General features: G+C 71.1%; 34 protein-coding genes and 6 pseudogenes. 15 read left to right on the forward strand and 25 right to left on the reverse strand.

The genetic code is table 11. The features are described 5' to 3' along the window. Positions 1-110: 110 nt before the first annotated feature. The gene (locus tag ABZ881_RS28805) at positions 111-734 is read right to left on the reverse strand and encodes an NAD(P)H-dependent oxidoreductase (RefSeq protein WP_358488836.1); all 624 of its coding nucleotides are present in this window, start codon (positions 732-734) and stop codon (positions 111-113) included. A 196-nt stretch (positions 735-930) separates the two neighbouring features. Here ABZ881_RS28805 and ABZ881_RS28810 point away from each other — a divergent pair, with 196 nt between their 5' ends. Further along, the gene (locus tag ABZ881_RS28810; RefSeq protein ID WP_358488838.1) at positions 931-1,815 is read left to right on the forward strand and encodes an alpha/beta hydrolase; all 885 of its coding nucleotides are present in this window, start codon (positions 931-933) and stop codon (positions 1,813-1,815) included. A 204-nt stretch (positions 1,816-2,019) separates the two neighbouring features. Here the strand turns inward: ABZ881_RS28810 and ABZ881_RS28815 are convergent, their stop codons facing one another. Then, complete coding sequence (locus tag ABZ881_RS28815) at positions 2,020-3,087, reverse strand: AraC family transcriptional regulator (RefSeq protein ID WP_358488841.1); 1,068 nt, start codon at positions 3,085-3,087, stop codon at positions 2,020-2,022. 255 nt (positions 3,088-3,342) lie between these two features. Here ABZ881_RS28815 and ABZ881_RS28820 point away from each other — a divergent pair, with 255 nt between their 5' ends. Further along, entirely contained in the window at positions 3,343-3,786 is a 444-nt protein-coding gene (locus ABZ881_RS28820) for an SRPBCC domain-containing protein (RefSeq protein ID WP_358488843.1), read from the forward strand. Positions 3,787-4,014: 228 nt separating this feature from the next. Here the strand turns inward: ABZ881_RS28820 and ABZ881_RS28825 are convergent, their stop codons facing one another. Continuing rightward, complete coding sequence (locus ABZ881_RS28825; protein ID WP_358488845.1) at positions 4,015-4,626, reverse strand: amidohydrolase family protein; 612 nt, start codon at positions 4,624-4,626, stop codon at positions 4,015-4,017. Between the two features lie 177 nt (positions 4,627-4,803). Here ABZ881_RS28825 and ABZ881_RS28830 point away from each other — a divergent pair, with 177 nt between their 5' ends. Genes ABZ881_RS28830 through ABZ881_RS28840 form a run of 3 tightly spaced genes read left to right on the forward strand, consistent with a single transcriptional unit; the run spans position 4,804 to position 6,834 of the window. After that, complete coding sequence (locus ABZ881_RS28830) at positions 4,804-4,965, forward strand: hypothetical protein (protein WP_358488848.1); 162 nt, start codon at positions 4,804-4,806, stop codon at positions 4,963-4,965. Positions 4,966-4,996: 31 nt separating this feature from the next. Continuing rightward, on the forward strand, positions 4,997-5,893 hold the full coding sequence (locus ABZ881_RS28835; RefSeq protein ID WP_358488849.1) for a fumarylacetoacetate hydrolase family protein: 897 nt from the start codon (positions 4,997-4,999) through the stop codon (positions 5,891-5,893). Beyond that, positions 5,890-6,834, forward strand: a complete 945-nt coding sequence (locus ABZ881_RS28840; RefSeq protein WP_358488850.1) for an MBL fold metallo-hydrolase — start codon at positions 5,890-5,892, stop codon at positions 6,832-6,834. Before ABZ881_RS28835 ends, ABZ881_RS28840 begins: the two co-directional genes overlap by 4 nt. On the opposite strand, the gene ABZ881_RS28845 is transcribed toward ABZ881_RS28840, so the two are convergent. Continuing rightward, positions 6,818-7,447, reverse strand: coding sequence for an FAD-dependent oxidoreductase (locus ABZ881_RS28845; protein WP_358488853.1), 630 nt, complete (start codon positions 7,445-7,447; stop codon positions 6,818-6,820). The two genes, ABZ881_RS28840 and ABZ881_RS28845, sit on opposite strands and share 17 nt — an antisense overlap. A gap of 83 nt (positions 7,448-7,530) precedes the next feature. Here ABZ881_RS28845 and ABZ881_RS28850 point away from each other — a divergent pair, with 83 nt between their 5' ends. Further along, the gene (locus ABZ881_RS28850) at positions 7,531-9,813 is read left to right on the forward strand and encodes a DPP IV N-terminal domain-containing protein (RefSeq protein ID WP_358488855.1); all 2,283 of its coding nucleotides are present in this window, start codon (positions 7,531-7,533) and stop codon (positions 9,811-9,813) included. Positions 9,814-9,836: 23 nt separating this feature from the next. Here the strand turns inward: ABZ881_RS28850 and ABZ881_RS28855 are convergent, their stop codons facing one another. Beyond that, on the reverse strand, positions 9,837-10,778 hold the full coding sequence (locus tag ABZ881_RS28855) for an SDR family NAD(P)-dependent oxidoreductase (protein WP_358488905.1): 942 nt from the start codon (positions 10,776-10,778) through the stop codon (positions 9,837-9,839). A 78-nt stretch (positions 10,779-10,856) separates the two neighbouring features. On the opposite strand from ABZ881_RS28855, the gene ABZ881_RS28860 reads away from it, so the two are divergent. Then, complete coding sequence (locus tag ABZ881_RS28860; RefSeq protein ID WP_358488908.1) at positions 10,857-11,399, forward strand: helix-turn-helix domain-containing protein; 543 nt, start codon at positions 10,857-10,859, stop codon at positions 11,397-11,399. 312 nt (positions 11,400-11,711) lie between these two features. Here ABZ881_RS28860 and ABZ881_RS28865 read toward each other — a convergent pair. The 5 genes and pseudogenes from ABZ881_RS28865 to ABZ881_RS28885 all read right to left on the reverse strand — a co-directional run. Beyond that, a pseudogene (locus tag ABZ881_RS28865) lies at positions 11,712-12,431 on the reverse strand (CPBP family glutamic-type intramembrane protease); the annotation flags it as partial. Then, positions 12,428-13,030, reverse strand: coding sequence for a TetR family transcriptional regulator C-terminal domain-containing protein (locus ABZ881_RS28870; RefSeq protein ID WP_358488856.1), 603 nt, complete (start codon positions 13,028-13,030; stop codon positions 12,428-12,430). The pseudogene ABZ881_RS28865 and the gene ABZ881_RS28870, both read right to left, overlap by 4 nt. A gap of 137 nt (positions 13,031-13,167) precedes the next feature. Next, on the reverse strand, positions 13,168-13,362 hold the full coding sequence (locus ABZ881_RS28875) for a hypothetical protein (protein WP_358488858.1): 195 nt from the start codon (positions 13,360-13,362) through the stop codon (positions 13,168-13,170). Positions 13,363-13,529: 167 nt separating this feature from the next. Continuing rightward, positions 13,530-14,162 carry a TetR family transcriptional regulator C-terminal domain-containing protein gene (locus ABZ881_RS28880; RefSeq protein ID WP_358488860.1) on the reverse strand — a complete coding sequence of 211 codons (633 nt, stop codon included), beginning with the start codon at positions 14,160-14,162 and terminating at the stop codon, positions 13,530-13,532. After that, complete coding sequence (locus ABZ881_RS28885) at positions 14,101-14,556, reverse strand: tautomerase family protein (RefSeq protein ID WP_358488861.1); 456 nt, start codon at positions 14,554-14,556, stop codon at positions 14,101-14,103. The genes ABZ881_RS28880 and ABZ881_RS28885 overlap by 62 nt, the downstream gene beginning before the upstream one ends. A gap of 90 nt (positions 14,557-14,646) precedes the next feature. Between ABZ881_RS28885 and ABZ881_RS28890 the strand changes: the two genes are divergently transcribed. Then, complete coding sequence (locus ABZ881_RS28890) at positions 14,647-15,774, forward strand: alcohol dehydrogenase catalytic domain-containing protein (protein ID WP_358488863.1); 1,128 nt, start codon at positions 14,647-14,649, stop codon at positions 15,772-15,774. 337 nt (positions 15,775-16,111) lie between these two features. Here the strand turns inward: ABZ881_RS28890 and ABZ881_RS28895 are convergent, their stop codons facing one another. The 9 genes from ABZ881_RS28895 to ABZ881_RS28935 all read right to left on the reverse strand — a co-directional run bounded on the left by ABZ881_RS28895 (position 16,112) and on the right by ABZ881_RS28935 (position 25,342). After that, positions 16,112-17,266: a CaiB/BaiF CoA-transferase family protein gene (locus ABZ881_RS28895; RefSeq protein WP_358488910.1), complete on the reverse strand. Its 1,155-nt coding sequence runs from the start codon at positions 17,264-17,266 to the stop codon at positions 16,112-16,114. A gap of 2 nt (positions 17,267-17,268) precedes the next feature. Beyond that, the gene (locus ABZ881_RS28900) at positions 17,269-18,867 is read right to left on the reverse strand and encodes an AMP-binding protein (protein WP_358488866.1); all 1,599 of its coding nucleotides are present in this window, start codon (positions 18,865-18,867) and stop codon (positions 17,269-17,271) included. Between the two features lie 35 nt (positions 18,868-18,902). Continuing rightward, a complete protein-coding gene (locus ABZ881_RS28905; RefSeq protein ID WP_358488868.1) occupies positions 18,903-19,772 on the reverse strand; it encodes an enoyl-CoA hydratase in 870 nt (289 codons plus the stop codon). After that, a complete protein-coding gene (locus tag ABZ881_RS28910) occupies positions 19,769-20,914 on the reverse strand; it encodes an acyl-CoA dehydrogenase family protein (protein ID WP_358488871.1) in 1,146 nt (381 codons plus the stop codon). Before ABZ881_RS28910 ends, ABZ881_RS28905 begins: the two co-directional genes overlap by 4 nt. Next, complete coding sequence (locus ABZ881_RS28915; protein ID WP_358488873.1) at positions 20,911-21,297, reverse strand: hypothetical protein; 387 nt, start codon at positions 21,295-21,297, stop codon at positions 20,911-20,913. The genes ABZ881_RS28910 and ABZ881_RS28915 overlap by 4 nt, the downstream gene beginning before the upstream one ends. Then, positions 21,294-22,055 carry a glucose 1-dehydrogenase gene (locus ABZ881_RS28920; protein ID WP_358488878.1) on the reverse strand — a complete coding sequence of 254 codons (762 nt, stop codon included), beginning with the start codon at positions 22,053-22,055 and terminating at the stop codon, positions 21,294-21,296. Before ABZ881_RS28920 ends, ABZ881_RS28915 begins: the two co-directional genes overlap by 4 nt. Beyond that, positions 22,052-23,620 carry an AMP-binding protein gene (locus ABZ881_RS28925; RefSeq protein ID WP_358488881.1) on the reverse strand — a complete coding sequence of 523 codons (1,569 nt, stop codon included), beginning with the start codon at positions 23,618-23,620 and terminating at the stop codon, positions 22,052-22,054. The genes ABZ881_RS28920 and ABZ881_RS28925 overlap by 4 nt, the downstream gene beginning before the upstream one ends. A 12-nt stretch (positions 23,621-23,632) precedes the next feature. Beyond that, positions 23,633-24,541, reverse strand: a complete 909-nt coding sequence (locus ABZ881_RS28930; protein WP_358488883.1) for an SMP-30/gluconolactonase/LRE family protein — start codon at positions 24,539-24,541, stop codon at positions 23,633-23,635. 168 nt (positions 24,542-24,709) lie between these two features. Further along, the gene (locus ABZ881_RS28935; protein WP_358488885.1) at positions 24,710-25,342 is read right to left on the reverse strand and encodes a helix-turn-helix domain-containing protein; all 633 of its coding nucleotides are present in this window, start codon (positions 25,340-25,342) and stop codon (positions 24,710-24,712) included. Between the two features lie 333 nt (positions 25,343-25,675). Here ABZ881_RS28935 and ABZ881_RS28940 point away from each other — a divergent pair, with 333 nt between their 5' ends. Continuing rightward, on the forward strand, positions 25,676-27,175 hold the full coding sequence (locus tag ABZ881_RS28940; protein WP_358488887.1) for a plasmid pRiA4b ORF-3 family protein: 1,500 nt from the start codon (positions 25,676-25,678) through the stop codon (positions 27,173-27,175). 478 nt (positions 27,176-27,653) lie between these two features. Here ABZ881_RS28940 and ABZ881_RS28945 read toward each other — a convergent pair. Then, positions 27,654-27,791 (reverse strand): annotated as a pseudogene (locus tag ABZ881_RS28945) (IS256 family transposase); the annotation flags it as partial. A 147-nt stretch (positions 27,792-27,938) separates the two neighbouring features. Between ABZ881_RS28945 and ABZ881_RS28950 the strand changes: the two are divergent. After that, positions 27,939-28,837 (forward strand): annotated as a pseudogene (locus ABZ881_RS28950) (IS21 family transposase); the annotation flags it as partial. A 77-nt stretch (positions 28,838-28,914) separates the two neighbouring features. On the opposite strand, the gene ABZ881_RS28955 reads toward ABZ881_RS28950, so the two are convergent. The 4 genes and pseudogenes from ABZ881_RS28955 to ABZ881_RS28970 form a co-directional block, all read right to left on the reverse strand. Next, on the reverse strand, positions 28,915-29,631 hold the full coding sequence (locus ABZ881_RS28955) for a transposase (protein WP_358488889.1): 717 nt from the start codon (positions 29,629-29,631) through the stop codon (positions 28,915-28,917). 85 nt (positions 29,632-29,716) lie between these two features. After that, positions 29,717-30,212: pseudogene (locus ABZ881_RS28960) on the reverse strand (transposase); the annotation flags it as partial. A gap of 477 nt (positions 30,213-30,689) precedes the next feature. Continuing rightward, positions 30,690-32,296: pseudogene (locus ABZ881_RS28965) on the reverse strand (ISAzo13 family transposase); the annotation flags it as partial. Positions 32,297-32,351: 55 nt separating this feature from the next. After that, positions 32,352-33,122 (reverse strand): annotated as a pseudogene (locus ABZ881_RS28970) (IS256 family transposase); the annotation flags it as partial. Between the two features lie 347 nt (positions 33,123-33,469). Between ABZ881_RS28970 and ABZ881_RS28975 the strand changes: the two are divergent. The 4 genes from ABZ881_RS28975 to ABZ881_RS28990 all read left to right on the forward strand — a co-directional run bounded on the left by ABZ881_RS28975 (position 33,470) and on the right by ABZ881_RS28990 (position 39,044). Beyond that, positions 33,470-33,877, forward strand: a complete 408-nt coding sequence (locus tag ABZ881_RS28975) for a hypothetical protein (RefSeq protein WP_358488891.1) — start codon at positions 33,470-33,472, stop codon at positions 33,875-33,877. Continuing rightward, positions 33,874-34,815: an SMP-30/gluconolactonase/LRE family protein gene (locus ABZ881_RS28980; RefSeq protein WP_358488894.1), complete on the forward strand. Its 942-nt coding sequence runs from the start codon at positions 33,874-33,876 to the stop codon at positions 34,813-34,815. Before ABZ881_RS28975 ends, ABZ881_RS28980 begins: the two co-directional genes overlap by 4 nt. Positions 34,816-35,637: 822 nt before the next feature. After that, the gene (locus ABZ881_RS28985) at positions 35,638-36,816 is read left to right on the forward strand and encodes an ISAs1 family transposase (RefSeq protein ID WP_358488896.1); all 1,179 of its coding nucleotides are present in this window, start codon (positions 35,638-35,640) and stop codon (positions 36,814-36,816) included. Between the two features lie 818 nt (positions 36,817-37,634). Beyond that, entirely contained in the window at positions 37,635-39,044 is a 1,410-nt protein-coding gene (locus tag ABZ881_RS28990) for an Nramp family divalent metal transporter (RefSeq protein ID WP_358488898.1), read from the forward strand. 547 nt (positions 39,045-39,591) lie between these two features. On the opposite strand, the gene ABZ881_RS28995 is transcribed toward ABZ881_RS28990, so the two are convergent. Continuing rightward, on the reverse strand, positions 39,592-40,092 hold the full coding sequence (locus tag ABZ881_RS28995; protein ID WP_358488900.1) for a transposase: 501 nt from the start codon (positions 40,090-40,092) through the stop codon (positions 39,592-39,594). A 171-nt stretch (positions 40,093-40,263) separates the two neighbouring features. On the opposite strand from ABZ881_RS28995, the gene ABZ881_RS29000 reads away from it, so the two are divergent. Beyond that, on the forward strand, positions 40,264-40,839 hold the full coding sequence (locus ABZ881_RS29000) for a hypothetical protein (RefSeq protein WP_358488903.1): 576 nt from the start codon (positions 40,264-40,266) through the stop codon (positions 40,837-40,839). Positions 40,840-40,990 lie beyond the last annotated feature (151 nt).

Below are 40,990 nucleotides of genomic sequence, written 5' to 3' on the forward strand. Positions count from 1 at the left end.
TGCCGTCGGCGAGCGCGGCGGCCACCATCGTGAGCTCGTAACGGTCGGTCAGGAGATGGCTGTCGCGGCCGCCATCTCGCAACGCTCGGCAGCGGTAACCCGTCGGCTGATCAGGTTGTGGCGACGGCGGCTCCCGGGACGGCCACGGCGAGCGACTCCATCTCGGCCGCGACGGTGTCCGCCGTCGTCGCCTCCGACTCGAAGATCGTGGTCGCCGAGCCGGCGGTCGCACCGCAGAACCCGAAGATCCCACTCTCGACCTGCACCCGGAGCGCCTCGGTGTAGCCGTGCCGCCGGTAGCCGGCGGCGTCCCCGCCGGCGATCGGGACCAGGTGCACGGTGGTACCGGTCAGCCGGGCAGTGATCCCCTTCTCCACCGAGTGGTCGAACGCCCAGCCGTTCACGAAGACCCGGTCGATCCAGCCCTTCAGCAGGGCCGGCATCGACCACCAGTACACCGGGAACACCAGGACCAGCCGGTCCGCGCGGTCGATCCGCTGCTGCTCGGCGACCACGTCGGCCGGGGCGGGGGCGGCACCGTGGTAGTGGCGGACGTCGTCGATGGTGAACGCGGGATCGAACCGCTCCCCCGCGATGTCCGCCGTCTCGACCGACCCGCCCGCGTCCTCGGTCGCCCTGGCGATCTCCCGGGCGACCGCGTGGGTCAACGACCGGGGATCGGGATGAGCGACCACCACGAGGGTGTGCTGCGGTGCCTGCTCTGCTCTGCTCACGTGGTCGATCATCGCCACCCGGGTCCCGGCCGGGACATGGGCCGGACACCGGAGTTGCTGTCCCATCGTCTGCGTGGACCGGGGTGCCCGGCTCGTCCGATCCCCCACCCGTCGTGGCAGGTCGGACCCTGGGGCGGGGGTGGTGGGGTGCGGTCCACTCGGTGTCCGCTTGTTCGCCTCATGAGGAGACAGAGCCATGGGACTCATCACCGTCGGTACCGAGAACAGCACCCCGGTCGAGCTGTACTACGAGGACCAGGGGGACGGGCAGCCCGTCGTCCTCATCCACGGCTACCCGTTGAACGGGCACAGCTGGGAGCTCCAGACCCGCGAGCTGCTCGCCGCCGGATACCGGGTCATCACCTACGACCGCCGCGGCTTCGGGCGCTCGTCGAAGGTCGGCACCGGCTACGACTACGACACCTTCGCCGCCGACCTGAACACCCTGCTGGAGACGCTCGACCTGAGCGACGTCGTCCTCGTCGGGTTCTCCATGGGCACCGGCGAGCTGGCCCGCTACATCTCCCGGTACGGCGACGGCCGGGTCGCGAAGCTGGCGTTCCTGGCGTCCCTGGAGCCGTTCCTGGTGGCCCGCGACGACAACCCGGACGGCGTGTCGCAGGACGTGTTCGACGGGATCGAGGCCGCGGCGAAGGGCGACCGGTACGCCTGGTTCACCCAGTTCTTCGACAAGTTCTACAACCTCGACGAGAACCTGGGCAACCGGATCAGCCAGGAGGCCGTCACCGGCAGCTGGAACGTCGCGGTCGGCAGCGCACCGGTGGCGGCGTACGCCGTGGTCTCGTCGTGGATCGAGGACTTCCGGGCCGACGTCGAGGCGGTCCGGGCCGGCGGGAAGCCGGCCCTGATCCTGCACGGCACCGCGGACCGGATCCTGCCGATCGACGCCACGGCGCGCCGGTTCCGGCAGGGGCTGCCCGACGCGCAGTACGTCGAGATCGACGGCGCCCCGCACGGCCTGCTCTGGACCCACGCCGACGAGGTCGGCAAGGCGCTGCTCGGCTTCCTCGGGTCGGCCGCGCAGGACCGCCCCGAGGTCGCCGCGGCGTCGGCCCGCTGACTCCGGAGGGCTCCGTCCGCGGTCGTGCTCGGCGGCATCGGTGTCGACCCGGCCGTCCGTCGCCATGACCGGCGTCGGCATCTCTGTCCGCGGCCGGGGTCACCGCCGCCAGGCCGCCGCCCCGGCTCCCGGGTGCGGCGCACCCGTACCGGCACCTCTGGGGAGCGGTGCCGGTACGGCGTGCCGCGGTGGGTGCGGCCCCGGTCAGCCCGCGGTACGGACCGGACCGGCGGCGGCCCCGCCGTCCTGCCGCGCCCGGGACGGGGTGCGGCCGGTCCAACGCAGGTAGGCCCGGCGGAACTCGCGGGCGTCGCTGAACCCGACCTCGGCCGCGACCGCGCTGATCGGCACCGACGACCGGGCCAGCAGGAGCGTCGCGCGACGCTCGCGGACCCGGTTCGCGATGTCGCGGAACCGCACGCCCGACTCGGACAGCCTGCGGTGCAGGGTCCGCTCGGTGACATGCAGCCGTTCGGCGACGTCGCGCATGCTCAGCGGTCGCCGGAGGTGCCCGGCCATCATCATCTCGATCGAGGCGACCAGGTCGGACGGCGGCTCACCCTGGGCCGACATCGTCCGGCACGCCTCGAGCGCCGCCCGACGGGTCGGCTCGTGCGCGGTCGCGAGCCGCCTGCGCAGCAGCGCCGACGACAGGACCAGGGAGTTCGTCGCGGACCGGAAGGCGACCGGGCACCGGAAGGTCCGCCGGTAGTGCGCGGCGTGGACGGGCGGCGGGTAGGTCAGGGCGACCCGGGACGGCACCCAGGACGGCTCCCCCAGCATCGACCGGACCATGACGAGGGTGCTGGTGAGCGCCTCCTCGCACAGGAACGCCACCAGGTCCGGGTCCGGCCAGCGTTCGCGGAACCGGATCGCGGTGTGCTCCCCGAGGTCCTCCAGCTCCATGTCGAGCAGGCTGCCCGCGGTCTGGTGCAGCTCCTCGGCCAGCGCGAGCGCCTCGCCAAGGGTCCCGGAGGCCCGCATCGCGACGCCGAGCAGCCCGAACGACAGCAGCGCGTCCCGCTCGCCGACCTCGATACCCAGCGGGCCTCGGTCCAGCGCCGGGAGTGCCCGGCGCAGCACCGTCCGGACCTGGTGCAGGGACACCAGCACGCCCGGGGCCTGCAGCAGGCCGGGTTCGAGGCCGGTCCCGGAGAACCACGGGATGACCGACGATCCCTCCCGACGCCCGACGTCGAGGACCCCGGTGAGGACCGTCGGGGGGATCACGGCCCTGCCCGCGGGATCGAGCACTGCATCGACCGACGTCATCGGTGTCCTTCCTGTTCGTACGGCCCACGACGGGCCGGACCGGCGGAGCGGGGGTACTCCGCGCCGACGCCAGCGTCGTCGGGCAGCCGGTGGAGCCGCGTCGGTAGAACCCACGTAGGTGCCCCGCCGGCCGCACCGGTCCGGTCCGCCCCCCGCCGTGACCGGTCGCGCCCTGGGTGCGACGGCGACCCGGATCGTCTACTCGTGCCGGTTCACCGACGACGGCCGCGGCGACCGGATCCCGAGAGGACCCCCATGCCCACCATTCTCAGCCACACGATCGACATCCAGGCTCCCGCCGACCGGGTCTGGGCGGTCCTCACCGACACCGCCGCCTACCCCACCTGGAACCCGTTCATGACCAGGCTCGAGGGGGACCTCGTCGTCGGCGCGCGGCTCGCGGTGACCGTCGTCCCACCCGGCGGGAAGCCGAACAACTTCTCCCCCACCGTCACCGAGGTGGAGCCCGGACGCAGGCTCGCCTGGCTCGGCCGGCTGCTCGCCACCTGGATCTTCGCCGGCGCGCACTCGTTCGAGGTCCGCCCACTGGGCCCCGGCGCCACCCGGTTCACCCAGTCCGAGCGGTTCTCCGGACTGCTCGTCCCGCTGCTGCGCAGCACGTTGCGCTCCACCGAGGCGGGCTTCGCGGTGATGAACACGGCGCTGGCCGAGCGGGCCGAGACCGGCGTGCGCCACTGACCCGGTCCGCAGACCGGTGGCCCGTGGGGCCGTGACCGGCCGGTAAGGCCCGGGCGGCCTTCACGGCCCGGACCGCCTCGTCGTGCCAGCCGCGGGCGATCGGCTCCAGCGCCTCGAAGGCGCCCGGCGGGGTCCCGGGCAGCTCCCGGCCGGCGTCCCGGATCCGGCCGAGCACCGCGCCGGCGGCCGAGTCCGCCTCCGCGGTCAGCGCCGGCAGGTCCACCCCGGTCAGCACGCCGTCGCGCTCGACGATCCGGACGTCCACCAGCCCCGTCCGCACGTCGGCCGCGGTCGTCTGGAAGGCGAGCGTGGCGTACGGTCGATCCGCGGGTGCTGCTCGACCGCTCCCCCGCCGACCAGCTGCAGGTCGGCCTGCTTGCCCGGGGTCAGCGAGCCGATCCGGTCGCCGAGCCCCAGCGCGTCGGCGGCGTTCACGGTGCCCCAGCGCAGGACCTCCTTCGCGGTGCCCATGTTCAGCTCGGTCTCGACCGAGATCGACACCTTGCCGCCGCTGCGGGCCAGGGCGCTCCACTCGTCGTCGTCGAGGGTGATGCAGTGCACGTGCACCATGTCCGGGCCGAGCAGGCCGAGCGCGTCCGGCTCGGTGACGCCGCCGGTCAGGGCACCGCCCCAGACGCAGCCGGTGCGGTCGACGATCAGCGCCCGGCGCTCGCGGGCGGCGGACAGCTCGGCGACCGTCCGGTCCCACGGGAGGCCGAACAGCTCCGAGAGCGAGACCCCGAGCGTGAGCAGCCCGTCGGAGGCGAAGTAGGTGTCGGCGATCCGGTGGAAGTCGGCGAGCCGCGCGGCGTGGTCTCCGAACCGGCTGGCCTCGGTCACGCTGACCCCGGCCGGCGAGCGTTTCCTGCCGCGGGCCGCCACCGTCCTCGCCCGGCTCGACGCGCTCGTCGAACAGGTCGGGCGCCCGACGCACGACTCGGCGCTGCTGCGGATCGGCGTGCTCGGATTCGGGCTGGCCGACTGGGGGCCGCCGACGACGGGCGCGGGCGGGTGGCGGTGCGCTCCCCCTCGGGTGCCCTCACCGCGGTCGCGACGAGCGGGCGGCTGGGACTGCACGCCGAACCCGCCCGCCGGTACTTCCCGCACCCCGGGGTCCGGTACGTACCGCTGGAGGGGCCGAAGGCGGGCATCGCGGATCGCAACCTGATCGGGCCATGATCCGGCCGGCGGTCCCGGCCAGAGTGGTGCCATGCGATGGAGCAGCTACACCGAGGCGGACGGCACGGAACGCGCGGCGGTCTGGCGGGACGGGCGGCTGCACCCGGCGGACGCACCCCTGATCGACCTGCTCGGCAGGCTGGACGAGGCCGCCGCCCGGGCGCCGGCCGGGCCGGGGATCGACCCGGGCACCGTGCGGCTGCTGCCACCGGTGCCGCGGCCGCCGTCGGTGCGGGACTTCATGGCATTCGAGGAGCACGTGGTCACCGCTAGCGCCGCGATCGGACTGCAGGTCGATCCGCTCTGGTACCGGCAGCCGGTCTTCTACTTCACCAACCCGGCGGCGCTGCGCGGCGCGCACGACCCGGTGCCGGTCGCCCCGGGCAGCGCGGCGTTCGACTACGAGCTGGAGATCGCCGCCGTGATCGGCCGGGAGGGCGCCGACCTCTCCCCCGCCGAGGCGGTGGCGCACATCGCCGGGTACACGCTGTTCTGCGACTGGAGCGCCCGCGACCTGCAGGCCGAGGAGATGCGGCTGAACCTCGGGCCGGCCAAGGGCAAGGACTCGGCGTCCAGCTGCGGGCCGTGGATGCTCACCCCGGACGAGCTGCCCGCGGCCGCCGCGATGACGGCCGCGGTGAACGGCCGCCGGTACAGCGCGGGCCGGCTCGACGCCCTGTACTGGAGCTTCGGCGAGATGATCGCCTACGCCTCGCGCGGCACCCGGGTGCTGCCCGGCGACCTGATCGGCAGCGGCACCGTCGGCACCGGCTGCATCCTCGAGCTGTCCCGCGTGCACGGCGCCGACGCCTACCCCTACCTCGTCCCCGGCGACCGGGTCCGGCTCGAGATCGACGGGCTCGGCGCGATCGACGCACCCGTCGTCCCGGGCGCACCGGTCCGTCCACTGCGGAAGGAGCACGCATGAGCGCGCACACCCACGACATCACCGTCCTCGGCCCGCCGCGGCTGGAGGAGGTCTCCGACGGCATCCACGCCTACGTCCAGCCGGACGGCACCTGGTGGATCAACAACACCGGCTTCGCGGTCGGCCCGCAGGGCGTGGTCGCGATCGACTCGTGCTCCACCGAACGCCGCACCCGGGCCTTCGTCGACGCCATCGGCTCGGTCACCGCGGCACCGGTGCGGACCCTTGTCAACACCCACCACCACGGCGACCACACGTTCGGCAACGCGCTGTTCGACACCGCGACCATCGTCGCGCACGAGCGGGCCCGCGCGGAGATGATCGCCTTCGGGCCGCCGCGCGAGCTGCCGTTCTGGCAGAACCCGGACTGGGGCGACCTGCCGCTCGATCCGCCGTTCCTGACCTTCACCGACGGCGTCACGCTGCACCTGGGCGAGCTGCGGGCCGAGGTCCGCCACGTCGGGACGCCCGCGCACACCACCAACGACTCGCTGGTCTGGTTCCCCGAGCGCGGCACCCTGTTCTGCGGCGACCTGGTCTTCAACGGCGGCACCCCGTTCCTGCTGATGGGGTCGGTGGCCGGCGCCGTCGACGTGCTGGAGAACGTGGTCGCGCCGCTCGGCGCGACCACCACCGTCCCCGGCCACGGCCCGGTCTTCCACGGCCGCGGCCCGCTCGACGACACCGTGGACTACCTGCGGTTCGTGCTCGACCTGGCGGCGAGGGGCCGGGCCGCCGGGGTCACCCCGCTGCAGGCCGCGCGGGACACCGATCTGGGCCGCTTCGCCGGCTGGCCGGACGCCGAGCGGATCGTCGGCAACCTGCACCGCGCCTACGCCGAGCTGGGCGGCCTGGATCGCGGCGGGGCGATCGACGTGTTCGCGGCGCTGGGCGACATGGTCACCTACAACGGCGGCACGCCCCTCACCTGCCTGGCCTGACGGCGATGCAGCGCTCCCGGCGAGACTGCGCAGCCCGAGCAGCTGAACCCGGGCGAGACCCCGGGTGTCGTGACGGTTCATCGCAGTCCGCCGGGCCCAGCCGCGGGTCGGGGCGCCGGCGATCGCGATCCGACGCCGGGTGTGGGACAACGTCGTCGAGCACCTGCTCGGCGAACGTCCGACGACCGGGAGCGCCGTCGCGACCCCGGCCAGGGTGGAGAAGTTGTGGCGCACGATCGCGCTGGAGGCTGGTCGAGCCCTCGCCGGGACCACCGGCCCGGTCGACGACGGTCACCCGCCGGCCCGCCCTGGCCAGCTCCAGCGCGATCGCGGAGCCGATCACTCCGGCCCGGCGCCAGCGCCTCCAGGTCGAAGCCGAGGCCCAGCGCGCCAACCAGGTCGACGGCCAGGCCGGCCAGGGTGCAGGCGGCAGGTCGATCGGCGCCCGGACCGGACCGGCGGTGTCGGTCCCGGCGGCGTCGTCGGCCCGAGCTCGGTCAGGAACACCGCCGGCTTCGCCCTGAACAGCATGGCGCCCACACCGCCCCGGAGGAGGTCGTCGGAGCGCTCCGCAGGTGCCCGGCGTGAACACCCGGCCGGGTTGCGCCGGCATGTGATCCGCGTCGCAGCCGCCTGGACCCCGACGCGACGTCGGGGTGTTGCCTCGTCGTCCCCGGCACCCGACGAGGAGGTCCCATGACCGACCAGGCCGACCGCATCCGGCTCACCGACGCCGACTACGCCCGCGCCGAGCAGATGCTCGCGCCCTACCGCGCCCGGCTGATCCCGACCGCCGCCGTCGTACCGGAGTGGTCGGCCGACGGCACCCGGTTCCGGTACCGCTCCGGCGGGCGGTACGTCCTGGTCGATCCCGCCGCGGGCACCCGGCGGGACGCGTTCGACCACGAGCAGCTGGCCGCCGCGCTGTCCGAGGCGTCCGGGCACGCGGTGGCGGCCGACGACCTGCCGCTCACCGCGGTCGAGTTCGACCTCCCCGGCCGGGATCCGGACGTGGTCCGGTTCTCCGCCCTCGATGCCGGCTGGGAGTGGTCGGACCGGGCCGGGACCTGCACACCGGTCGAGACGGACGGCCCGCCGGTCGGGCCGGGCGAGATCCTGTCACCGGACCGGACGCTGGTGGCGTTCCGGCGGGACGGCAACGTGTGGGTGCGCAGCCGCGACGGCCGCCGCGAGTTCGCCCTCACCGACGACGCCGTGCCGCACCACGACTACGGCGGTTTCCCCGAGGCCGGGACGAAGCTCAAGCTCCCGCTGCTGGGGATGGGCTCGCTGCTGGTGGCCGAGTGGTCGCCGGACTCCACCCGCCTGATCACCCACCGGATCGACCAGCGCGGGCTGCCCGAGCAGGTGCTGGTGGAGGCCGCACCGCAGGGCGGTGGCCGTCCGGTGGCGCACCGCATCCGCTACCCGATGCCCGGCGACGACGCGCAGGCCACCGTGACGTGGCACGTCCTCGACGTGCGCACGGGGCAGAACGTGCCGGCGTCGGGCGGGCCGGAGGTGCTCGGCCAGTACAACCTCGCCCGGCGGTGGTGGACCGGGAAGGACGGCGCGGCGGTGCACCTCCTGCACCAGTCGCGCGACGGCCGCACGCTGGAGCTGCGCCGTCTCGATCCGGCCACCGGCGCGAGGACGACGCTGATCACCGAGACCGGCCGGACCAGGGTGGATCCCTCGCCGTACCTGCACGTCCCGCCGCTGGTGCGGGTGCTGGACTCGGGCGAGATCCTCTGGTGGTCCCAGCGCGACGGCTGGGGCCACCTGTACCGCTACTCCGCCGACGGCGAGCTGCTCGGACGGGTCACCGGCGGGCAGTGGCTGGTCCGCCGGGTCCTGTGGGTCGACGAGGACCGCCGCCGGGTGTGGTTCCTGGCCTGTGGGCTGAACGACGACCCCTACCTCCGCCAGATCTGCCGGGTGGATCTCGACGGCGGCGGGTTCGTCCGGATCACCGACGACGACCTCGACCACGACGCGGTCACCCCGCCCCAGGGCGGCTACCTCCTCGACCGGGCCTCGACGGTCAGCGTGCCGCCCCGCGCGCGGGTGCTCGGCGACGACGGCAGGGTGCGCGTCGAGCTCGAGGCCCCGGACACGGCCGCGCTGGAGGCGGCCGGGTGGAGCCCGCCCGAGCGGTTCCGGACGACCGCGGCCGACGGACGTACGCCGATCCACGGGCTGCTGTGGCGCCCGCACGGCTTCGACCCGGCGCGGCGCTATCCGGTCGTCGACCACAGCTATCCCGGACCCAACATCCACCGGGCCTCGCCCGCGTTCGGCGACCTGTTCACCGGCGAGCCCGAGGCGCTGGCCGCGCTCGGGTTCGCGGTCGTCGCACTGGACGGCCGGGGCACCCCGGTCCGCAGCAAGGCGTTCCTCGACCAGTCATACGGCGAGCTCGGCGTCACCGCGGCACTGGACGACCACGTCGCCGCCATCCGCGAGCTGGGCCGGCGGCACGCCTGGCTGGACACCGACAGGGTCGGGATCACCGGACACTCCGGCGGCGGGTTCTTCACCGTCCGGGCCATGCTGACCCGTCCCGAGCTGTTCTCGGTGGGCGTCGCCCAGGCCGGCCCGCACGACTTCTCCATCTATCTGCCGTTCTGGGTCGAGCAGAACTACGGGGAGCTCACCGGTGAGACCCGCCGGGCGCTGGTCAACACCGTGCACGCCGGCAACCTGCGCGGGCGGCTGCTGCTGATCGACGGCGAGCTCGACGACAACGTGCTGCCGCACCACGCCATGCGGCTGGTGGACGCGCTCATCCAGGCCGACGCCGACGTCGACATGCTCGTCGTCCCCAGTGTGGAGCACGACTTCACCGGCCGCCGGCACTACGTCACCCGCCGCACCTGGGACCACCTGGTACGCCACCTGCACGGCACCGAGCCCCCGGCCTACCGGCTCGCACCGTTCCCCGAGATGCCCGAGTGGGCCGTCCATCCGGGCGGCTGAGCCCGGCCCCCGCCGGGCCCGCGCTACCGGTGCTGCTGCATCGCACCCGTCTCGATCCCGGCGATCCGGAGCAGCTCGACGGTGATGCGCTGCGCCTCCCCTGCCGGCGGACGAGAGGTGCGGGCGACCGGCTCGAGCCGGGTCGGTACGCCGCGGGCGGCACCGGCCGGGCCGTAGCAGCTGCCGCCGACGGCGTCCGGATCGGTGAGGGCACGCACCGCGGACCAGGCCGCGCCGTCCTTCCCCTGCGCCCACGGGGTGAACGGGTTGCGCTGGTAACGGATCGCCGGATCGGCGATCCCGGCCCGGACCGGGGTCTTCGCGTCGACGCCGACACCGGGATCGGACACGATCGCGTCGACCGGGACGGCGTCCGCCCGGAGCCTGCGGTCCAGCTCGTAGGCGTACACCTCGAGCGCGGTCTTGGCCTTGACGTAGGCGGTGAGGCGGAACCGGGGCACCTGCAGGAGGTCGTCCAGGGACACCGCGATCCGCCGGACGAAACCGGTGCCGGCGAACACGAGACGCCCCCGGCCCTGCTGGGTCGCGGCGGTCCGGGACAGCAGCGGCAGGACGGTGGAGGCGAACGCGACGTTGCCGACGGCGTGCGTGCCCATCTGCACCGGGAGCCCATCGGCGGTGACCCCACGGACGGTCGCGTCCGGGCCGGCGTTGAGGAAGATCCCGTGCAGCGCAGGGATCGCGGCGAGCCGGTCGGCCGCTGCCGGGACCGACTCCAGCGACGCGAGATCGACGACGACGGAGCTGAGGGTCGCCTCCGGAACCTGCTCGGTGATCCTCCGTTCGGCGACGGCCAGCTTCTGCGGGGACCGCCCGAGCAGCACGACGTGGGCGCCCGCGGCGGCCAGCTGCTCGGCGGCGAAGTAGCCGATTCCGGCCGTCGCGCCGGTCACGGCGAGCACCCGGCCGGACTGGTCGGGAAGGGCGTGCGGGTTCCAGGGCATGAGCACTCCTATCGGATAATCTATCCGTCTCTTCGACTGTAGCGGATGACTCATCCGGTTAAGAGGTAGAGTTGCGGCATGCGAGCGCCGCGATCCGATGCCCGACGGAGCCGTCACCGGATCCTCGAGGCCGCGCGGACCCGGGACCTCGCCGACCTGCGCCACAACGACCTGGCACGGGCGGCCGGCGTCGGTGTGGCGACGGTGTACCGGCACTTCCCGAGCGTGCAGGCGCTCGTCGAGGCGCTCGCCCGTGACGCCCTCGAACAGCTCGACACCGCCTGCGCCGAGGCGATGGCGACGAGTGATCCGTGGGAGGCGCTGGTTGGGCTCGTCGACCAGGCCCTCGACCTGCAACTCCGCAACGACGGCGTGCAGGACGTCCTGGTGCGCGAGGCGGGCCACACACCGGAGGTCCGGGAGATCGTCACGGCGATCCTCGACCGGTACGACGCGGTGCTGCGCCGGGCGCACGAGGCGGGGGTGGTGCACCGCAGCGTGACCGCGCACCGGCTGAAGCACCTGATGTGCGGGGTCGAGCACGCGATCCGGCTCGGCGTCCCCGAGGACCGCCCCGCACTGCAGGCTGCGCTGCTCCGCGGGATCCGGTGTGCGGGGTGACCGCGGCAGAGGCCCCCTGGCCGGTCGCGCCGTGCACGCCCTCCCGGGCGAGCCCCGTCCTGGACGCGGCACTGGGCACCTCGACGGCCTGGCCGACCGGGCCGGGCGATGCAGCCCCGATTGCGTCTCCCGGCGAGCAGGCCCCGCCGCCGGTGGCATGCTCGCTCGGGGCGGAGCGGGGCCGGCGGATCGGCGAGTGGCACGAGGTCCTGGCCGAGCAGGATAGTTGGCCGCCCCGTCGCCGAGGTCGAGCACGATGCCGGTGTCCCCGCTGCCGAGGACGATCCGGTTGACCGTCAAGAACGCGAGGTGCGCCCCGACACAGGTCCACACCGTCGCCGACACCGTCGCCTCCCGGGCGCGGGCGAGCATCGACCCGAATGCGGCAAGCATGAGGTAGTACAGGACCGGGTCCTCACCGGAAGGCGCGATCGCGAAGTCGCCCTCCGCACCGGCCGGAAGGCTCAGCAGCCACTCGGCGCTCAACGCGACGACCGGTACCAGGAGGAACGCCACCACCGACAGGGTCGTCGCCCAGCCCCTGGCGAACCGTGCCCGCAGGGCGGTCAGGGCGTAGCCGCGCAGCGCGATCTCCTCCGGCACCGCCTCCAGCAGTAGCGCCACCAGCGCATTCGTCAGCAGGAACGTGGCGAGCACGCCTCCGTCGACCTCTCGCACCTCGACGACCCCCGCGACCGAGAGCACAGCGAGCACCACGGCTGCGGGGGCGGCGACGACCACCAGGCCCAGCAGGAACCCGCGCAAGCCCGGACCGGGACCGCCGAGCCCGATTCCGTGCAGGGGCGCCCGATCCCAGCGACGTCGGAGCAGAAGGATCACCGCGAGGACGAGGACCGCCAACGACCCCGCGACGACAAGTCGGGACACGAGCGGTTCAGACGGCGCTGCCGACGTACCGACCGCCCCGGCGACCCGATCCGCGATCGCGAGCCCAAGCCCCATCACCAGCGAGGCTACGACTGCTCGGCCGATGGCTCCGCCGGTGGAGTAGTGGCGAGTGCTGGTGATCATTCCGTCCCTTCGGCCGGTCCTTCGGACGCGAGGTTGCGGTCGAACCACGATCGGACGATCGCGCGGACCTCCGCAGCCGTGAAGCGCTCCGGGAAGAAGGCGGCCTGCTGCGCCAAGCCGTCCAACAACGCGGACAGCTCTGCGGTGAGTCCCTCGACGTCGGCCCCGGGGCCGGAGAGGGCGACGACCGCGCGGCGGGTCAGTCCCAGCGCTTGGTCGTGATCGGCCCGGGCGATCGGCGCGAGGCTCCGATCGGTCTGCGCGGCGACGAAGAAGGCGAGGCGAATCCGGTCATCATCAGCCTGCTCCGAGGTCAGCGGCATCAGCGCCCAGATCGTCTCCTCGACACGACGGCGCAGCGGCAGACTCTGGTCGACGGCCGCGACCCGCTCATCGGCTCGGGCGTTCAGCATGTCGAAGACGTACGCGTGCAGCTCAGCCTGCGAGCCGAAGTAGTGCCGCAGCGCTCCGGTCGAGAGCCCGGCCTCCGCGGCGACGGCGCGCACCGTCGCGGCGGGAAAGCCGTCCCGCAGAATCACTCGTCGGACGGCGCCGGCCACACGTTCGCGTCGCTCGCCGGGATCGACATGGCGGGGCACAAAGACGACCGTAGCACGTAGTGATACATCTGTGTCACTACCTCCCCATAGCAGGGCAGGGCTTCGTAGTGTGCCCCGCACCGATCCCGGTGCGGGGCCGGACTCATCGCCGGGACCGCCACCTTCCCACGCCGGCCCTACTGCGAGGGATGCGGTGGCTGCGTCACCATCGGCCCCACGTGCACCGCCAGAACCGGCCGATCGCGTAGCCACCCGGCCAGGGGCGCGGCCAGGCGGTCGGGCAGCACGTCGATCCGGCGCTGCGTGACCGGGTCGATCACCATGGTCATGGAGCGGCGTCCGCGCCGCAGGGCGACGTCGTCGACGCTCAACACCGGTGGTGTCGGAGCGGCCGGTCGAGGACCGCCTGGACATCGATGTGTCGACCGACCTGCCCCTCGGACCCCGCGCACGAGGGCCTGGCCACGCTTGCCGCAGGCCGTGCCCGCGGCAAGACCGTCATCCGATTCGACCCTGACCCGACACACCCCCGGTCGCATCAGGGGTCAGGGGTCACGAGGATCCGAAGCCGGCGGGCCACCGCGTCCAGCGGTGCGCGGTCGCGCTGCACGCGCGACATCATGATCGCGCCCTCGACCGCGGCGACGCAGGTCGCAGCCAGGTCCTGGGCGTCGGAGTCCTCGCGCCCTTCCCGGGCGAGCACCTGCGTCATCGTCGAGAGCCAATCGTCGAGGACGGCCGCCGCAGCGTCGCGCAACGGCTCGGTGTCGAAAGCCTCCTGAGCGACGGCGGCTACCGGACAGCCTGCCCGGTAGCCGGTCTGCTCGAGCCCTGCGGCGAAGTAGTCGCACAGCGCGGCCACCACGTCGCCGGCAGTGGCCCCGTCTTCGGCGAGAGCACGCAGGCGCGCCGTGATCTCGGCGCCGGCGCTGGAGACAGCGGCCAGCACCATCTCCTCCTTACCGCCCGGAAAGTGGTGCGCCACCGACCCGCGCGGCGCACCGGAGTCCTCAAGAACCCGGGCGAACGAGGTCCCACGCACGCCATGCCGGCGTAGCAGCACCGCGGCGCTGGAGACCATCCGCTGCCGTGTCCGACCGGTCACCGCGTCACTCCCGCCCCGGACCGTCGGGTGCCGCAGCACCTGCACGGGCGCGCGCAGCAGCGGCACGGAGCTCACCGAACATCACCGGCTTCCCATCGGCGCCCCAGTTGCCGTCCGGGATCTCGTGCACGTGCACCCAGACACGGTATCCGTCGTCGCTCCCGCCGTCGGCAGCCAGCACCGCCTGCGTGACCTCCTCGATCAAACCAGCCTTACGACGGGCACTCAGCGCCCCCTCGGGCACGGTCGCGGCCACGAGGTAGGTGGTCTCCCCCACCGGCCCACCGGCGCGGTTGAGCGCCCACCCCGGGCGCTCGTGGATCTGCACCCAGGTGGCATCCCGGAAGAACTCGGTGTCCGGGACCCCCTCCCACGTCATCAGGACCTCGGTCAGCCTCACCACCAGCGACGACCGACGCTCCGGCGACAACGCACCCTCACGATAGGTCAGCTCGATCAACGGCATCAGATCACACACCCTCCACGACTATGATATGAGACATAGCATAGAGTGCGGTGACAGCCGGCGTCGACACATGGAGGAAGACCAGTGCGCGAGTTGAACCTGTTCGGGCCCGGTGACCTGCGATGGGTCACTAAACCCGACCCGGTGCTGGTGACCGAGGCCGACGCGATCGTGCGGCCGATCGCGGTCAGCCGGTGCGACGGGGACGTCCTGCCGATCCACAACCGGGTATCCCGCGCCATGCAGGCCGGACTGCGCACAGGGCTCATCGACCCGGCGGTCGGCCACATCTGCGGCCCCGTCCCCTTCGCAGGCCCCTTCGCGATCGGCCACGAATGCGTCGCCGAAGTGGTCGAGGTCGGCAACGACGTGCGCACGGTCGCGATCGGAGACCGGGTCGTCGTGCCCTGGTCGGTCTCCTGCGGCGACTGCGACACCTGTCGGCGCGGGCTCACCTCCAAGTGCCGCACCACCCGCCGCACCCCCACCGGCGAGCGAGCGCTGTCGGCCTACGGGTTCGGCCCCGCCAGCGGCCCCTACGGCGGGATGGTCTGCGATTTCGTGCGGGTACCGCACGCCGACGCCATGCTGGTCCCGCTGCCGGCAGGCCTGGACCCGCTGCGCGTGGCAGCGGCCTCGGACAACCTGTGCGACGCCTGGCGTAGCGTCGTCCCCGCCCTGCGCGAGCGGCCCGGCGCCCGGGTACTGGTCGTCGGCGGCGGAGCACAGTCCATCGGCCTCTACGCCGCCGGACTGGCCATCGCCCACGGAGCCGACGAGGTCGACTACCACGACCACAGCTCCCGACGCCGCGCGATCGCCGAGACCCTCGGCGCCCACACCCACGCACGAGGCCGACGCACAACCCGACCCCAGCGCAACTACGACATCGTCGTCGAAGCCTCCAGCAGCGCCACCGGGCTCCGCTACGCCCTACGTGCCACCGCGCCCGGCGGACAGTGCACCGCCGTCGGCTACTACGTGGGCGCCACCACCGGCATCCCGCTCATGCACATGTACGCCACCGACATCACCCTGCACCTCGGGATCTCCCACCCCCGCGCCGTACTACCCGAGGCCCTCACCTGGATCCACGAACACCGCTTCCCCGCCGAACGAATCACCACCCTGACCGCCGACTTCGACGACGCCCCCACCGCCTACGCCGAACGCACCACCAAACTCGTCCTGCACCGCGACCCGATCACCTGAAGCAATCACCGACTGCAACGGCATCGCTACGCCGACGGCCGACCCCCCGATGAGTCACGTTTGCGTTGTGAAGCGCCCCGGGCGGTCTGCCCCGGGTTCAGCGGGTCCGCGTGGTGCGGGACGCCTCCCGAATGTGATTTCACCGCCACCGACCCGTACCGGGTGTGGGTGGCGGACCTGACCCGGGTCGTCACCGGCGAGGGCGTGCTGCGGCTCGCGCCGGCGCGCGGTGCGTTCTCCAACCGGGTCGTCGGCGGGCGGCCGACCCGGGCGCCACGACGGCGCTGGTACGCAACGCGCTCAACCACGCGTTGCGCTCACGGAACCTGCGGTCCGGTCACCCGCCACCTGGTGCCGGTCGGGAACGCGGGTCGGGAGTCGTCTCCCGCACGACTTCGGTCCAGTCCTCGAGGACTTCCCCGACGGATGCGACCGGGGCCGGGACCGGGAGCGGATCGGTCCCGGTGCGTGAGAACTGTGGGGCGGGGGTGACCTGCGGGCCAATCGAGGTCTCGACCACGGTCTCGCGTGCGGCCACGTGCGGGTGGCCGGTTACCTCGGCGAACGACAGTACGGGTGTGACACAGGCGTCGGTCCCGTCGAATGCAGCAGTCCACTCGGCGCGGGTTCGTGTACGGAACACCTGGGCGAAGCGGGCCTTGGTCTCCGGCCAGGAGTCGGTGTCGAGCTGCGGTCCGAGTTCGGTCGGGTCGATTCCGAGTCCGGCGAGCAGCTGGGCGTAGAACTGCGGCTCGATCGCCCCGACCGCGACGAAGCGCCCGTCGGCGCAGGTGTAGGTGGTGTAGAACGGGGCGCCGCCGTCGAGCAGGTTGCTGGCTGGCTGGTCGTCCCACAGTCCCTGTCCGCGCATCGACCAGACCGTTTGCAGGAGCAGGCTCGCGCCGTCGATCATCGCCGCGTCGACGACCTGGCCGCGGCCGGATGTGCGGGCCTCGAGGAGCGCGGCCAGCACCCCCACGGCCAGCAGCATCGAGCCGCCGCCGAAGTCGCCGACCAGGCTCAGCGGGGGTACCGGCGGCTCCCCGCCTCCTGGACCGATGGCGTGCAGGGCGCCGGTGAGCGCGATGTAGTTGATGTCGTGACCCGCCCGGGGAGCCAGCGGCCCGTCCTGCCCCCAGCCGGTGATCCGGCCGTAGATCAGTCTCGGGTTGCGCGCCCGGCAGTCCTCGGGCCCCACTCCGAGCCGCTCGGTGACCCCGGGCCGGTAACCCTCCAGCAGCACGTCCGCGTACTCGCAGAGCTCGAGCACGGTGTCGCGGCCCTCAGGACCCTTCAGATCCAGTACGACCCGGCGCCGGCCCCGCAGGACCGGATCGGCTTCGGGGTCGAGGAATGGTCGCTCACCCGGTGGTTCGATCCGGACGATGTCGGCGCCGAGATCGGCCAGCAGCATCGCAGCGTGCGGGCCCGGGCCGATTCCCGCAAGCTCGATGACCCTGGTCCCGGCCAGTGGGCCGCGGTGTACCCGCACCACTACCGGCCCTGGCGGAGCAGGAAGCGCTGGATCTTGCCGCTCGGCGTTTTCGGCAGCGCCTCGGTGAAGTGCACGGCACGGGGGTAGGCATGCCGGGCGTACCGGTCTTTGACCAGTTGCTGGAGTTCACTCACCAGCTCCGCGGTGCCCTCAGCTCCGGGGGTGAGCACGACGTGGGCTTCGAGCACTTCCCCACGCAGCTCGTCGGGACGGCCCACGACGGCCGCCTCAGCGACGGAGCCATGGGTGAGCAGCACGCTCTCCACCTCGAAGGGCCCGATGCGGTAGCCGGACATGATGATCACGTCGTCGTCGCGGGAAGAGAAGCGGAAGTAGCCGTCCTCGTCACACGTTGCGGTATCACCGGTCAGGTACCAGCGCCCGTCCTCGCTGAAGCGCGACGTCCCGGAGGCGCGGGCGTAACCACGGAAAGTCGCCAGCGGACTGTTGGACACGTCGATGGCGACCTGGCCGATCGCACCGGTCGGTGCGGGCGTGGTGTCGTCGGCGAGCACCGCGGCGCTCCAGCCGGGAAAGGGCCGGCCCATCGAACCCGGCCGGACCGGCTCGCGCAGCGGGTCGGCCCAGGCGTTGCCGATCATCATGCCCTGTTCGGTCTGGCCGTAGTGGTCGCGGACGGCGATTCCGAGAACCGACTCCGACCAGGCCACCACGTCGGGGGTAAGCGGCTCGCCCGCCGAGGACAGGCACCGCAGTGGCAACCCCGACGGCGCCTCCCGGGCGCCCTGCAGGCTGCGGTAGACCGTCGGGGCAGCGGCGAAGTTGGTGACCCGGAACCGGTCCAGGACATTCCAGGTGAGCGTCGGGTCGAACGGCGCGTGGACGAGAAGGCTGCGCCGACCAGCGGCCAACGGGCCGAGGACGGCGTAGTACAGGCCGTATGCCCAGCCGGGATCCGCGGCGTTCCAGTAGACGTCCTCGGCGCGCACGTCGAGGCCGAACTCGAGATAGGCCCGCACCGCGGCCAGGGCATGGATCGGGACCTGAACAGCCTTGGGTGCCCCCGTGGTGCCAGAGGTGAAAAGCTCGATCAGCACCCCGTCCGGGCCGAGCGCGGCCGCGGTGACCTCGGCATCACATTGGCCGGCCAGCAGCTCATGGAAATCGTGGCCGGTGCCGCCCACCCGCTCACCCACGACGACCAGACTCGCCCGTGAATCGCCGACGACGTCGTCGAGCTTGTCGCACTGGTCGGCGTCGGCGACGACGACCTTCGCCCCACTGGCCGTCACCCGCAGCTCGATCGCGGGCGGAGCGAAGGCGGTGAACAGCGGGACGTGGATTGCGCCACGCCGCCAGATCCCCAGCAGGGCGACCACGAGTTCAGCGGACTTGCCCATCAGGACCGCGACCGCGTCTCCCGGGCCGACCCCGAGCGTGTCCAACGCGGCGGCGAACTTCGTCGACTCCGTACGGAGCTCGCCGTAGGTCAGGTCACGCGAGCTCAGATCGGCTTCGACGATCGTGAAGGCCACGGCCTCGGCGCGGTGGTCGTCGCAGAGCAGGTCGGCGGCCGATGAGTCGGGGCGGGTGTAGTACCGAACCAGTTCATCAACACGGGCACGCGGGTCGCTCATCGGGAGTCCGACTCCAGGTAGGTGGGAAAGGGTCCTCATGACTCAGGTGATCCGGAGGAGTGGCGAGGCGTCGGCGCACGGATCACGTCCACCCCGCTGGGGTCGACGATGCGGTCGTGGAGCACTCGGTTGTGGGTGTGGGCGAGGTGATGTAACCCGAACGCGGCCTCGACCGACGCGCGCTGGCCCTGCAGATCCAGCCCCTGGTTGAGAGCCCGCTTGGCCAGCCGGATCCCGAACGGGGGCCGCCGGGCGATCCGGGCAGCCAGCTCGAGCGTGGCCTGCGCCAGCTCGGCGGCGGGTACGACATCGTTGACCATGCCGATCGCCTGCGCCTCACGGGCGGTGATCGGGTCGCCGGTGAACAGAAACCGCTTGGCCCGACGTGCTCCGAGCTCCCAGAGATGGGTGAAGTACTCGGCACCGTTGACGTCGAATGCCCCGACCGGATCGGCGAAGGTCGCATCCTCGGCGGCGACCACGAGGTCGCACGGCCAGACCAGCATCAGCCCGCCGGCGATGACCCGGCCCTGGACCTGCGCGATCACCGGCCGCGGTAGATCGCGCCAGCGCAGGCACAGCCCGGTGAACAACTCCTCCTCGGTGGCGAACCAGCCCTCCGCGCCCGGGGCGTCGAACCCACCGGTCAGCGTGCGCGGACGCACACCGTTCATGTCCCAGGCCTCGGTCAGGTCGTGACCGGAAGAGAAATCCGGGCCGTCCGCAGCCAGAATGACCACGCGGGTCTCCGAGTCGCGTACCGCACGGGAGTACGCGTCGTCGAGGGCGTACAGCATCTCCCGGTCCTGCGCATTGCGGACGTCGGGGCGGGCCAGCACGATCCGCACGACGTGCGGCAGCGGCTGCTCGTACCGAATCGGTCCGTCGGTGGACGGGGCACTCATAGCCGGTACGCCTTCGCGATGATCTCCCGCTGCATCTCGCTGGTGCCCGCGAAGACAGTGGAGATGATGTTGCGGCGTAGGTGCTGTTCCATGTCGTACTCCGTGGAGTACCCGGCTCCGCCCATCATCTGCATGCCCTCGATGCTGATCCGCTTCGCGGTCTCGGTGACCTTGAGCTTGGCCATCGAGGCTTCCCTGGAGTACGGGCCGTCAGGTTCTTCGTCGATCTTGCGGGCGACGTCGTGGACGAGTAGCGCGCAGCACTCCAGTTCGGTGGCCAGGTCGGCGATGCGGTGCTTGATCGCCTGGAACGAGCCGATCGGTCTGCCGAACTGTTCACGGGTGCGCACGTAGTCCACGGCGTCGTCGAAGGCGGCACGTGCGTTGCCGAGGAACGTCGCGGCGCACAGCACCCGCTCGAAGTTCAGGCCGGCCATGAGCTGGCGCCACGCCGCCCCCTCGAGGCCGACCAGCGCGTCGTCCGGGACGAACGCGTCGGTGAAGTACAGATCATTGACCTCGCGCCCGCCGAGCGTGTCGATCGGGCGGATCATCAGGCCCGGTGTGTCGGTGGGCACCAGCAGCATGGTGATGCCCTCGTGCTTGTCGCTGGTGGAGCCGGTGCGGCACACCAGCAGGATCGTCCGTGCGTAGTGCGCGCACGAGATCCAGGTCTTCTGACCGTTGATCCGGTAGCCGCCCTCGACCCGTTCGGCCCGGCAGCTGAGCGAGGCGACGTCGGACCCTGAGTCCGGCTCGCTCATCGCCACGGAGAAGACCTCGCCCCGGCAGAACCCGCCCACGACGTCCTCCCGCTGGGCATCGGTCCCGAACTCCTGGACGGTCCGGGCAACGATCATGGAAATGCCCAGCCCGAACACCGGGACCTGGCCGTGTGCGAGCTCCTCGAGCAGCACACAGGCCTCGGTGACCCCGGCCCCCGCACCACCCCAGGCGGTCTCGAGAGCGACGCCACTCCAACCGAGCCCGGCGAGCTTGCGATTGATCTCCTGGTTGTGCGCCTCGGAGCCGTTACTCGTCAACGCCGCGCGTTGCTCGCGTGTCCCGCACTCCCGCTCAACGAACGCACGGACGGCCTCGACGAAGGCCCGACGGTCCTCGACAGCAGTACTGGTGCTCACGGCGACTCCTCTCCTCGCGTGCCGGGTACGGGGACAGCGGGGTCTGGCCGCAACGCCGGCCCAGGCCGGCACACCGGCGACGGTGGCCGCCCCGACGAAGCGACCACCTCCGTATCGGGCGCGTTGAGCCTGTGGGCCAGGGTGCGTGGCCGGGACGCGTCCATGCTCCAGCCGGTGTCGAGGTCGTGACCGGCGGCGAAGCCCGGTCCCTCGGCCGCGGGGACGATGACCTGGACGTTCTCGTCGCGGACCGCGCGCTGATAGGTGTCGTCGAGGGCGAGCAGCAGATGACGGTCCTGGGCGTTGCGCTTCTGCGGGTGCGCCAGCGCTATCCGGGCGATCGCCGGTTCGGGGGTCTCGTGGCGAACGGTGTCGGTGCTCATGCGCGCAGCGTCGCGCCGTTGTCGAGGACGTAGGTCTGCCCGGTGGTCAGCGACGCCTCGTCGCTGACCAGGTGGGCTGCCACCGCCGCGATCTCGTCGGGTTCGCCCCACCGACCCTGGCGTGTCGCGACGTAGCCGTCGAGGTCGGTGCCGAGGGCGTCGACCAGGAACGGCGCGCTCGCCTCGGCGGCCCGGGTCCGGATCAGGCCGGGCACGATCGCGTTCACCCGGATCCCCTCCTCCCGCAGTTCCAGGGCGGCGGAGCGGGTGAGTGACTCGACCGCCGCCTTCGACGCGGCGTAGGCCGCGATGCCGGGTGAGGCGCAGCGGCCGGCTACCGACGAGGTGTTGAGGATCGCGCCGCCGCCCCGCGCGCGCAGGGCCGGGACGGCGGCCCGGATGCCGTTCAGCACCCCGCCGACGTTGACGGCGAAGACTCGGTCCCACTCGGCGCGGTCCATCTCGACGATCCGCCCACCGGCCCCCGCCGCGGCGTTGTTGAAGACGATGTCCAGCCCGCCGAACGCATCGACCGCCCGCTCCACTGTGCCGACGACGTCGTCCTCGACGGCGACATCGCACCGGAAGGTGGTGACGCCGTCCCCGAGTTCGGCGGCCAGGACGGCCAGGCCGCGTTCGGAGACGTCGGCTAGGACGACCCGAGCGCCCTCGGTGACGAACCGGCGGGCGGCCGCCGCGCCGATGCCGTGCGCGGCGCCGGTCACGACGGCCACCCGGCCGTCCAGCCGCGGCATCATCGGGCCTCCACCGGCTCGGGGGGCCCGGCCGCGGTGAGCCGGTCACGGACCTCGCGCCGCAGTACCTTCCCGAGCGGCGAGCGCGGGAGCGCATCGAGGAAGTGCACGGCGGTCACCTTGCGCACCGCGCCGAGCCGGTCCCTGCTCCAGGCAATGAGCTCGGCCTCGGTCACCTGCTCGCCAGGGTGCAGGACGACCGCGGCGTGCGGGGTCTCGCCCCACTTCGGATCCGCGACACCGACCACCGCGACCTCCGCGACGGCCGGATGGGCGGCGAGTGCGTCCTCGACCTCGGTCGGCCAGATGTTGTAGCCACCGGAGATGATCATGTCCTCCTTCCGATCGCTGAGGTAGAGGAAACCGTCCTCGGAGATCGAACCCATGTCCCGGGTCCGCAGCCAGCCGTCCGGCGTGATCCGTTCGGCGGTGGCGTCGGGACTTCCCCACAGCTCGCGCATCAGGCCGGGGGTGCGGCCGGCGATCTCCCCGATCTCGCCTACGGGTAGCCGGTTACCCTCGTCGTCGAGGATCGCGATGTCGGCGTTGGGGCTCGGACGGCCGGCCGAACGCAGCCACCGGCGCTGCTCCGTAGTGCCGTCGATGACGTGGTGCTCGGGCGCCAGGACGGTGAGCGGCAGCCCCTCGCTCTGCCCGTAGACCTGGTACATGACGTTGCCCCATACCTCGATCGCCGCTGCCAGGGTGGATGAGGGTGCGGGTGCGGTCCCGTAGACGACCGCACGCAGGCTGCTCAGGTCGCGGGCCCGGGCGTCGGGATGTTCGACGACCATTTTCATGATCGTCGGGATCGTCATGGCGACGGTGATCTGTTCGGTCTCGATCAGCTCCAGGTACCGCGCCGTGTCGAACGAGGGCATCACCACTGATGCCGCACCCGCCGCGACCAGCGGCCAGAGGAACATGCCCGCAGCATGGCTGAGCGGGGCGGGGGCGAGGTAACGGTCCCGTTCGGTGAAGCGGGGGAGAACGAGTGCGATCTCGGTCCCCATGTCCGCCCAACCCCGGACGGTGTGCAGGATCCCCTTGGGGGCGCCGGTTGTGCCTGCGGAGAACCGGATGATGTGCGGGTTGTCCTCCGCGATGGGCACGAACGGGTCCTCGCGGGAAGCGGCGGTGAGGGCGGCCTCATAGGCGATGGCGCCCTCGGGCGAGACCTCCCCGGTGACCAGGACCGTCGTCAGCCCCGGCAGTGTGGCCAGTGTTTCCCGCAGGGCGGGGTAGTACCGGTCCTGCACGACCAGGGCCCGGGCGCCGACGAGATCGAGCAGATAGCGGTGCCGGTCGGGGGTGTCGTGGCCGTAGAGCGCGCACCGCACGTACCCGCCGACGGCGAGTCCGGCGATCTGCTCGAGGCTCTCGGCGGCGTTGTCGCCGAGGACGGCCACCCGGTCACCAGGGCGGACGCCCGCGGCACGCAGCGCGTTCGCCAACCGGATCGCTCGGTCGAGGAGCTCGGAGTAGCTCTGTCGTTCACCCTCGCAGACGAAGGCGGTGTTGTGCCCGTAGAGCCGGGCACTCTTGCGCAGCAGGTTCGCCGGGTCCATCATCGCGCTCCGTTACGGTCGGCCTGCGCCGTGCGGGACGTCGACCCGTGCGGCCTTCAGCGTGGCCTTGTCGGTGTCGATGCCCTGCGCCGCAGCGAAGAAGTCCGACACCACGCACAGCAGCAGCGTCCGCCCGTCAGCCCCACCCAGCGCGCAGGCGTAGACCCCGTTGCCGTCCGGGTCGGCGATCTCCTCGGTGACGGCGCCGGTCCGGTCGAAGCGCACCACGCGCTGGTGGCCCGCGTCGGCGACCCACACGCCGTCCTCGGCGTCGATCGCGCACCCGTCCGGAATCAGGGTGAGCGCTGCCATCACCTCGGGCAGCGGGCCGAGCTCCGGTGGCTCGCCGAGCTGGGCAAAAAGCCGCCGGTCGCTCAGCCTGCCGTCGTCGCCGATGGTGAATGCGGTCAGCCGGCCGGCAAAGGACTCCGCGACGATCAGCATCCGACCGTCACCGGTGATGACCATCCCGTTCGGACACACGACGTCCTCGGCCGCGACGTGCACCGAACCGTCCGGGTCGACGCGGTAGACCACGCCGGAACGGGGAGCCTCACCTGCGGCGACGTCGAAGCCGATCGTCCCGGTGTAGGCCCGACCGAAGGCGTCGACCACCAAGTCGTTGATCTCATGCTCGCACACCCCTGAGAGGTCGGCGTGCAGCGTCACCTCGCCGTCCGGGCTGCGCCGCAGGAGCTTCCGCTCGTGCATCGACACCACGAGCAACGACCCGTCCGGCAGCCACGCCAGGCCGGAGGGGTTGCCGTCGACGTGCAGGATCTCCGTCCGCACCCCGGCCTTGTCGTAGGTGCAGACCTTCCCGGCGTAGATGTCGGAAACCCACCACCGGTCGTCGCGCCAGCGCGGCGCCTCGAAGTAGTGCCCACCGGATGCCAGGAGTGTGACCGACCTCGTTGTCATGACGCGCGTTCCTGTCTGCTCGGACGGATGTGTGTACGGCAGCCGGGCGGCTCGGGATCCAGGAGGGACGCCCCGGCCGCGGCTGTAGGGACGAGACACGCTGAAATTACAAACATCCCAGGATGGATGTCAATTCCGGGACGTGGCCTCTCGGACGAGCCGCCGCGGTCAGTCCGACCGGAGCAGGCCGAGTGCTGCCTGTTCGAGGGTTCTCAGCTGGTGACGCTCGCGGTCCGGGTTAGGACTTAGCGAACTCTGGAAGGCCATGCCGCGCATGACGTTGACGACGTGATCGCCGACCTCGTCCAGGCGCTGGGCAGAGACCGTGCCGTCGTCGAGCGCGGCGGTAGTGATGCTGCGGATCCGGCGCCCGATCTCCCGCTCCGTCGCGATCAGCAGCGGCCGAAGTTCGTCATCGATCCGGGCGGCAAGGTGCAGCTCGGTCGCCGCGGTGAACAGGTCCGACTGGAACGAGCGCCACAATGCCTCGATCGTCGCCCGAAGGCCGGAATCCGAGGCCTGCTCGAGCTCACCGACGGCACTCGCCAGCAGTCTGTCGTGCAGGTGGAGGAGCGCCTCGGCCATCATCTCAGCCTTGGTGGCCCAGTGATGCTTCTGTGCGCCGCGGGTCAGTCCGGAGATCTGGGCGATCCGCTCGGACGTGGCCCCCCGGTAGCCGTGGCGCACGATCGCGGTGACGGTCGCATCGAGTACCGCGGATCGGGTGGTCGCCCGGCGCTCCGCATTCGAGCGACGGGGTCGTGCGCGTGTGCCGGTCATCGCCCGTCCGTCGTCGTCCATGCAGTGAGCGTAGGCAGGCGACGCCGCCGACATCCGCCGCGCGGTCGATCGCCATTCCGAGCGCGTCGGGGACCAGCGCCGTGGTCGGCGAGGCATCGATCGACGAGCCGACCACCCTGCGTGAGTACACGTCGAGCACCACCGCGCAGTACACCTTGCCCTCGCGGGTCAGGTGTTCAATGTTGGCTCCGACCCCGGCGCCCTGCCGGAGCCGAGGAGAGTGCGAGGCCAGCATGGCGCGGGTCTGCCGTGCCATCGTCGCGGTCGGTGACAGCAGCGCCACCGTGCCCGACAGCGCGCGGGCCCGGTCGCTCGGCCCCATAGTCTGTCACCGTGGAACGCGCCCCGGACGAACCCGTCAATCCCGAGGAGCTGAGGCGCCGGCTCCAAGAGCAACTCGCCGCACTCGACGACCCCACGGCCGCCGCGGCGGCCCGACGGATACTCGGAGGACTCATCGACAACAGCCCGTTCGACCCCGTCCCCGCGCCCTCGGCTCGGCGGCCCCGCCGAGCCGACGTCGTCACCTACCGGATCCGGGTGGACCTGCGCGACACCTCTCCTCCGCTGTGGCGACGCCTGGAGCTCGCATCGGACATCCGACTCGACGAGCTGAACACCGTCCTGCAGACCGCCTTCGGCTGGACCGACAGCCACCTGCACCGCTTCAGCTCCGGCCCCAGCATCCACGACCACCGCCACGAGTCCTACCTCATGCCCTTCGAGATCGAGGAGGGCGAACCCGGCATCCCCGAAGGCGACGTCCGCATCGACGAGCTGCTGGTCGAGGTCGGCGACCGCATCACCTACGGCTACGACTTCGGCGACGACTGGACCCACACGGTGCGACTCGAAGCCGTACTGCCGCGCCCAGGCGACGCACCCCGCGCGGTGTGCACGGCCGGGCGCCGCCCCGGACCGCCGGAAGACTGCGGCGGCGTCGACGGCTACGAGATGTGGTGCGCGGCCACAGACCCCACCCACGCACAGCACACCCACGCCGTCGCCGAGATCCAGGACCTGTACGGACCCGACATCGACCTCACCGCCCACGCCCCCACGACGTTCGATATCGACGACATCAACACGATCCTGGCGCACAGCGCCCCGGACGACACCGACCTGCCCGAACCACTCGCCGCCCGGGTACGCGCGATCGGTGCCCCCGCGGGCCAGACCTGGCTGCGTGCCGCGCTCGACGCCGTCCCCCGACCCGAGCAGCCCGACGAGACGACCGCCGCGGTCGTCGTGCACTCCTTCACCTGGCTGCTCGACCAGGTCGGGACCGACGGCATCGAGCTGACCGACTCCGGCTACCTCCCACCGGCACAGGTCCGGGCCGTCGCCGTCGAGCTGGGCATCGACCGGGAGTGGATCGGCACCCTCAACCGCGAAGCCCAGACCATCCCCGTCCTCGCGTTCCGGGAAGCCGCACAACAGCTACGGCTGATCCGCCGATACCGAGGAAAGCTCGTTCGCACCCCCGCTGGGCGCAGACTGGCCACCGACCCCATCGGGCTCTGGTCACACCTCGCGGCCCGCCTGCCCATCGGATCGGGCACCGAAGGCTACGAACGCGACGCCGGACTGCTGCTGCTGATCGGGATCGCCGCCGGCCGGGAGGACCTCGACGCCTACGTCGCGCGCGGGCTCGACGCCCTGGGCTGGAAGATCGACGGTCGTCCGGTCACCCCGTCCGAGGCCATCGGCGCGTCGCTCGGGACCCGCACGGTGCTGCACCGGATCGGGGCGATCGAGCGCGCACCGAGGCGAACCGTCGCCACGGAACTCGGAGCCGCGTTCGCGCGTGCCGCGGCGTGGACCTGGCCCTGACCCACAGAGCCGCGCATATCTGATTCACTCGGCACGGGCGTGTTCCCGATAGGGGCCTGTCAGCATCCCGCCGACGGCCCCGCACGACACCGACGACCGCCGAAAGCAGCAGCTTCCGCTCCTGCGCAGCCGGCAGAACCTGTCCGAATCCCCCCAGCGACACAGCGCGGGTTCGGGCCCCGCCGGGGCGGCGAGGCCGGCTCCCGACGGTCCAACCGGGTGACGTCCCCTCGGTCAGGGTAAGAGTGATCTTGGTTCGTCCGGCTCGCTCTACCACTTTGTGCCGTTCGTGGCCTGGTCCCCTTGTGCGGCCGGACGAGCCAGCTGGACCGACCGGCGTGGCTTGATAGGAGCGTGGCACTGCCCCCACTGAGCTATGCCCGCCGGCCGGTCCTGTCACCCCGACCTCGGAAGACAGGGAGACCGACCTATGGTGGTTCTCGGGATCGACGCACACAAGCGCAGCCACACCGTTGTCGTGCTCAGTCATCTCGGTGTCCAGTGCGGTCTGCAAGACCGTGCGGGTCACCCCGGCCAACAGGCCGTCCGGGCCGACCAGTGAGACCCCCGACCGCCGGGCTTTCTCGATCAACTCCTGGGCCAGTTGCACGTCCAAGCCCGCCGCCTGCGTCGGGTGCTGGTCATCGCCAGCGGTCTCCGCCGTCGTGTCGTTGTCGGTCAACGATGATCCTTCCCGGCCGAAGCTGCCGCTTCAGCCTGCCGGATCACCGGCCCACACACGATCTTTCTGACAGGCCCGGGTCTGTGGGTAAAGCGGAACGAGGAGATCGTGGAGATCGTGGAGGCATACGACCTCACCGGCAGTTACCGCGCTGCCGCCGAGTTGGCCGGGTGTGATCACCACACGGTGCGGCGTTATGTGCTGTTGCGCGAGTCCGGGCAGCCGCCGGTGGCCCGCGAGCACCGGGCCCGGCCGATCGACGACTACCTGGACAAGATCGAGGAGCTGGTGGCTCGCTCGAACGGCCGGGTCCGCGCCGATGTGGTACACGAACCGCGGCGAACCTCCTGGCGGAGTATCGGACCTTCGGCCAGCTCGAGACCGCCTGCCGGGTGTTCTGCGACGAGGTCAACGCCCGGGTCCACCGCGAGACCCGCCGCCCGCCGGTGGAGATGCTCGCCGAGGAACAGGCCCGGCTGCACCGGCTGCCGGAACGGGCGTTCACCGTCGCGTTCGGCACGACCCGGCGGGTCAACTGGAACGCCACGATCTCGGTCGAAGGGGTGCGCTACTCGGTGCCGCACCAGCTGATCGACACCCGGGTCTGGGCGCGCATGGCCGGCGACGAGCTGGTGGTGACCGCCGTCGATCCCGACAACGGGCCGACCGAGGTCGCCCGCCACCCGCGCTCACGCCCGGGCAGCCCGGTGATCGCCGCCGAGCACTACCCGCCCCCGAGCGCTGCTGCGGCCGCGGACGGGCAGCGCCCGCCCCGCGCGGCCACCGCCGAGGAGAAGGCGTTCCTGGCGCTCGGGCCCGGGGCGGCGGCCTGGCTGGTCGAGGCCGCCGGCTCCGGCGCCCGCGGACTCCGGCGCAAGATGACCGAGGCCGTGACGCTGGCCAAGCTCCACCCGGCCGGCGAGGTCGACCGCGCCCTCGGAGTCGCCGCCGTCGCGGGCCGATTCGCCGACAACGACCTGTCGGTGATCGCCCAGCCGACCGAGAACTCGCAGCTCACGGCTTCCTCGCGCTGGTCGCGGAGGTGGGTCAGGAACGCTTACGTGCAGCCCGCGGTGTCCGCGCGGACCAGGACCGTGCGGCCGTGACGGTGTGGGTCGGGGATCTGGGCCAGGGCCTGGTCGAGCACGCTGATGTGGTCCGCGGCGGTGTTCGCGCCCGCGTTGCCGCGGCGCAGCACCCCTGCCAGGAACTCAGAGGTGTTGTCGCAGAACGCCATCAGCGGGTGGTAGCCGAAGGTCCGCTTGAACGTCGGCGCAGCGAGTTCCTTCTCCGAGTGGCAGATCACGATCGAGGCGTCGAGGTCGATGATCAGCACGTCGAGGTCTCGGCCGGCCACTCGCGCGGGCGGGAACGCCCGGCCGTGGCGTTCGGCGCGCTGGTCCCAGACCACCTCCCGAGCCCTCGCCCGCGCCGCCGCCAGCTGGGCGAGCGCGGTGTCGTCGAGGCGGTCGAGCAGCCGCCAGCACGTCGAGTCCGACGCCACCTGACCGAACAACTCTCGCTGATCACGCAGCACGTCGATCTCGGAAACCGTCCTCGCGCCGTCGGCGACGGCGACCGCGAGGTCCACCAACACCCGGCCCGGATCATGCCGTATCCCCGGCCGCCGCAACGCGTCGAGGGCCTGGGACAACTCGGCGGTCAGCGTGGTCCGATCGGCGACGTCGGCCAGCAGACGCGACCCGGCGTGGGACACGACTCCGACCCCGTCGGCGGTCACGATGATCTTCGGACGGGTGGTTGTAGCCTGCACGTGGAAAGTGCCTCCTCGACCCCGGCGGACATGGCCCTCGACAAGCCCTGTCGAGCAATCGTCAAGACCTGTGGACGAAGATCTTTTAGGCGGCTTCCGGTAGGTGGTTGTCGTCGGGGCGTTCCACGAGCTTGCCGCCCTCGAACCTCGCGCCGGCGCGGACGAGCGCGACCAGGTGCGGGCCGTTCACGGAGCGCCAGCGGTCCTGGGCTGCCTCGATGAGCTTGAACGCCATCGCCAGCCCTGCTGCCCGAGAGCCGGGGCCGCGGGTGATCTTCGTGCGGTGCCGGACGGTCGCGAACGTGCTCTCGATCGGGTTCGTGGTGCGCAGGTGGATCCAGTGCTCGGCGGGGAAGTCGTAGACTGCCAACAGTACCTCGACGTCGTCGGTGATCTTCGCGACGGCCTTGGGGAACTTCGCCCCGTAGGCGGCCTCGAACGCGGTCACCGCGGCCAGGGCGCGGCGGCGGTCCTCGGCGTTCCAGATCTCGGCCAGGGCCTTCTTCGCCCCGGGATGGGCCGACCTCGGCAGCGCACCGAGCACGTTCGCGATCTTGTGGATCTGTAAAGAATCAACGTTCGCGTGTCGTGTCGACCCTGACCGGTGGGATCGATGCCAGGAGTTCGGTTGCGGTGGCGAACCTGGTGGGTGCGGGGGTGGGGGTGAAGCCGTGCTGGGCCAGGATCGGGCCGATCTCCCGGACGACGTCGCCGATGGTGCGTCGGCTGACCTCGAACAGCTCAGCCAGGGTGTCCTGGGTGCACAGTTTGCGCTGGTAGAGCACGGTTGCGAGGACACGTTCGGCGTCGGTGATCTTCTGTTGGAACACGCCGCCGCGGGCGCCGGGTAGGCGTTCACCTCCGCGGCGACGGTGGCGGTGTCGCTCGTTGCGGGCCTGCTGCAGGTGTGTGACCCGCTCGGTCATGGCGTCCAGGTCGGCTCGGGTCATCCCGGTCAGGCTCGGATCGGCGAGCCGATCCGGCCGGCGCGGGCGCTGCGGGACGGGTCGGCTGCTGGAGACGAACTCGGTCAGGGCGTTCGCGGTGGGGAACCGCAGTGTGGTCGCCGGGAACGAGTGGTGGTGTTCGGCGAATAGCTGGCGGGTCTCGGCGATCACTTGACCGATGGTGTTCGTGTTGACCCCGAGCAGGTCCGACAGCACGTTCTGCGAGCAGATCTGGCGCTGGTAGATCACCGTGATCAACACACGGTCGGCGTCGGAGAGCAGCCCCTTGCTCCCCGCGCCGCGGGCTCGCCGGCGTGGCCCGCCACGTTGTTCGAAACGCCGTTGCGCGGATTGGGCGTCTTGGGCCGGGGCGAGCTGGGCGGCAAGCTGGGCCAGCTGGGCGCGGTCCATCCCGGTCAGCCGTTGATCGGCCAGCAGGTGCAGGGCGGCGACTCGGGCGCGGGCGCGGTCGGCCACATCGACGGGCGCGACCGGTCCACCGCTGGGCGCGATGGTGTAGTTCCACTGTCCGTGCTGGGTGTGTGCGGCGATCGGTAGCTCCGCCAACTGCTGGCGGGTGACAGCGATACCGAGCGGATAGGTGCCGGTGTCGAGCTCGGCGCGCACCTGCAGCCCGGTGCGCGTGCGGGTCGAGGCGATCGTGGCGACGACGACTTCGTGGCTGGACAAGGGTCGGCCGCGCCAGTTCATGGTGATCTGGGAGAACACTCGGTGCTCGATCTTGTTCCATTTGCTGGTGCCGGGCGGGAAATGGCAGACAGTGATCTCCAGACCGGTCTCGGCCGCCAGCACTGCGAGTTCGGCCTTCCAGAGCCGGTAGCGGTAGCTGTTGGACCCACCCGCATCGGCGTTGATCAGCAGCCGGCGCGCACCGGGATAGTCAGTGGTGCCGCGCGCCTGCCACCAGCGCCGAATCGAGGCCACCGCGAACGCGGAGGTGTCGTGATCGACGCCGACGTTCACCCAGCCGGCATCGGCGGTGAGGTCATAGACCCCGTACGGGACAGCCAGTGGCAGGTCCGGTCCCGCGGTGAAAAGCTGTGGTCTTCGACCTGGACCGGGTCGCCCTTCGGGCGCCATTCCCGCCCGGCCGCTGGGAGTTGCCCAAGCTGTTCCTTCTTCTTCGCATCAACACTGATCACCGGTTCGCCGACAGCCTGATGGGCCTTGACCTGCTCATTGATATAGGCGAACTGGGAATCCCGATCAGGATGCTGGACATCTTCCAACGTCTTGGCCGTCCCCTGCAGGCTGAATCCGTTGTCCCGCAACAGCCGCCCGACGGTGGGCGCCGAGACCGGACGTCCTTGCCTCTCCAACTCGTCGGCGAGGTGGCGCAACGACTTGGTTGTCCACCGCAACGGCGACATCGGATCCCCGCGTTCATCGGGCTCGACCAATCGCAAAAGGGCCGCCGCCAACTCGGGATCCTGTTCGTCGGCACACTTGCGTCCCCCTCCGGCGCGACGTGCTCGCCCGACCGGCAACGGAGCTTCACCCGATTCCAGCTCGGTGACACCCCGGCGCACCGTCGTCGCGCTGACTCCGCTCGCCTCGGCAACGGCTCGGACTCCTCCGTGCCCGAGCAACCGGGCCTCCGTTGCCAACGCCAACCGCTGCTGACGCTCGTTCAGATACGGCAGCAGCACCGCGAACCTGCGAGCAAGCTGACCGCGGACCTCGGCGTCGACGGGCATACCGCATCCTCCGACATCCGAACAGAAAGCGCCAACTTGTTTCCTTACAATTGCAGTGCGTCCTGCAGCGCTGCCAGGCTGCGCCGGGCAGGGTGGCGCTGATCGCGTGGACGAGCCCGGCATGAGCGTCGCTGGTGACCAGCCGGACCCCGGACAGGCCGCGGGCGGTCAGGTCGCGAAAGAACCCGAGCCAGCCGGCTCCGTCCTCGGCGGAGGTGACCTGCAGGCCGAGGATCTCCCGGTGTCCGTCGGCGTTGACGCCGGTGGCCAGCAGGGCGTGCACGTTGACCACCCGCCCGCCCTCACGCATCTTCAAGACCAGGGCGTCGGCGGCGATGAAGGTGTAGGGGCCCTGGTCGAGCGGGCGGGTCCGGAATTGCTCGACCTGGCCGTCGAGGTCTCGGGCCATCTCCGAGACTTGCGACTTCGACAGTCTGGTGATCCCGAGGGACTCGACGAGCTTCTCCATCCGCCGCGTCGACACCCCGAGCAGATAGCAGGTCGCGACCACCGTGGTCAGCGCCCGCTCCGCCCGGCGGCGACGTTCCAGCAACCAGTCGGGGAAGTAGGAACCGTTGCGCAGCTTCGGGATCGCTACGTCGATGGTGCCCGCGCGGGTGTCGAAGTCACGGTGTCGGTAGCCGTTGCGGATGTTCGTGCGGGCCTCGCTGCGCTCGCCCCACGCTGCCCCGCACACTGCGTCGGCATCGGCGGACATGAGTGTGTTGATGAACGTGGTGAGCATCTGGCGCAGCAGATCGGGACTCGCCTGGGACAGCTGCTCGTGCAGGAACTCGGAGGGGTCGATACTGGAGGGTGCGGTCATCGCGTGGAACTCCTGAAGCACTGTGGAAGGTCTCCAGAAGATCACGCGGTGGCCGCCCCACACCTCGACGCCACGGCCCTGACCGGGACCGGGTCGCACACCACCTTGGTGGACGCCACTGTGGTGGGCAGCCTAGCTCTGCGAGGTGGAACCGCCGCGGACGCGGTCGGCAGGCTCGTTCGCAGCGGCTCGGCTGGGAGGCGGCCGGCATGGACGGGAGGCGTTCCTGGCATCCCAGCTCGTCGCGGCCGGGCCCGCCCGTGGGGGCAGCCGGCCGGCCAGCCGGCGCTGCTGGAGATCCCGCGAGGCTCGATCCCGCGCTGCGGGTGGGCGGGTACTGTCCACGCATGGCCGATGCCGAGCGAACCGGGCAGGAGAGCGTGCAGTGCCTGCGGTCCCCGCACCAGAATCCCGCGATCGTCGCCGACACCTCTGAACGTGGGCAGCTGTCGGTTCCTGGCGGATGCGCCCCGACGGAGATCTACTCAGCCTGGACCGCGGGCGCGGACCTGGCGAAGGTGTTCCTGGTGCAGCCTGCGGAGCGTGCGCCGTTGGCCACGATCGGCGGTCCGCTGTCCGATATCCCGTTGCTGGTCTGCGGCAGGTTGACCGCGGAGCTGGCGGCGCAGTGCCCGGGCCTCGGTTGTGACGGGGTCGCGGCCGGGCTGGGCCTGATCGACCGGGACGCCGCGGCGGCCGGGGACTGGCCGTCGCCGACCGACTCATGCGCCGCCGACCTCGCGGCGCTCTCGTGACCCGCACACTCGCCGCCGAGCTGGTGCTCGACGCCCACGCCGAACTCGGCGAGGGGCCCGCTTGGGACCCCCGGACCGGACACCTGCTGTGGGTCGACGTGTGCGCCGGGCTGGTGCACCGCTACGACCCGGTCACCGAGACCGACGAGCACATCAACGTCGGGACCGCGGTGAGCGCGGTGCTTCCCAGCGGCGCCACTGAACTGGCGCTGGCGCTGCGCACCGGAATAGCAGTGCGCGACGCCGACGGCGCGGTGGGGATGCTGGCCGATCTGGAGGTGCCGGGCGTGCGGCTCAACGACGGCACCGTCGGGCCGGACGGCGCGCTGTGGGTAGGCAGCATGGCCGATCCGCCGGTGCCGGGCGCCGGGCGCCTGTACCGGGTGGCCTCCGACGGCGCCACCGAGACCGTACTTGACCTCGTCACCGTCTCCAACGGGCTGGCGTTCACCCCGGACGGGACCCGGCTCTACTACACCGACACCCCTACGCTACGGGTCGATCTGTTCGACGTGGATCCTGACGGCGTCGGAGCCGGGCGGCTGCTCAATCGACGCGTAGTCGTCGACGTCGGCCAGGCCGGCAGGCCGGACGGCCTAGCCATGGACGATACGGGATGTCTGTGGGTGGCGCTCTCCGGCGGCTCCGCGGTGCACCGCTACACTCCCGACGGGCGCCTGGACACGGTCTTACCGCTGCCGGTCACCAAGGTGACCAGCTGTGCGTTCGGCGACGATGGCGGAACCCTCTACGTCACCACTGCGCAGGGGCCGCAGGCCCAACCGCACGCCGGCGGGATTTTCGCGGTCCGCCCTGGCTGTCGCGGGATGCCGGTGCCGCTGTTCGAGCCGGTGCCCCGGAAGATGAGCCTGTCGCCCGGTGGGAAGAAGCCGCAGCAGTGGGCAAGCTCGACCCGGTCCGTACGACCGAGCGCGTGACCGACGCGGTGCACTACACGCTGCGCGAGGCGGTGGCGGACGGGCGATCCGGGTCCGGCGCGCCCAGCCGGATCTGCCGTCCCACACGGAGTTGCAGGCCGCCGGCGGCGCCGGCACGGTGACGGCCTCCGCCGCCCCATCACCGGCCGGATCAGACGGCTGGGCTCGGATGACGTCGATCTGCGACCAGGGCGCGCCGAGATGGTCACCACGACACGTTGGCGTCGCCGTTCGCCGAGGAGCTGCACTTCGGTCGCCCCGCTGAGCGGCTGCGGATGACTCAGCCGCCGCTGAGCCGCCAGGGCCAGAAGCTGGAAAGGGGCCATCGGTGCGCAGCTGGTCGAGCGCGATTTCGCGGTCGGTCGAGCTGACCGCCGTGGGGGACCGCCTTCCTCGTGTGACCGCGAGCATCGAAGAACCCTGCAATCCGGCAGGGTGACGCGCAAAGTCGTTCTTGCTGGTCAGCAGCTGTTTGACGGTATCGCGGCCGGTCCGGGGGTGTGGGCGAGCAGGCTGCGTTGGGGCCGACCGCTCGGTCCCGGTTGGTGACTTTCAGTAGTCGCTGGGCTCTTGGGTGGCGCCGGGTCTGGGTTGGCGGCCAGGGTCTGGTCCGCCCGGTTCGACACTGTCGGTAGTGATCACGATGTGGTCGCGGTCGGTGTGTTCCCGGGGAGATGGGCAACGGAGCCCCGGTAGGACGAGGACGTTCTGAAGATCTTCGTCTGGTCGGTGGCTCCGTTGCGTGTGCAGTGTGTCATTCCTGTTGGGTCCCTCGTGCCGGCGGGTGCTGCCGCCGAGCTGGCGGCTGGGCCGGATGCGGCGTTGTCGGCACTGGTCGGGCAGGTCGGGGCGCTGGGCACGATGTTGGGCGGGGCCGGCGTGGACGGGTCGGCGGGCGGGTTGTTGGAGTGTTTCGCGGCGATCACCGATCCGCGTGACCGGCGCGGAATCCGCCATTCGCTTCCCTCGATCCTGGGGCTGGCCACCGCCGCGGTGGTTTCGGGGCAACAGCTGTTGGACGACATCACCGCGTGGATCACCGCCGCCGACCCGCTCGTGTTGGCCGCGTTCGAGTGCCGCCGCGACACCGCGGGTGGCTTCATCCCGCCGCACGAGGACACCGTGCAGCGGCTGTTCGCGCTGCTACAGGCCCAGCAGGTGGCCGATCAGGTGGGGGTCTGGCTGGCGCGGCGGGCCGGGATCGGCCCGGTCGGCGCACCGATCGACGGGCCGGGGTGGCTACCGGCGATCGCGGTCGACGGCAAAGCCGTACGCGGCGCGGTCGACCCCGACGGGCAGGTGCCCTACCTGCTGGCCGCAGCCACCCACACCAACCTGGCCACCCACGAGAGGTCGGTGGTGCTGACCGAACGGCTGATCGGCGCCAAGACGAACGAGGTGCCCGAGTTCGCGCCGCTGCTACGCGGGCTGGACCACAGGGTCGGCGGGCTCGGCGGCTGCGTGGTCACCGTGGACGCCGCGCACACCGTGAGAACGCACGCCCGACTACTCACCGAAGAACTCGGCGCGCACTACGTGATGACCGTGAAGCAGAACACCCCCAAGGTCTACGCCACCATCGACGCCCTGGACTGGGCGAACACCCCGATCACCCACGAAACCCTCGACATCGGCCACGGCCGACACGACCGGCGCACCATCCGAGTCCGCGACGCCCCCGACGACCTCGGGTTCCCCGGCGCGAAACAGGTGTTCCTGATCGAGCGGTACAGCACCCGCACCGTCCGCAAACGCCGGAAAGGCTCCCGCCGCTACAAGAAGGTGACCATCCGCACCGCGGTGGCCGTGCTCGGGGTGACCAGCCTGTCCGAGCGCGAGGCCGCGCCCGAGCACCTGGCCGGCTACATCCGCGGGCACTGGTCCATCGAAAACAAGATCCACTGGGTCCGTGATGTCACGTTCCGTGAGGACGCCTCCCCCGTCCGGAAAGCCCACAAGTTCCGGATCATGGCCACTCTCCGTAACCTGACGACGGGCTGATCCGACAAGCAGGCTACACCCGCATCGCCGCCACCATACGGAAGATCCGCAACAACCCACCCCTGCTACTCACCGTCCTCGGCCTGCCGCAACACCCCGGAACCCGCACGTGACCAGCAGAAACGACTTTGCTCCTCGCCCTGGCAATCCGGTCGGTGCTGGGTCTGCTCGCCGAACGTCGTGAGCCGAAATCGTCCACCCGTCCGAGCAGCGCGCTCCCAGTCATACTCTCACAGTATTGGCTGATACCTAGAAGGTGTTTGCTGTGCATGGTTGCTCGCCTTAGCGTCTGCCGAGCGGCTCGGGCCGCCGCCGGCCGAATGTGAGCCGACGCGACGCACCGCCGACGGTGCCCGTCACGGGAGGCCGCAGATGTCCTCGAACGCACAACTCGGGACTCCCCGCGAGATCCTCGACAGTGCGGTCTACAAAGGGATTCGCAGGGGGGTCCCTCTGTTGGTGGTGATGCTGGTCTGCATCCAGCTGAACCGTTCCAACATCGGCTACGCACAGACCCATCTGGAAGCCGATGTCGGGATCGATGCCGATGATCTGAATCATTCTGAACGCTGTTCCGGCAGGAGTCGGGTCCGAGATTCGGCCGCAGGTCCGGACCCATATGAACGGCACCAGTCACGACCCCCGCAGATTCAGAAACTGCTAATCTCGGATTGTGCGAGCAGCAATTCTGCCTTACCCGTCGCTCGGCCTTTCGGGTCGCGCGCGTCGTCGACGTTGCTGTTGACCGTAATGTTCGATCTTTCGTCGGCGTTGCTGATCGAGTGTACGACTACGGACAGAAGGTAAAGGAGCCATCCATGTCCGATACGACACGTCCCGCCGACCCGGCCCCTGAAGGGATTATCGACGACCCCTATCGGCTCAATCCTGCGAATATCCAGGAGCCGCCGCGGGGCTGGAAAGCGAGTCTACGCTTCCTCGGCCCGGGCATGATCACCAGCGCCGCCATCGTCGGCAGTGGCGAGCTCATCACCACCACGACACTCGGCGCACAGGTCGGCTTCGTTCTGCTGTGGCTGGTGTTCGTCTCAACCTTCGTCAAGGTCGCGGTACAGATCGAGCTCGCGCGCTGGTCGATCTCCACCGGTAAGGCATCGATCTTCGGCTACGACGAGGTACCGCCCAAGATCGGCCGACACAGCTGGGTCAGCTATCTGACCGCCATCCAGTTCGTGCCCCAACTGCTGACGCAGTCCGGACTCATCACGGCGAGCGGGCTCGCACTCGCGCTCATCCTGCCGGTGAACGGCGAACCCGGTTCCATGGTGTCCGTCGTGTTCTGGGTGGCGATTCTCGTCGTCGGCGCGATCGGCATCCACGTCGCCAACCGCTACGAGATCGTCGAGAAGGTCTCGACCGCCCTCGTCGTGCTCGTGGTGGTGTCTGTCGTCTCTCTGGTCGTCGTCGTGCAGTGGACGCCGTTCGCGTGGTCGGCCGCCGACATCGGCGGCGGGCTGCAGTTCCAGATCGCCATGGGCGCCGTGGGCGTGGCGATATCGATGTTCGGTATCACCGGCACCGGTGCGCTCGAGATCACCGGTTACAGCTTCTGGTGCCTGGAGAAGGGCTATGCCGCGTGGACCGGCCCCAACGACGGCTCTGAGGAGTGGGCCCGGCGGGCCAGTGGCTGGATCGCGGTGATGAAGAAGGACGCCTGGGTCTCCTGGGGCGTCTACACCGCCGCTACGGCGGCCTTCTACATGCTCGGCGCAGCCGTCCTGCACCCTCAGGGCCTCGTCCCGAAGGGCAACGACGTACTGACCACGCTCTCGCGCATCTTCACCGACTCTCTCGGCAGCTGGGCCGGCGTCGCGTTCATGGTCCTCGCGGTCGTCACCCTGTACAAGACGATCCTCTCCAACATCCCGTCGTTCAGCCGCATGATCACCGCGTGCATCGCCGTGTTCGGTGTCTTCGACTGGGCACTGACCGGCGTTCGCAGGCGCTGGGTTCGTGCCCTGATCATTGCGCAGCCGATCCTCTTCGGCGTCGTCGGAGTGCTGACCAATTCGCCACTGGCTCTGGTCATCTTCGGCGGTATCGCCAATGCCTTCTATCTGATCGCGGTCGCGGTCGCGACCGTCTACCTGACCTACACGCAGACCGATCCACGCATCCGTGCCGAGAAGACGGGCGCGGCCTACCTGATGATCTCCAGCCTCGCCATCATCGCCGTCGGGGTATTCGGGCTGATCGCCGTATTCTGACGCGGCGGCCTCTGCGTCCGAGCCTGCTCGCTCCGTGGCGAATTCTGGGAGTGGGCCCTTGCCAACCTGCTGGACGGGCAGGTCATCCCTGAAGGAGCGGGGCCGGTCAAGCCTCGACTGTGTGGTTGATCTTCTTTCGTTCTGTGCTCCGCGTGGTTCTGGGCGCGCTGGGTCGCGGCGTCGCGGTCAGGGATCGGCCCGCAGGGTCGACCGCGTAGCGGCCGGAGGTCCTTGACGGCGACGTCGTGCGGCGCACGCTGTTCACGGTGGAGATCGCTCTCGGGACACCACGTCCTGGGGATTGGTTCACAGGGTTCGGTGGCTGCTCCATCACCGGTGGCCCGGCTGTGGACAGGCCCCCTGGTTGAGGGGCTGTCGGTCATCCCTTCGCCCGAGGAGTTCGGGCATGGAGTGCTGCGACACGTCCTGGTGGTGGGCGAGGTCAATCAGTGGGGTCGACCACGCCGGGCATGCCACGGTCGATCTGGGCATGTTCCGGGGGTCATGACTTGCACGACCTGCACCCACCACGTCTTCGGGCGCCTGCTCACGCCGGCATCGGGGCGGTGTCCGGCGCGCGGTCCGGTGGTGGGAGGCAGCGGATGTGGTGATCCCGTAGGCCATAGCACACGAGTTCGGTCAGCTCGCGGGCGGCGGCGACCACGCCGATGTTGCGGCCGCGGCGGGCGCCGATCCGGTCCCGGATCCCGCCCAGGCGGGTGTGCGCGGGCAGGCGTTGCACGGCCTCGACCGCGGCCCAGCGCACCAACCGGGACCCCTGTTTGGTGATCCGGCCCCGGTGGACGCTGGTGTCGGACTCGCGGTGGGTCGGGGTCAGCCCGGCCCAGGACGCCAGCTGCGCCGGCCCGGGAAAGCGGCCGATGTCGCCGATCTCGGCGACGAACACCGCGGCCAGTACCGCCCCGATCCCGGGGATGGCCTGGATCGCCCGGTAGCCGGCGTCCTCGCGCGGCCGCCCGGCCGCGAGCCGGGTGAACACCTCGATCTCGAAGTCGAGGGTTTCGATCAGCCGCAGGGCCGAGTTCACCCGCGTGTCCGCGTACGGTTCTGATGTCGCTGTAGGTACGAGCTGATCTGTTGTTGGTCCGGCGCGTCGGATTCAAGATCGGCTCAGGGAGGGACCACCCTCCGGGCTTGTCAGCGGCCAAGCAGACGAGCCCGGAGGGGGTCACCCGTGATCCTGCCTGTGGAGGCATGGATGGACATCAGGAGGTACGCCCCGCTGCGCGCGGCAGGGGCGTCGTGGAAGGACATCGCAGCTCAAGCGGGCTGTGACTGGAGAACGGCGAAGAAGTACCTGTCGCCGGGCGCCCCGACGGCGCCGCCGCGGGCGAGCTCGCGGGCCGGGACGGCGCCCAGGCTGGTGGACCCGTTCACCGACGTGATCGACGCCTGGCTCGCCGACGACCCGCGGCTGCGGGCGACGGTCATCCATGAGCGGTTGGTCGCCGACTACGGATTCACCGGGCAGATCACCGCCTGGGCCCAGCTCCTCGTCTTCACCGAGCACCCCGCGCCCATGTCGTGGCGGGCACTCGGCCCGCTCGGCGCCGGGCTCACCGTCGCTGCCGCGGTCGGCGCCGTGCTCGTCTGGTGGCGCGTCCACCCGGCGACCTTCGACCGGTTCGCCGCCCCACGCCTGCGCTCGACCTGGCGGCGTTGGACGGTCTACCGCGGCCGACGCTGGGCCCAGCTCATGTCCGACACGGGGCTGACCCGCGAGCACCGCCACACCGGAGACCAGCTCGTCCCCCGCGTCCTGCGGGTCCGCTAGTCCTCGCCGTCGATCGACACCGTCTACGTCCGGATGGTCCGCGGTCAGGACGTGGCTTAGAGATGGTTTCAGAATGGCTTCATGAGTTCGCGGTGACAGATCAGCGCGCAGGCGAGCTGGAGGAAGCCGAGGTGGATGTCGGCGCGGCGTT

The organism is Pseudonocardia sp. NPDC046786, assembly GCF_040645415.1.
GTDB lineage: Bacteria > Actinomycetota > Actinomycetes > Mycobacteriales > Pseudonocardiaceae > Pseudonocardia > Pseudonocardia kongjuensis.

Bases quoted from the DNA above. Each gene is read 5' to 3' on its own strand.
- ABZ881_RS28810 (WP_358488838.1), top strand. From the start codon at position 931: ATGGGACTCATCACCGTCGGTACCGAGAACAGCACCCCGGTCGAGCTG.
- ABZ881_RS28815 (WP_358488841.1), bottom strand. From the start codon at position 3,087: ATGACGTCGGTCGATGCAGTGCTCGATCCCGCGGGCAGGGCCGTGATC.
- ABZ881_RS28820 (WP_358488843.1), top strand. From the start codon at position 3,343: ATGCCCACCATTCTCAGCCACACGATCGACATCCAGGCTCCCGCCGAC.
- ABZ881_RS28835 (WP_358488849.1), top strand. From the start codon at position 4,997: ATGCGATGGAGCAGCTACACCGAGGCGGACGGCACGGAACGCGCGGCG.
- ABZ881_RS28840 (WP_358488850.1), top strand. From the start codon at position 5,890: ATGAGCGCGCACACCCACGACATCACCGTCCTCGGCCCGCCGCGGCTG.
- ABZ881_RS28845 (WP_358488853.1), bottom strand. From the start codon at position 7,447: ATGCCGGCGCAACCCGGCCGGGTGTTCACGCCGGGCACCTGCGGAGCG.
- ABZ881_RS28850 (WP_358488855.1), top strand. From the start codon at position 7,531: ATGACCGACCAGGCCGACCGCATCCGGCTCACCGACGCCGACTACGCC.
- ABZ881_RS28855 (WP_358488905.1), bottom strand. From the start codon at position 10,778: ATGCCCTGGAACCCGCACGCCCTTCCCGACCAGTCCGGCCGGGTGCTC.
- ABZ881_RS28860 (WP_358488908.1), top strand. From the start codon at position 10,857: ATGCGAGCGCCGCGATCCGATGCCCGACGGAGCCGTCACCGGATCCTC.
- ABZ881_RS28900 (WP_358488866.1), bottom strand. From the start codon at position 18,867: ATGAGCGACCCGCGTGCCCGTGTTGATGAACTGGTTCGGTACTACACC.
- ABZ881_RS28905 (WP_358488868.1), bottom strand. From the start codon at position 19,772: ATGAGTGCCCCGTCCACCGACGGACCGATTCGGTACGAGCAGCCGCTG.
- ABZ881_RS28915 (WP_358488873.1), bottom strand. From the start codon at position 21,297: ATGAGCACCGACACCGTTCGCCACGAGACCCCCGAACCGGCGATCGCC.
- ABZ881_RS28920 (WP_358488878.1), bottom strand. From the start codon at position 22,055: ATGATGCCGCGGCTGGACGGCCGGGTGGCCGTCGTGACCGGCGCCGCG.
- ABZ881_RS28925 (WP_358488881.1), bottom strand. From the start codon at position 23,620: ATGGACCCGGCGAACCTGCTGCGCAAGAGTGCCCGGCTCTACGGGCAC.
- ABZ881_RS28930 (WP_358488883.1), bottom strand. From the start codon at position 24,541: ATGACAACGAGGTCGGTCACACTCCTGGCATCCGGTGGGCACTACTTC.
- ABZ881_RS28935 (WP_358488885.1), bottom strand. From the start codon at position 25,342: ATGGACGACGACGGACGGGCGATGACCGGCACACGCGCACGACCCCGT.
- ABZ881_RS28975 (WP_358488891.1), top strand. From the start codon at position 33,470: ATGGCCGATGCCGAGCGAACCGGGCAGGAGAGCGTGCAGTGCCTGCGG.
- ABZ881_RS28990 (WP_358488898.1), top strand. From the start codon at position 37,635: ATGTCCGATACGACACGTCCCGCCGACCCGGCCCCTGAAGGGATTATC.
- ABZ881_RS29000 (WP_358488903.1), top strand. From the start codon at position 40,264: ATGGACATCAGGAGGTACGCCCCGCTGCGCGCGGCAGGGGCGTCGTGG.